This is a genomic window from Pseudomonas triclosanedens, assembly GCF_026686735.1.
GTDB classification, from domain to species: Bacteria; Pseudomonadota; Gammaproteobacteria; order Pseudomonadales; family Pseudomonadaceae; genus Pseudomonas; species Pseudomonas triclosanedens.
Genome location: NZ_CP113432.1, coordinates 5,226,148 through 5,283,140, shown reverse-complemented (window position 1 = coordinate 5,283,140; position 56,993 = coordinate 5,226,148). Strand labels below are relative to the sequence as shown.

Below are 56,993 nucleotides of genomic sequence, written 5' to 3'. Positions count from 1 at the left end.
TGCAACGCATCAACCGCCGCGCTGAGATCCACGCGGTGGAGCATGGCTCCATCGCGCTGGAGCGGTTGCTCGACGTGCGTGGTTTCAACCTCAACGCAGACATCGGCCTGCGCCCGTTGCTGCGCCCCGTACGCCCGGCGGCGGACACCACCGACCGCATCACCACCCTCGTGCTGCGCAGCGAAAAACCGCTGGATATCGAGCGCCTCAGCGAATTCATGGACGATCTGCTGCAATGGCACGGCAACTCGCTGCTGCGTTACAAGGGCGTGCTGAACATTGCCGGCGAGGAGCGGCGCCTGGTGTTCCAGGGGGTTCTGCGGCTGTACGGCTTCGACTGGGATACCGAGTGGCGGGGTGACGAGAAGCGCGAAAGCGTGATCGTCTTCATCGGCGACAACCTGCCGGAAGACCAGATACGCCAAGGCTTTGAAGCCATCACGGGCGGTCCCGCCGCCTGACCGGGGACGCCCGGTGCCAGCCGGGCGTTTTTCTGTGCATCAACTGCTGATCAGGTGCTTGAGCGGGTGGTAGTCCGCTTTCAGATTGCCCGCGGCCTTGAGGATGGCCTGCTCGATGCCGTTGAGGTGCATGCAGGTCAGCTCGATGGCCGCCGCCTGGTTGCCCGCCTCGATGTACTCGATCAGCCGCAGGTGTTCGTTCTCGCGGCAGGTGCCGTGCTGGTCGTCGTCCAGGGTGGTGGCGTAGAGCGAGGCGCGTTCGATCAGCTTGCGGAAGAAGTCCAGCAGCACCGGGTTGTTCAGCGCCGCCGCGAGCTTGATGTGGAATTCGCCCAGTAGCTGGACGAACTGCGCGTGGTCATGGTCGTGGGCCGCGTTTTCCAGCGCTACGTGGTCGCGCAGGTCCTGGATGATCGCGCTGTCGGCGCGGCGGCAGAGTTCGCTGACGATGCCGATCTCGATCAGCCGCCGGGTTTCGAACAGCGAGCGGATCTCCTCATCACTGGGCAGCGATACCCATGCACCTTTGTTGAGCGCGGTGGACACCAGCCCGTCCGCCTCCAACTGCTTGAGCGCCGCGCGCACCGAAGTGCGGCTGACCTTGAACAATTCCGCCAGCGCGGCTTCGCCAAGCTTCATGCCCGGGCGCAGGCTGCGCTTGCTGATTGCCTCGTAAACCCCTTGGTAGACACGTTCCACCGTGGACTCGGGGTGTTTCTCCGTCATGAGCGACTCCGCCTCTTGCTTGACCCTTCAAAGGATGCCGCAAAACAGTCCGTGCAAAACCAGTTGCAGAAGAAAAATAAACCAGTTATCTCTAGGTTGCATTCAAATATTGCATACAAAAACAAGAGGAATGCACCAAAATGAATCACTCGTCGTCAGTCGAGGTGCGTCGGGTCAGCAAGCGCTATACCGACGATCCCAACGTCGCTCCTGCTCTCAACGAAGTCTCGGTGGACATTGCCCATAACGAGTTCTTCACCTTGCTGGGGCCGTCCGGCTGCGGCAAGACCACGCTGCTGCGCAGCATCGCCGGCTTCGAGAACGTCACCTGCGGCGACATCCTCGTCGGCGGCGAGCGGGTCAACGACCTGCCGCCGTACCGCCGCCGCATCAACACCGTGTTCCAGAGCTACGCCCTGTTCCCGCACATGTCGGTGAGCGAGAACATCGCCTTCGGCCTGGAGATGCAGGGCCTGGCGCGCAGCGAGATTCCCGGCCGGGTGAAGGAGATGCTGGCGCTGGTGCAGATGGAGCACCTGGCGCGACGCAAGCCGGCCGAGCTCTCCGGCGGCCAGCAGCAACGCGTGGCCCTGGCTCGCGCGCTGGCGCCCAAGCCCTCGGTGCTGCTGCTTGACGAGCCGTTGTCCGCGCTGGACTTGAAGCTGCGCAAGGAGATGCAGGTCGAGCTCAAGCGCGTGCAGGAAGAGGCGGGCATCACCTTCATCTTCGTCACCCACGACCAGGAGGAGGCGCTCACCCTGTCCGACCGGATTGCCGTGATGTCCCACGGCAACATCATGCAGATCGGCACGCCCAACGAGATCTACGAACGCCCGACGCATCGCTTCGTCGCGCAGTTCATCGGCGACATCAATTTCCTTCCCGGGCAGATGCGCCAGGGCGGCTTCCATCCCAACGCCATGGCGGCGGAAATCCCCTGCGAGCTGCCGGCGGGCCTGGGCAGTGCCAATGTGCAGCTGGCTTTCCGCCCGGAGCGCTCGAAGCTGGTGGACCCGTCCCAGCCGCATCACCTGCGCGCGGTGATCGAGACGGTGATGTACGTCGGCACCGCCACGCTCTACCGCTGCCGCCTGCCGGACGCCTCGCAGATCACTCTGCGGGAGAGCAACGAGGGCGGGCGCGCCCGTGACGTCGGCGAGGCCGTGGCGGTACACCTGCCGCCCCAGGCCTGCCTGTTGATGGAGGTCTGAGCATGAGCGAGTCGCCCACTTCCCGCCGCCTGTTGCTGCTCGGTCCCGTAGCGCTGACGCTGCTCGGGCTGATCGCCATTCCGCTGGCGATCATGGGCTACATCAGCCTGCTGCCGCGCAACCTCTACGGCGGCGTCGACTGGGGTGCCGACTGGCAACTGCAAAGCTATGTGCAGTTGTTCTTCCAGGAAGACTTCGACGGCAACCTCGAACTCAACTGGGTTTATGCCCAGGCGCTGCTGCGTTCGCTGTTCCAGGCCGGCGGCACGACGCTGTTGTGCTTCCTCTTCGGCTTCCCCGTCGCCCTGTGGATGACCAGCCTGAGCGAGCGTTCGCGCAACCTGATGGTGCTGCTGATCACCATTCCGTTCTGGACCAACCTGCTGATCCGCAACTACGCCTGGCTGATCATCCTGCGCGAGCATGGCTGGATCGCCCAGGGCGTGAACGCGCTGTTCCCCCAGGCCGGCGGCATCACCCTGCTGTACAACGACTTCGCCGTCTGCGTTGGCCTGGTCTACAGCTTCCTGCCGTTCATGATCCTGCCGATCTATTCGACCCTGGAGAAGCTCGACTGGCGCCTGGTCGAGGCTGCCTACGACCTCGGCGCCAACCGCTGGAAGGCGCTGCAGCGGGTGATCCTGCCGCTGTCCATGCCCGGTGTGATCGCAGGCTCGCTGCTGGTTTTCGTGCCCAGCCTGGGCGCCTTCATCACTCCGGCGATCCTCGGTGGCGGCAAGACGCTGATGATCGGCAACCTGATCCAGCAGCAGTTCGGCACCGCGCGCAACTGGCCACTGGGCGGCTCGCTGTCGTTCCTGCTGCTGGCCATCATGCTGCTCGCTCTGATCGGTTTCGCCCTCTATAGCCGGCGGGCCGCCAAGTCCGTCCACCTGGGAGCTTCCGCATGATCGCCCAGCACCTGAAAAAACTCCCCGGCACCCGCGAGACCAGCCTGCTGGTTCTGGCCTACCTGTACCTGCCGATCTTTGTGCTGATTGGCTATAGCTTCAACGCCAACCGCTCGGCCACGGTATGGACCGAGTTCTCCTTCGCCTGGTACGGCAGGATTGTCGCCAACCCGTCGATCCAGGCGGCAGCGTTCAACTCCCTGGTGGTTGCCGGTTGCGCCACGGTGCTGTCCACCGCCATCGCGCTCGCGGCGGCGCTGGCGACCTCGCGGCCTTTCTATGGGCGCCGGTTGGTGGAGGGGGGCATCAACCTGCCGCTGATCCTGCCGGAGATCGTCATCGCGGTAGCCACGCTGCTGCTGTTCATGTCACTGGGCATCAAGCTGGGCCTGATGACGGTGATCGTCGCCCACGTCGGCTTCTGCATCCCGTTCGCCTACCTGCCAATCCGCGCGCGCCTGAACGACCTGGACAAGAGCCTGCTGGAAGCCGCTGGCGACCTCTACGCCAGCCCCTACCAGGTGTTCCGCCGGATAACCCTTCCGCTGTTGTGGCCGGCGGTGCTTTCCGGTGCGGTGCTGGCATTCGTGGTCAGCCTCGACGATTTCATCATGACCTTCTTCGTCGCCGGCCCCGGTTCGACAACCTTGCCGGTCTACATCTTCTCGGCCATCAAGGCCGGGGTGACACCGGAGATCAACGCTATCTCGACCCTCATGCTGGTGATCTCCATCGTCCTTGTGGTGCTGTCGTACTGGCTGGGCCAGCGCGGCAAACCGGACGCTTGATAACGGCTGCTGATCTTTCGCTTTTGGACCCTTTGTTTCGGACTCTTTGTTTTCGGAGAAAGCCATGAAGTTGAATGCCCTGCGTCACGGCCTGGCCGGTCTGTCCCTCGCTCTGCTGGCTGCTGGCGCTGCCCAGGCCGAGGAACCCAAGCAGTTGTTCTTCTACAACTGGACCGACTACTACCCGGTTGAACTGCTGGCCAAGTTCGAGAAGGAGACCGGCATCAAGGTCACGATGGACGGCTACGACAGCAACGAAACCCTGCTGGCGAAGCTGCAGGCCGGCGGCGCCGCGTACGACGTGATCGTGCCGTCGCACTCGATCATGCAGACGCTGATCAACCAGGACCTGCTGCTGGAGATCGATACGCCCAGACTGGCCAACTTCCAGTACGTGAAGCCGGCGTTCCGCGACCCGGGCTTCGACCCTGGCCGCAAGTACTCGGCGCCCTACCTGTGGGGCACCACCGGCTTCTCCTACGACAGCGCGCGGGTGCCGGGCGGCAAGCTGGATGACTCCTGGAAGGAGTTCTTCGAGCCGCGCCCGGAACTCCAGGGGCAGGTCGCCGCGCTGGATACCCCAAGCAGTCTGATCAACGCCGCCGCGCATTACCTGAACCTCGACGAGTGCACCGAGAACCCGCAGGACGCCAAGAAAATCCTCGACCTGCTGCAGAAGCAGAAGCCCTTCCTGAAGATGTACAGCTCGGACAACACCGTGGACCGCATGGCCTCCGGCGAAGTGGTGCTGATGCAGAACTGGAACGGCTCCACCGCCCGCGCCACGTTGCAGAAGAGCACCATCAAGTACGTCTACCCACGCGAGGGCGTGGCCTCCTTCCAGGACAACTTCGCCGTGCCGAAAAGCGCGCCGCACCCGGAAAACGCCAAGGTCTTCATCAACTGGATGATGAAGCCGGAGAACGCCGCTGCGGTGACCAACGCCATTGCCTATTCCAACGGTATCCAGACCGACCAGTTGCTCGATGCCAAGTGGAAGGTGATGGACGCCATCAACATGCCCGGGGAATACGCCCAGCGCCTGCGCCTGGAAAAGGAATGCAGCAACAAGTCCCGCGAGTTGCAGGATCGCATCTGGTCCAAGCTCAAAGGCTGATATGGCGCTCTTCGCAGGATGGGTGGAGCGAAGCGATACCCATCCATCCTGCGGTTCGATCAGCGCCCCGTCCGGGGCACCGCTTTCAACCCGTTTTGAGGTCCCCATGACCGACAGCTACTGGCTGCGCAACATCCGTCCGCTGGGCAATGCAGCGGAAGACTTCCTCATCCGCGACGGCCTGATCGCCGAGCGCCGCCCCGCGAGCAACGCCGCGCTGCAGGCCGGCGACCTCGACAGTAACGGCCAACTCCTGCTGCCACCGCTGGTGGAAAGCCATTGCCACCTGGACAAGACCCTCTGGGGCCAGCCCTGGCGCCCCAACAGCGCCGGGCCCACGCTCAAGGACTACATCGCCAACGAGCGCCGCGTGCTGCGCGAGATCGAAGCGCCCATCGCTGTCCGCGCCGGTGCATTGCTGGAGCAGTGCATCGCCCGTGGCTCGCTGACCTTCCGCTGCCATGTGGACATCGACCCCGAACTGGGCCTGCGCCATGTCGAGGCGATGCTGGCGCTGCGCGAACGCTACGCCGACCTGATCGACATGGAGTTCGTGGTATTCCCGCAGACCGGCCTGGTCAGCCGACCCGGCACCGCCGAGCTGATGCGCGAGGCGTTGCAACTGGGCGTGGAGAACGTCGGCGGCCTCGACCCCTGCGGCATTGACGACGACCCCGTCGCCCAGCTCGATATCGTCTTCGGCCTTGCCGTGGAGTTCGGTCGCGGCGTGGATATCCACCTGCACGACAAGGGCGAGCTTGGCCTCTGGCAGATCGCCCGTATCGCCGATTACACAGAGCGCCACGGCCTGCAAGGTAAGGTAATGATCAGTCACGCCTACTGCCTGGGTATGGCGCCGTGGGAGCAGGTCGAACCGCTGGCCACGCGCCTCGCCAGCCTGCGGATTTCCCTGATGAGTTCCGCGCCGGCCGACACGCCGGTGCCGCCATTCCTCACTCTGCGCGATGCCGGTGTGAACCTGTGTCTGGGCAGCGATGGCATCCGCGATGCGTGGTCGCCAATGGGCAATGGCGACATGCTCGAGCGCGCCATGTTCCTGGCCTTCCGCTTCGACCTGTGCAAGGACGACGACCTCGCCGCGGCCTTCGCCGCCGCCAGTGCCAATGGCGCCCGCGCACTGGGCCGGGATGCAGCGCGCATCGACATCGGCGCACCGGCGGACTTCCTTCTGCTGCCGGTGCAGACGCTCGGCGAAGCGGTGGTCGCGCGGCCGGCGCAGCGCCAGGTGTTCAAGGCCGGCAAGCTGATCGCCGAGCACGGTCGTCTCGTGGAGTCGCGCTTGTGAGTGCGTCCCGCATCGGTCTCAAAGCCAGCTTCGTGGTCGGCTTCGATGGCCGTCGACACGTGCTCTGGCGCCACGGCGAAGTGGTGTTCGAGAACGGCAGCATCGTCTTCGTCGGCCGTGGTTTTCCCGGTGAAGTCAGCCAGTGGATCGACTATGGCCATGCGCTGATCGGCCCTGGCTTCATTGACCTCGACGCCCTCGGCGACCTCGATTCCACAGTACTCACCCTGGACAACGGCGCGGAGTGGAACATGGGCCGCGTGTGGTCCGAAGACTACCTGCGCGCCGGGCCCACCGAGTGTTACAGCCCGGACGAGGAGTTGTTCAAGTACCGCTATGCGTTCACCCAGTTGATCCGCAACGGCATCACCACGGCCATGCCGATCACCTCCATGTACTACCGGCGCTGGGCCGAGCACTACGACGAATTTGCCGGGGTCGCCGCGCTCTCCGCGGAGTTGGGCCTGCGCACCTACCTCGGCCCCTGCTACATGAGCGGCATGACCTACGCCCGCGCCGACGGCAGCCCCGCACAGCACTGGGACGAGGCCGCCGGCCTGGCCGGACTGAAGGAGGCTGAGCGCTTCTTCCGCGACTTCGACGGAGCCCACGGTGGCCTGGTGCGTGGAGCACTGCTGCCAGACCGCATCGAAACCTGTACGCCTGCGCTGTTGGAACGCACCGCCGCCGTGCAGCGTGAACTGAACGCACCACTGCGCCTGCACTGCTGCCAGTCGCGCTACGAAGTGGACCTGGTGCGTCGTTTGCGCGGTCTCTCGTCGCTGCAATGGCTGCACGGCTTCGGCCTGCTCAACCCGCGCAGCGTGCTGCCCCACGGCATCCTGGTCAGCGGCGACGGCGACCTGCAACGCCTAGCCGACAGCGCAGCGAGCCTCGTGCACTGTCCGGTGGTATTCGCCCGCGAGGGCGATGCGCTGGATTCCTTCGGGCGCTACCGCGCGCTGGGCATCAACCTGGCGATGGGCACCGACACCTTCCCGGCGGACATGCTCGACAACCTGCGCCAGGGCCTGAACATCGCCCGGGTGATGGAGGGCGATGCCGAGCACACGCGCATGCTTGATCTCTACAACGCGGCCACTCTGGGCGGCGCCCGGGCGCTCGGGCGCGACGACCTAGGCCGCCTTGCCCCCGGCGCGCGCGCCGACATCACGGTGTTCCGCCTGGGCCACTTCCACCAGGGGCCGTTCTTCGACCCACTGAAGAACCTGTTCACCGCCGGTCGTGGCGACGACTGCATCGCCAGCTTCATCGATGGCCGCAGCGTGATGCAGGACGGCCAGGTGCCGGGCACCGATTACGCTGACCTGCAGCGCCGCGCTGACGCACTGTTCCAGAAACAGATGCAGCACCACGCAGAGCGCGCCTTCCGCAATCCGCCGTGGCGCACGCTGTTCCATTCAGCGATTCCCTTCGCCGATGCCTACAGCGCCGAGGCGCCGCTGCTCGACGCCCACGCTCCGAGCCACCCCTGACCGACCAGCCCTGAAGGACTACCCCATGATCAGCTTCGATTTCCAGCGGCTGTCCGCCCGCGAGAAATACAAGATCCTCATCGGTAGCGTGGTGCCCCGGCCGATTGCCTTGGTCACCACCATCGATTCAGAGGGCCGCGCCAACGCTGCACCCTTCAGCTTCTTCAATGCTCTGTCCGCTGACCCGCCGATCCTCGCCCTGGGCGTGGAGAACTACAGCGACCTGAGCCCCAAGGACACCACACTGAACATTCGGCACAACCAGGAGTTCACCGTGAACATCGTCTCCGACGCGCTGGTGGAGGCGATGAACGTCTGCGCCGTGCCGTTCGAGCCGGGCTTCGACGAACTGGTCGCCGCCGGCCTCACCGCCATACCCGGCACTCGCGTCGGCTGCCCGCGCATTGGCGAGGCGCCGGTCGCGCTGGAGTGTCGGCGGATGATGGCGTTGTCCATTGGTCAGTCGCGGGAAATCATCCTGGGCGAAGTATTGATGGCCCATGTGCGCGACGACCTGATCGACCCCGCGACTCTGTACATCGACCAACTTGGCCTCGATGCCATTGGCCGCATGGGCGGCCACGGCTATGCGCGCACGCGGGAGTACTTCGATCTGCCGACGCGCTCGCTACAGCAGTGGATGCAAGCGCCGGGAGCAGGGGAGCGGCGCTGGGTGGGCAGCGAGGAGCTCGTTCCGTAGATAACGCCCCGCACACAATGAAAAACGCCCGGCAATCGCCGGGCGTTTTCGTGTCGCTCACGCCATCACTTCTGATGCAGTTTCCAGGCGTCGCGGTCCGTTGTTTTTTGCAAACCTCAGAACTTGTGGTCGCTTACAGCTTGATCCAGGTGGCCTTCAGCTCGGTGTACTTGTCGAACGCGTGCAGCGACTTGTCGCGGCCGTTGCCCGACTGCTTGAAGCCGCCGAAGGGCGCGGTCATGTCGCCGCCGTCGTACATGTTCACCCATACGCTGCCGGCACGCAGGGCGCGGGCGGTGAGGTGGGCTTTGGAGATGTCGCGGGTCCACACCGCCGCGGCCAGCCCGTACTGGGTGTCGTTGGCGATGCGGATGGCTTCCTCGGCGTCTTCGAACTCGATGACCGAGAGCACCGGGCCGAAGATTTCCTCGCGGGCGATCTTCATCGCGTTGCTCACGCCGTCGAACAGGGTCGGCTCGACGTAGGTGCCACCGGTTTCCTCCAGCACGCGCTTGCCGCCGGTGAGAATCTTCGCGCCCTCGTCCTGGCCGGCCTGGATGTAGCCCAGCACCTGCTCCAGTTGGCGGCCGTCCACCAGCGCGCCGACGTTGGTTTCCGGGTCCAGCGGGTGGCCGGCCTTCCAGCCCTTGAGCGCCTCGACCACCAGCGGCAGGAATTTCGCCTTGATCGACTTTTGCACCAGCAGGCGCGAGCCGGCGGTGCATACCTCGCCCTGGTTGAAGGCGATCGCCGCGGCGGCGGATTCGGCAGCGGCCTGCAGGTCTGGCGCATCGTCGAAGACGATGTTCGGGCTCTTGCCACCAGCCTCTAGCCAGACGCGTTTCATGTTCGATTCGCCCGAGTACACCAGCAGTTGCTTGGCGATCTTGGTCGAGCCGGTGAACACCACGGTGTCCACATCCATGTGTAGCGCCAGCGCCTTGCCGACGGTGTGGCCGTAGCCCGGCAGCACGTTCAGCACACCGGCCGGCAGGCCTGCATCCAGGGCAAGCTGGGCGATGCGGATAGCGGTGAGTGGCGAGCGCTCGGAGGGCTTGAGGATCACCGAGTTGCCGGTTGCCAGGGCCGGGCCCAGCTTCCAGCTCGCCATCATCAGCGGGAAGTTCCACGGCACGATGGCGGCGACCACGCCGACCGGCTCGCGGGTGACCAGGCCGAGCTGGTCATGAGAGGTGGCGGCCACTTCGTCGTAGACCTTGTCGATGGCCTCACCGCTCCAGCGAATGCTGTCGGCGGAGCCGGGCAGGTCGACGTTCAGCGAGTCGCCGATGGGTTTGCCCATGTCGAGGGTTTCCAGCAGCGCCAGCTCCTCGGCGTGTTCCTCCAGCAGCTCGGCGAAGCGGATCAGCACAGCCTTGCGGGCGGCCGGCGCCTGACGCGACCAGACGCCAGATTCGAACGCAGCGCGGGCGCTCTGTACGGCGCGCTCCGCGTCGGCGGCATCGCAACTGGCGACCTTGGCCAGCAGGCGGCCGTCCACCGGGCTGATGCACTCGAAGGTGTCGCCAGAAACGGCGGCGAGATATTCGCCCTGGATGAAGGCGCGGCCTTCGATTTTCAGACCCTTGGCGCGGGCTTCCCACTCGGCACGGGTTGGCTGGCTCATGCGTATCGGCTCCTCGTTATTGCTGTTGTTGGCGAGACGGCAATAGGCCGCCTTGGCTAATACATATAAAAACATATCTTATGATTGACCCGATGCCAATAGAGTCTTATGAAAGTGGTTTGGGCGGTCTAAATGCGCAAAAAAACCTTGTTGAAAGTCTGAAAAGCGATTTAAAAATATGGGTGCATATTTTTAGGCCGAGGCTCCGCTACAGCACGCGTTGCGTGTGGGTGCGCTTCGCCGCAACGTCCGTGTGAACAGGAGTTCATGCCCTGGTTCGCCCGCCCGCGCAGCACCGGGAGGCCGTCGGTAGTCGGACCTTCTGTCGACCTCTACGGCACCGACCTGTACATCCTCGTGTTCTTCGTGCCAATCCAGGTGGACGGTCGTTTCATCGGCGTTGCCGGCGCGGACATCGCGCTGCACGAGTTCGAAGCCGTGCTGCTGCGCAGAGCCTGATGCAGATGGGCAACTGGGCGCTGGTGGTCAACGGCGAGGGGCGCGTGTTGGCGGCCGACACCGCCAACTGGATCGCCGGCGACCTGGCCCGTCGCAGTCTGGGGCGAGAAGGGCAGGAGCGCGTCGCGGAGCTGGCGGAATCCTTCTCCCACTGGAGCGTCATCGAGCGTCCGCTGAACCGGCGTCTTGCCGGTGCGGCCTGAGACCACCGTTCCAGACCTGCCCAAAAGACGCTCGACAGGCTAGGCTAGTGCGGTTCCTTCGCTGACGGATGCCGCCATGAGCCAGACGCTCGATACCCTTTCCGACTTCGAACCGCTGAGCGCGGTCGATGTACGCGTCCTCGGATGCCTGATCGAAAAGCAGGTCACCACTCCGGAAACCTATCCGCTCACCCTCAACGCGCTGGTCACCGCCTGTAACCAGAAGACCAGCCGCGATCCGGTGATGAACCTCACTCCGGGCCAGGTCGGCCAGAGCCTGCGCCACCTCGAAGGCCGCGAGATGACCCGCCTGGTCATGGGCAGCCGTGCCGATCGCTGGGAGCAGCGCCTGGACAAGGCACTGGAACTGGTCAAACCGCAGGTCATCCTGCTCGGCCTGTTGTTCCTGCGCGGCCCGCAAACCCTCAACGAGCTGCTCACCCGCAGCCAGCGTATGCACGACTTCGACGACACCGAAGAAGTCCGCCACCAGCTTGAGCGTCTATCCGCGCGCGGCATGGCCGTGCTGCTGGAGCGCCTGCCCGGCCAGCGTGAAGACCGCTATATGCACCTGCTGGGCAACGAGGAAGACCGCGAAGCCGCTATTGCCGCCAGCGGCAGCCGCGCATCCGGCGAGCGCAGCGAGAGCGGCGGGCATGACGAGAGTCGCCTGGTTGAGCTGGAAGCCCGCATCGCCGCCCTCGAAGAACGCCTCGCGCGCCTGGAACTGGGCGTTTCGCTCGACTGAATCAGGTAATTCGTACGGCCGACCTACTTAGGTCGGCCTGCGCCTGTGCTAATCCGACGTTAACATTCCGCATCGCATAGTCCACTGCATCACCCGCTTTCCCGGAGTTCACCATGAGTCGAAAACCCTCCCAGGCCCAGCTGACCGCCGTGCTCAGCCAGCTCTCGGAAACCGACTTCAAATCCGTGAACGACCTGAGTGGGCACCCCGAGACCAACCTGCTGATCATCCGCGAGTTGTTCCGCCAGGGGCTGATCAAGGGCGTCCTGATCGACGACCCTTTCGGTGCCAGGGATGAAGATGGCCCGCTGCTGTGCAACGCCGAGCGGCTGCGATTGCGCAAACCCTGTTCCGAGCTGGTGGCGGAGCATGGCAGCGAGCCGCTGATTCCGAGGCTGGGGTTCCTGACGCTGTAGGTGAATGCGGGAAAGAAAAAAGGCGCTGAGCGTAACTGCTCAGCGCCTTTTTCGTTAGGGCGGCGGACGGACGATGTTTCAGGATCTCTGCGTGTTCTTCAGGAGGTTATCCCACGGAACACTTGATTCATTGGTCAGCGGAAACGGTAGTTCCCGTGTCTAACCACCATCCCCATTCAACCACCGATGGTTGCAAGTACCACTTTGGGGTCGTTTGTATCCCAGATGACCATCTTCTGAACAGTCATATACATAGTGCGCTGAGGCTCGGTCTTCTTGAGCTTGCCTTGTCTTAGTTCGTTTACTACACCATAGATGGTAATGCTGTACTGCTTGCGCTCGGCTACATATTTCTCAAGCTTTCGAGCAACTTGCTCATCTTCGATAGGGAGGAACTGGAACTCTTTCCCGTTGGTTACGCCCATATTGTAATTGGACACGTCGCTAAAGCTGATGGTAGGTCGAAGAAGCGGTATATCGCCGTAAAGGTACTTTTGTCTCTCGGTCATCTGAGACTTGTCAGGTACTTGGAAAAGACTATGATTATTGGCAAAGCCTTTTCTGTCGAAGTCATACTTGGACAGATCGGTTCTTGAACCAAGATCAATCTTCACGAAGCGGTTTTTCTTCAGGGAGTCCTCACGAGCAATAATGAGGGGCTCGATCTTGGCAGCAATATCTCTCTTGTCGAAGCTGTCGCGGGCGTTTCCATACTTGTGCAGGAGATCAGTCAGCTTCTTGTCGTCGTAGCTGAAGAGCGTCCAGCCAGAGTTCGTTTCGAGGATCGCCGAAGGGCTTGCCGGCGACTCCGTGAGGCTGTTGTAGAGCAGCGCCATGTCCAGGCCGTTGTCAATCTCCAGATAGCTGCCGAAGTCCTCGTTCTTCCCGGCATCCGCCAAGGTAACGGTTACCGAATCGTCTGCGTGCCTTGCCGCTTCCTCTGCTGCATCCTGGGCCCTTTCTTCAGGCGTGGGGTTGAAGACGCGGCGCCTCTTCTCGGCGGCAATTTCCGCCTCCGTCATGGGCTTGCTGGGCGCCTGGGAGGCGCTCGACTGGGCTGGTTGGGCTGCGGCGGGCTTATCCTCGCCATTGCAGCCAGAGAGCAGTGCTGCGGTGATCATTCCGGCCAGAACGTACTTCTTGTGCATCAATCTGTTCCTTGGCTGTTTTATTAGGTGCCCGGCCTCTTTCCTGAGGCTGCGTCAGGCGCGGAAGTGGCCATTGGCCACGTCCGCGCGGCATCCTATAGCAACACTATTTCACTGTCACGCTGCAGCAGATGACGGCGGTGATACTGTGCATGGGGCGAAACAGGGACTGTGCAAAGCTGCCGCCCGCCAGGTTTCCGGGACGCCCATAGAGCCTTCGGCGCAAGGTCAGATCCTGGGGTTTGGCGAGTACGACCACGCCCGGGAGACAAGGACTGGAAAGGGCAGTGCCAGGCTTATTCCAAGGCTTTCCTGTGGCAGGGGAGTCTGTTTGGCGGCCGCACTATCATCACAGTCGTAGTAATAACTGTGAATACAAGAACATCATGCATGGTGATGGGTTTGAGGGCTCGGCATTCGAACTTCATTCCTTTCAGCAGGTTGCTGGATATCAGAAATACAAGATATGACTATGCATTGAATACATTGCCGGTAATAAGACCGGGAGTGGCTTCACCCAGGAACGAATTTATGATGGTGTGACCTTTCGGTGTAAGGCCCTGCCTTGGAAGAGCCTAATGCTATAGACAGTGGGAGCGAAAGCCAGTCCCGTGAAACCATCCACAGGAAATGGATTTTGCTTATTTTTTGTTCGCTCTCACTGCCTTTCTCCCCAGAGCATTCAATGATTTTTCCGCAGTTCGATAGTTCCTGTTGACCTGAATGATGTCAATTTGGCATATTGCAAAGAGTGCACGACGGGAGTTTGCATATCGCTGTATGTGAGAGCCAAACCACTCAAGTGTCTGGTTTTCTCTATCCGTTGCTCTTTACTTCCTCGGCTCCTTCGTTGGCACCAAGACTAATGAGCCATGTGAAGACTTCTGGGGCAGCGAATCTGTTCATTTAATGACCGGGTTGAAGAAAGGGCAGGATCTTGGTCCGCATATCGATGCTCAAGTACGTCTGTTCATTCGTACTGAGCGGAAACAGTGCATCTATTACGACATGGTTGTGAGCGGCGCCGATGCCGGCAAAGTATTCGCCCGTGGTGTCATGCCGGCACTCGGCATCTGATTCGTTCCATTCGGCTTCGGCTGATCATCCTTCCCTGCCGGCGGCAATTGCCCGCCGGAATGGGCTATCACACAAGAAAAATGGAGTTCGCATGAAACGCATCGTGATCGTCGGCGCATTGCTCGCTATGGGCGGATGCTCCGCCATTGGCTCTTCCCTGGGATTGCCGGACGTGCCGATGGAAGGTACCTGGAAGGGCAACCTGGACTGTCCTACATCGTCGGTAGAGCGTCAGGATATGACCATCGTTCTGCATGACGACAGCACGCGCCAAGGTTTCATGTACGGAACAGTTGAGAACAATGTGGTGAGCGGGGGGCGTAAGGGCCTTTTGCGCTACAACGTCGCCGGTTCCCAGTTGTTCCGAGATATAAAACTGGAACCGAAGGGGCAAGTGCTCGTTTGGGGCGGCAACTTCTACGCGAACAACTTCGTGGCCAAGATCACCGACGAAAACAGCATGGTGATCCAGTTCTGCGGCCAGAACAAAACCTTCACCCGCGTGACCAACAGACAGCCTGCGGCCGCTGGTGGCACAGCTTCTCGCTGACGATTTGCCGCATAACGTCCCGAGCAGAGCGGGGCGTTGTGCCGAAGGCCCCGGGTATACCAGTCTTGCGATAAGGCACTACTCAAGAAAGAAAAAGCCCCTGAATTTCACTAGGAAAATCAGGGGCTTATCTTTTGCGTTTGGTGGAGCCGGGGGGATTTGAACCCCCGTCCGCCAGTTCTCCGCTGTCGGTTCTACATGCTTAGCCATCTCTATTGAGTTAACTCCGCGCGGCCCGAGTGGCAGGGCGCTTGGAGCGAGCTGTATGAGTTTTAGCCGTTACGTCTACAGCGAACTTGGCGGCGATCCTGTTCTATATGACAGACCTAATCTTCGGGTTTACAGGCATCCCCTAGGGTCTGCTAGCGGCACTTAGGCTGCTAGGGCGTAGTTGTCGTCGTTGGCAACTATAAAGTTGTGGCAGCTGATTTACGAGAACTGTCACCTACTCGGCATGCCCCTCGAGTTTTGTTACCGGCGTCGAATCCTAATCGGCCCCAAAACCTTTCAAGGTCGCGACCATTCTACGGGAAAGCCGCCCCGAGGTCCAACCGGGGCGGCTCAAGTTGTTGTCAACGCAGGAATTTCAGGACGGCTTCGGCTACCGCTTCGGAGGAGGCGGGGTTCTGGCCGGTTATCAGGCCGCGGTCGATCTCGACGTGGCTCTGCCAGTCCGGCCCTTTGCTGTAGCGGGCGCCGTTGGCCTTGAGCATGTCCTGGACGAGGAAGGGCACCACGTCGGTGAGGCCAACGGCTTCCTCTTCGCTGTTGGAGAATCCGGTGACATGCCGGCCCTGCACCAGTGGCCTGCCATCCGGGCCGTGCGGGTGGCGGAACACCGCCGGGGCGTGGCAGACGGCGGAGACGGGTTTGCCGCTGGCGTGGAAGGCTTCGATCAGGGCGACTGAGGTGCGGTCTTCGGCGAGGTCCCAGAGCGGGCCGTGGCCGCCGGGGTAGAAGATGGCATCGAAGTCGTCGGCCTTCACGTCGGTGAGTTTCACGGTGCTGGCCAGCGCCGCCTGGGCTTCGCTGTCCTGGCGGAAGCGGCGGGTGGCCGGGGTCTGGGCATCTTCTGCGTCGCTCTTGGGGTCCAGCGGCGGCTGGCCTCCCTTTGGCGAGGCCAGGGTCAGGGTGGCGCCGGCATCCTTGAAGACGTAGTAGGGCGCGGCGAACTCCTCGAGCCAGAAACCGGTTTTCTTGCCGGTGCTGCCAAGCTGGTCGTGGGAGGTCAGGACTACCAGGATTTTCATGCTCACTCCTTCGGCGTATCACTAGTCGTGCGGCTGCCGCCGAAACGGCAGCCCGGACTGTCAGTGTAGGCAATGAGCCGCTAGCGTCAGCGCGAGAGGGTGATACCCAGATAGGCGGCGTACAGCACGCCGTTGAGCAGCAGCACCCAGATTGGCAGGCCGCCGCCGCGCTGTGCATTGAGGCGCAGCCAGAGGGCCGCGCCCAGGGTGATCAGTACGCCGGTGAGTACCTCGATGCGCGGCTGCCAGGGGGTGAGCAGGATACCGATGGCGGGCAGCAGGGTACCCTGGAAAACCATCGCGCCGGTGATGTTGCCGAAGGCGAGAGTGTCCTTGCCGCGGCGCACCCAGAGGATGCTGTTGATCTTTTCCGGCAGCTCGGTGGCGATCGGGATGATCAGCAGCGACAGCAGCAATGCGGAAATTCCCAGCAGGTCCGAAAGGCCCTCCACGCCGTGGATGAACCCTTTGGCGCCCGCCACCAGCAGCGCGAGGCCCAGCGCCAGTTGCAGCAGGATGGTCGCCAGGTTGGTCGGCAGGCCGATGCGCGACAGGTACATGTGGTGGTCGGCTTCGGTGCCGTGGCCATCTTCCACCAGGCTCTGCGATGCGCGCAGCGTGAGGGTGATGTAGGCCACGTAGGTGAGCACCAGCAGCACGCTCAGGCCGATGCGCACGGGGACCAGCCCGGTCGGGACGAACATGGCGATGGCGGCGACGCTGAAGGCGATCAGGAAGAAATTCAGGTCGCGCTGCAGGCCGGTGCGCTCGGGGCGTACACGGCCTTTCAGCCCGCGTGCACGCATGGCGAAGCAGGCCATCAGGCAGGTGGACAGGGTCGACAGCATCAGTGGCGCGCCGAGGATGGCGCCTACGCCGACTTCTTCGTTGATGTTCACGTTGCTGGTGCCGGCGAACAGCGCCAGCAGGGGGATCAGAGTTTCCGGCAACGCGGTGCCGACGGCGGCGAACAGCGAACCGGTGACGCCTTCGGATATACCGAGGCGTTCGCCGAAATGTTCCAGCGCGTTGGTGAAGAGTTCGGCGGCGATCAGGATCACCAGCAGCATGCCGAGCAGTTCGAGGATGAAGGTCAGCATGCGCGGGGCTCCAGGCGGATGGAGCGACGGAAGATGTGGTGTACCACGGTAAGATTCCCGGCCGGTTCGATACCCATGACCACGCGACTCCCCGGCCATTCGGAGGCTGCGTGGTCAAAGGTCTTGCCAGGCTGTACAGCTGGCGACGCCACGGCCTGCAATCTGCCTGCGATCCGCGGTTCATGTTCGCGGGATCGTCGGCGGATCCGGGCCAAGTGTGTTGACGTCGCCCCCGTTCGCGAGAACGGGCGGCTACTCCCCAATGACGCCGCGCATTCTATCCGATCGGTCGGCGTGCTCAAGAAATGGTTTCACCATGTGTCGATAAACGGGCGCTTTTTCCCCTGCCGTGGCGTTGGGCGCGGTACCGAAGCCAGGCCGCGCAGCAGCCAGCGGCGGGTTTCCGCAGGGTCGATCACATCGTCGATCTCCAGGTAGCTCGCCATGTTCAGCCCCTTGCCATTGCGGTAGGCGGCGGCGACCAGCTTGTCGAACAGCTTCTGCCGCTCCTGCGGGTCTTCCACGGCGGCCAGCTCCTTGGCGTAGCCGAGGCGGATCGCGCCTTCCAGGCCCATCGCACCGAATTCGCCGCTGGGCCAGGCGACGGTGAACAGCGCCGCGTGGAAGCTGCCGGCGGCCATTGCCTGAGCGCCCAGGCCGTAGCCCTTGCGCAGCACCACGGTGAAGAACGGCACGCTGAGGCTGGCGGCGGTGACGAACATGCGCGAGACGTGGCGTACGGTGCCGGACTTTTCCGCCTCCGGGCCGACCATGAAGCCGGGGGTGTCGCACAGGGAAATGATCGGCAGGTCGAAGGCGTCGCACAATTGCATGAAGCGTGCAGCCTTGTCGCCAGCCTCGGCGTCGATAGCGCCGCCCAGGTGCATGGGATTGTTGGCGATCAGCCCGAATGGCTTGCCCTCGATGCGCACCAGCGCGGTGATGATGCCAGCGGCGAACTGGCGGCGTAGTTCGAGTACCGAATCGCTGTCGGCCAGTTGCTCGATGACCTGGCGGATGTCGTAGACGCGCAGGCGGTTCTCCGGCACCGCATGGCGCAGCAGGCGCTGGTCGGCGCAGCTCCAATCGGCATTGTCGCCCTGGAAATAGGCGAGGTACTGGCGTGCGATGCGGGTGGCTTGGGTCTCGTCCTCCACCAGTACATCGATCACGCCATTGGCGCTCTGCACGTCGCTGGGGCCGACTTCCTCGGGAGCGAACCTGCCCAGGCCGCCACCTTCGATCATTGCCGGGCCGGCCATGCCGAGGCTGGTGTCGCGCGTGGCAATGATCACATCGCAGCAACCCAGCAGGGCCGCGTTGCCGGCGAAGCAGCGCCCGGAGACCACGCCTACCAGCGGCACCAGGCCGGACAGCCGCGCCAGGCCGACGAAGCTCATGTTGTCCAGCCCGGCCACGCCGACAAAATCGGTATCGCCGGGGCGCCCGCCGCCGCCTTCGGCGTAGAGCACCAGCGGGATGCGCCATTGCTCGGCCAGGTGCAGCATGCGATCGGTCTTCTTGTGGTTCATCACGCCCTGAGTGCCTGCGAATACGGTGTAGTCGTAGGCCAGCACCAGGCAGCGCGCCTTTTCCTCACCGAACTGTGCGGCGTTGATGCTGCCCAGGCCACTGACCAGCCCGTCGGCCGGGCTGCTGGCGATCAGTTCCTCGACGCTGCGGCGGCGGCGCTGGGCCGCGATGGCCAGGGCGCCGTACTCGATGAAGCTGCCCTCGTCGAGCAGGTCTGCGAGGTTTTCGCGGACGGTACGCTTGCCGATTCTGTGGCGCTTGGCAACCGCCTCCGGGCGGCGTTCGTCGAGGCCGATGGCGTGGCGTTCGATGACTTCCGCGAGGTCGGCGCGAATTGCATCCAGATCGATGGCGGCGTGCGTTTCGCCATCGGTGGTGGCGATGTCCGCCGGCTCGATGAACAGCAGCGGGCTGCCTTCGCCCAGGCTGTCCCCCGGTGTGGCGGCGAGGCTGTGGACGATGCCGCTGGCGCTGGCCTTGACCTCGAACTCCATCTTCATCGCCTCGACCACGGCGATGGTCTGGCCCGGCGCCACGGCATCGCCTGCGCTCACGCCGATGCTGACCAGCACTCCGGCGCTCGGCGTGGCGAGCGGGATGCAGCCGGCCGGTGCATCGCTGGCGAGCGGCTCGGGCGCACCCGTACCGGCATGGCTGAAAAAGCGATGCGGGTGCGCCTGCTCCTGGGCGCCCAGCAGGCGCGGCAGGTGGTTTTCGATGTAGCGGGTGGTTACCTGGTTCTCGGCCACCTCCGGTTGGCGCAACAGGTTGAGCAGCAGCGGGATATTGCTGGCCACTCCTTCGAGGCGGAATTCGCAGAGGGCACGGTAGGCACGCTGGATCAGTTGTGGATAACCGCCGGTGCCGTGGACGATCAGCTTGGCCAGCAGCGAGTCGTAGCCGGCGCTGTTGCGGTATCCGGCGTAACCGTAGCCGTCCACGCGCAGGCCGGGGCCGCTGGGTAGCTCGTAGGCGCTGATGCGGCCGCAGGCCAGGTGCGGCGTGCCATCGCTGGCGAGGCTTTCCAGGTTGATCCGAAGCTGTACGGCATGGCCACGAGGCGCGGGAATCTCGGCCTGGGACAGGCCCAGTTCGGCCAGACTGGCTCCGGCGGCGATGCGCAGTTGCGCCTGGACCAGATCGATACCGGTCACCGCCTCGGTGACGGTGTGCTCTACCTGCAGGCGCGGATTGGCTTCCATGAACACGAAGTCGCCGCTGTCTTCGTCGAGAAGGAATTCGAAGGTGCCCAGGCCGCGGTAGTTCACCGCTTCGGCCAGGCGCAGCGCGGCGGCGAGGATGGCGCCGCGCAGGCGTGGGTGCAGGTTGGGGCTGGGAGCGATCTCCAGCAGCTTCTGGTTGCGCCGTTGCAGCGTGCAGTCGCGCTCCCACAGGTGGCTGATCGCGCGGCCATCGCCAATCACCTGCACTTCGATGTGGCGGGCGCGGGGGATCAGCCGTTCCACGTAGAGGCGATCATCAGCGAACGCGGCGCGGGCTTCAGCCTGGCAGCGAGCGTAGGCTTCGGCGATTTCCTCGACGCCGTGCACTGCGCGCATGCCGCGTCCGCCGCCGCCGGCCAGGGCCTTGATCATCATGCCGGAGCCACTGGGCAGTTCGCGGAAGAAGCGTTCGGCGTCGTCGAGCGAAGTCGCGCGGTTGCTGCCGGCCGCCAGCGCGACCCCGTGGGCATTGGCCAGATCGCGTGCGCGTGCCTTGTCGCCAAAGATATCGAGGACATCCGCCGAGGGGCCGACGAAGACCAGGCCGGCGGCCTCGCAGCGACGTGCGAATTCAGCGCTCTCGGAAAGGAACCCGTAGCCGGGGTGTACGGCATCGCAACCCTGAGCGAGGGCCAGTTCGACCAGTTGTTGCTGGTCGAGATAGGCGCTGGCGCCGCGTCCGCGCAGCGGCTGGGAGTGGTCGGCCTGGCGGGTGTGCAGCGATTCGGCGTCATCCTCGGCGAAGACCGCGAGGCTGCGGATGCCCAGTTCGGCGGCGGCGCGAGCGATGCGGATGGCGATTTCGCCGCGGTTGGCGATGAGCAGGTGCGACACGGACATGGCGATTCCGATTGTGATTTTTGTGGTCGGGAATCGCTACATCTTAGGCGGGTGTCCGGGCGGGGGAACGAACTGCTCCGTTGCGAATGGCACAGGCTTCGCGGGCCTTATGAGCGGCGACCGGTCGGACGGCCGGCCGCCGCGAGCGGGATCACCCGTTGGCTCCGCCGTCACCGGCGTTCTTCTTCAGTAGCTGCAGGGCCTTTTCGGTCTGCGCGATGCAGGCCTTGGTGTTGCCCGACTCCTGAGCCTGGATGGCCTTTTCCTGAAGGCGCATTGCCTGCTCCTGGATCTGGGTGTTGTTGGTGCTGGTTTTCACCGCATCGTCGATTTTCTGAAGATTGTCGCTGCACAGGTCGGCGGCGAAGGCCGGCGACGCCAGCAGGGCGGCAGTGATGAGCAGGGCGGTACGTTTCATGGCAGTACTCCTGTCAACTTGACCGTTATCGCGGACCGAACGAGCGGGCCGTACAGGGTGGACTGCCGGTTCTTTCGTGAGGTTCAGTCTGTTTCGCCAGCGGTCGCCGGGAGTTCGACATAAACGCCCAGACCGCCGCCGTCGAGGCCCGGCTGCAGGCTGATGCGTCCGTGGTGGATTTCCACGATGCGCTTGACGATGGGCAGCCCCAGGCCGCTCCCGGAGCTGCTGGCGACGCTGGGGCTGCGATAGAAACGGGTGAATATCGCAGTGTGCTCGGCGGGCGCCACGCCGGGACCGTTGTCGCGCACGTGCAGCACCACATGGTCGTCCTCGCGGGCGAGGCTGACGGCCACACGGCCGTCTTCGGGGGTGTAGCGCAGGGCGTTGCTCACCAGGTTGGTGAGCATCACGCCGAGCCACAACGGTACGCCCATGACTTCGCTGCCCGGATGGTTGTCGAGGGTAAGTTCGATGCGCTTGTCGATGGCCTGGGGCGCCAGCTCCGCGATGGCTTCTTCGGCGAGCAGCCCCAGGTCGACCCGGCTGAAGGTTTCGTGCAGCTCCTCGCCGTCCAGGCGTGCCAGCAGCAGAATCTGCTCCATCAGCGAGCTGATGCGCTCTACGCTGCGGCTTACCTGTTGCAGGCCGTGGGCATGGGCGGCCGGGTCGGACGAGCGCAGCGCCACCTGGGCATGGGTACGCAGGCTGGCCAGCGGCGTGCGGATTTCGTGAGCGGCGTCGCTGGTCAGGCGGCGCTCGGCCTCCATTGCCGATTGCAGGCGCTCCAGCAGCAGGTTGAGTTCGTTGACCAGGCTGTGCACTTCCACCGGCGCGCGGCTCAGCGACAGTGGGTGCAGGCTGTGGGCGCCGCGCTGGTGAACCTGATCGATCAGGCTGCGCAACGGCGCGAGGCCCTGGCGTACGCCGAGCCATACCAGCACGAGGAATAGCGGCAGGGCAACCAGCAGAGGGAACAGTGCGCTGAACAGCAATAGGCGCAAGGTCTTGGAGCGGTAGTGCAGGTCTTCGAAGACCCAGATGCGCACGCCGTCCGCTCCCGACGAGGCGATCTGCAGGACGCGCCATTTCATGCCGTCCTGTTCGAGGTTGGAGAAGCCCAGGGGTTGCGCCTCGATGCCCGACGGCGGATGCCTGGTGGCAAGCAGGCGCTGTCCCTGGTACCAGATTGAGTAGCCGAGTGTGGCTTCGCGGCGGATCAGCGGCAGGCCCTCGATGGCCTTGCGGCTACGCGCGAGGATGTCGCCGGGTGGTGTGGGTTGCGCGTCTACCGAATCGGCAATATCCACCAGGCTGAGCGCGGCCTGGCCGAAGTCGATCATGTCCTGGTCGTAGAGGTGGTTCACCTGCTGGCGCGTCAGGTGATAGGTGAACACGCCGGCGATCAGCCAGCACAGCGAGATGCCGCCGATCAGCAACAGCAGCAGGCGGCGGTTGAGAGAGCCGGCGCGGCGCGGGGTTCCCGTCACGGCGTGGGGGATTCTGCGGGGCGGTCGATACCGTAGCCGATGCCGCGCACGGTGCGGATCAGGCCGTTGCCGAGCTTGCGCCGCAGATGATGGACATGGACCTCGATGGCATTGCTCTCCAGGTCGCCGTCCCAGCCGTAGAGCGCTTCCACCAGGCGGGTACGTGACAACACCTTGCCGCGCTGTTCCAGCAGCAGGCGCAGTAGCGCGTATTCGCGGGGAGCGAGATCGACTGAGGCGCCGGCGAGGGTCACCTGATGCGTGGCCGGGTCCAGTTGCAGCTCGCCGTGCTGCAGCAGTGGGGCTGCGCGTCCGGTGCGGCGGCGGGTGAGCGCGCGGACGCGGGCGAGCAGTTCGTCGAGATCGAAGGGCTTGGTGAGGTAGTCGTCCGCGCCTGCGTCGAGGCCGGCCACGCGGTCGGCGACCTTGTCGCGGGCGGTGAGGATCAGCACGGGGGTGAGGTCGCCGCGGCGGCGCAGGTTGCGCAGCACTTCCAGGCCGTCCTTGCGCGGCAGGCCGAGGTCGAGCACCAGCAGGTCGAATTCGTCGGTCTCCAGTGCCAGGTCGGCGGCCAGGCCATCGTTCACCCAGTCCACGGTGTCGCCCTCCAGGCTGAGTCCGGCTCGAATGCCGTCGCCCAGCAACTGGTCGTCTTCCGCCAGCAGGATTCTCATCGATGCCCCCTCAGCCGGTCCTGTGCAGCAGGATAGCCGGCGCTTCGCATTTCTGGCAGAGGGTGGCGGCGGTGGATTAAGGGCGGGTTAACGCATGCGCTCCGCCCATCCTGAGGCCCTAGGGCTTGGCGCGGGTCACCCGATCCACCAGGTAGACCACGCCGCGATAGTCGATGCCGCCGTGTGCGGACAGGCCGATCTCGCAGGTGCGGCTGGTAGATACGCCTTCCTCGCAGTACTGCACTGCATCCTTGAGTGTGCGCAGCGAATGGGCGTTGAGTTCCGGTGTGGTGAAGCCCTTGTCGCCGGCGAAACCGCAGCAGTGGATGCCTTCGGGGACCACCACCTCGCGGGTGCAGCGTTTGACCAGATCGATCAGCGCCTGGCTTTCGCCCAGGTGCTGAGTACTGCAGGTGACGTGTACGGCCACCGGTTTGTCCTGCGGCTGGAATTCCAGGCGCTCGACCAGATGGGTGCGGATGAACTTCACCGGGTCGTAAATCTTCAGCCGGGTGTCCGCCAGTTCCTGTACCAGGCGCAGGGTGCACGGGCTGGTGTCGCAGTAGATCGGGTCGAGCCCGCCACGGCTTGCGCGCAGCAGTTCGGCGAGCAGCTCGTCGCGCTTGGAGTCGGCCTGTGCCTTGTAGCCCTTGGAGGCGAAGGGCTGACCGCAGCAGAGGTTGTCGGCGTTGTCCGGGAAGACCACCTGATAGCCGGCTTTCTCCAGCAGTTGACGGGTCTTGTCGATCAGCGGTACCTGCTCCTCGTCGGCGGCCGCGGGGCCCATCGCCCGGGATACGCAGGCTGTCAGGTAGACCACGCGCGGGCGGCTGTCGTCGAGCGTGCGCGGCGGTGCCGACAGGCGCACCGGTTGCGGCATGGCGGGTGTCCATTGAGGGACGCGGCCCTTGCTCGCATGGCTGATGGAAGCGCTGACTCTCGCCAGGCGCGGCGCGCCGAGCAGCGTACGCGCGCCATTGGCGGCGTGCAGCATGAGGCGCGCGCCCTTCATCGCGGTGGCGAAGTTTCGTGCCAGCCAGGTGGCGGTAGCGGCGTGATGCGCGTCTTCGCCGCGCAATTTCCTGATCAGTTCGCCGGTGTTGATGTTCACTGGGCAGCGCTGGGCACACAGGCCGGTGGCGGCGCAGGTGTCGATGCCCTGGTACTGGTAGCCGCGTTCGAGCTCGGTGGTGTCGATGCCGGTACGGCGCCTGGCCTGGATGTCGCGCCACATGACGATGCGCTGGCGCGGGCTGAGGGTCAGCCCCCTGGACGGGCAGACCGGCTCGCAGAAACCGCATTCGATGCACTTGTCGACGATCTCGTCGGCGGCGGGCAGCGGCTTGAGGTTCTTCAGGTGCAGTTGCGGGTCGTCGGTGAGCACCACGCCGGGGTTGAGGATTCCGCTGGGGTCGAGCAGGCGCTTGAGTTGCCACATCAGTTGGTAGGCGTCGCGGCCCCACTCCAGCTCGACGAAGGGGGCCATGTTGCGCCCGGTGCCGTGCTCGGCCTTGAGCGAGCCGCCGTATTCCACGGCGACCAGGTGGGCGACGTCGTCCATGAAGGCCGAGTAGCGGGCGATCTGCTCCGGTGACTCGAAGCCCTGGGTGAAGACGAAGTGCAGGTTGCCTTCCAGCGCGTGGCCGAACAGGATGGCCTCGTCGTAACCGTGCCTGTCGAACAGTTCGATCAGGCGGTTCACGCCCTCCGCCAACTGCTCTACGGGGAAGGTGACGTCCTCGATGATCACCGTGGTGCCGGTCTCGCGCACCGCACCGACCGCCGGGAAGGTGTCCTTGCGGATGCGCCAGAGCTGGTTGTAGACCAGCGGGTCTTCGCTGAAGTCGACCTGTTTCTCCACCGGATAGTCGGCGATGGAGGCGCTGATCTGCGCGAGTTGCTCATGCAGCAGCGACTGGGTGGCCGCGCGGGACTCGATGAGCAATGCGCAGGCGCCAGCGGACAGGCTCTTCACCCACTCGGGCATGCCCTGCATGTTTTCCACCGAGCGCAAGCTGCGGCGATCCAGCAGCTCGACGGCGGATACCGGCTGCTGCTTGAGCACGGTCACTGCGTTGCAACAGGTCTCCACGTCGGGGAAGACGATCAGCGCGCTGGCCTTGTGCGGGTGGTCCGGCACGGTGTCGTAGGTTACCGCGCTGATGAAGCCGAGGGTACCTTCGGAGCCGACCATCAGGTGGGTGAGGATGTCCAGCGGTTCGTCGTAGTCGATCAGTGCGTTCAGCGACAGGCCGGTGGTGTTCTTGAGGCGGTACTTGTGGCGGATCTTCGCGGCCAGCTCGGTGTTGGCGCGAGTCTGCCGGCCCAGTTCGGCGAGCTGGTCGAGCAGGGCACCGTGACTTGCGCGGAAGGCTGCGACGCTTGCCGGCAGCTCGCTGTCGAGCAGGGTGCCGTCGGCCAGCAGCAGGCGCATGCCGGCCAGGGTGTGGTAGCTGTTCTGCGCCGTACCGCAGCACATGCCGCTGGCGTTGTTGGCGACGATGCCGCCGATCTTGCAGGCGTTGATCGAGGCCGGGTCGGGACCGATCTTGCGTCCGAAGGGCGCAAGCCAGGCGTTGGCCTGGGAGCCGATGACACCGGGCTGAAGACGGATCTGCGTGCCCCCGTCGCGAATGTCCCGGCCATTCCAGTTGTCCCCCAGCACCAGTAGTACCGAGTCGCTCACGGCCTGGCCGGAAAGGCTGGTGCCGGCGGCCCGGAAGGTCACTGCGACCTGTTGGGCGTGCGCCGCCTTGAGCAGGGTGGCGACTTCGTCCTCGCTTTCCACCCGGATCACCAGCTTGGGGATCAGCCGGTAGAAACTGGCGTCGGTGCCGAAGGCCAGGGTCGAGAGCGGGTCGTCGAAACGGCGCTCGCGCGGGATGAGGTGTTCTACCGTGTCGAGGAACGCGGCGGGCAGGCTCATGCAATCTCCTCGCGGGGCCGTGGCATCTGGCGCGCCGCGTACCCCGGTCAATCAGGCTGTGTTTCGTGGGGGCGTCGTTCAGGCGCCCAGTTCGCGCACCAGCGAATCCCTGGTGATCTCGCCGATGGTCTTGGCGCCGGTGAGTACCATTGCCACGCGCATTTCCTTGTCGAACAGGTCCAGCAGGTTCTTCACGCCGTCCTCGCCGTGGGTGGCCAGGGCGTAGAGGAAGGCGCGGCCGATGAGCACGGTATCCGCGCCGAGGGCGATCATGCGGACTACGTCCAGGCCGTTGCGGATGCCGGAGTCGGCGAGGATCTTCAGATCGCCCTTCACCGCGTCGGCAATCGCCGGCAGAGCGCGCGCACTGGAGAGTACGCCGTCGAGCTGGCGGCCACCGTGATTGGAGACGACGATGCCGTCGGCGCCGAATTTCACGGCATCCTTCGCGTCCTCGGGGTCGAGGATACCCTTGATGACCATCGGGCCATCCCAGAACTCGCGGATCCACTCCAGGTCCTTCCAGGAAATCGATGGGTCGAAGTTGGCGCCCAGCCAGCCGATGTAGTCGGCCAGGCCGGTGGGGTTGCCACGGTACTTGGAGATGTTGCCGAGGTCGTGCGGCTTGCCGAGCAGGCCGACATCCAGCGCCCATTGCGGATGCGTCATGGCTTGCCAGACGCGGCGCAACGGTGCGTTCGGGCCGCTCATGCCGGAGTGGGCGTCACGATAGCGCGCACCGGGCACCGGCATGTCGACGGTGAATACCAGTGTCGTGACGCCCGCGGCCTTGGCGCGCTCCAGGGCGTTGCGCATGAAGCCGCGGTCCTTCAGCACATAGAGCTGGAACCACATGGGGCGGTCGATCGCCGGGGCGACTTCCTCGATCGGGCAGACAGACACTGTGGACATAGTGAACGGGATGCCCTTGGCCGCCGCTGCGCGGGCCGCCTGTACCTCTCCGCGCCGGGCGTACATGCCGGTGAGGCCGACCGGAGCCAGGGCGACGGGTATGCTCAGCGTTTCGTCGAACAGCTTCGTCTGGAGGCTCAGCTCGGACATGTTCTTCAGTACACGCTGGCGCAGGGCGATGCCCGCCAGGTCGTCGACGTTGTTGCGCAGCGTGCGCTCGGCGTAGGCGCCGCCGTCGGCGTAGTGGAAGAGGAACGGTGGCAGCTTGCGTTGGGCTGCGGCGCGGTAGTCGGTAGAGGCAGAGATGATCATGGGGCTCTTCCGTTATTGAAAAGAGTTGGATCGAACGAGCGTCAGCGAGACCGGGTGAAACTGGCCGAGGGAGAAGCCTGCAAGTGAGTTGTACTCTCTCCGCTCTCCCTTCGGGCGGCACCGCAATGCACCAGGCGCAAGCGGCTTCCCGAGGCCATTTTCACGCAGCATCGCCGACGCGCAGCCGATCAAGTCACGGTCAGTGCACGAGCATGCCGGTGAAAATGTACGCCTGCGCCAGAGTGATCAGACCCACCATGGCTGCGAACATCAGACTGTGCTTGAGGGTGAAGCGGAACAGGTCGGACTCCTTGCCGACCATGCCGGTAGCAGCGCACGCCACGGCGATGGATTGCGGCGAGATCATCTTGCCGGTCACGCCACCGCTGGTGTTGGCGGCCACCAGCAGGGTGTCGTTGACCCCGATCTGGTGTGCGGTGGTGGACTGCAGCGAGCTGAACAGGGCGTTGGATGAGGTATCCGAACCGGTCAGGAACACGCCCAGCCAGCCGAGGAACGGCGAGAAGAACGGGAACGCCGCGCCGGTGCCGGCCAGGACAAGCGCCAGGGTGGTGGACATGCCCGAGTAGTTGGTGACGAAGGCGAAGGCCAGGACCATGCCGATGGAAAGGATCGGCCATTTGAGTTCGATCAGGGTTTCTTTGAAAGTGGTAAGACCAGTTTTCGCGCCAATGCGCAGAATGAACATCGACAGTACGGCGGAAAGGAAGATCGCGGTGCCGGTGGCCGATACCGGATCCAGCTTGAACACGGCGGCGATAGGCGTCGGGTTGGCGACGATCGGGGCGGTCTTCACTATCAGTTGGTCGAGGTGCGGAATCGGGAAGTTGAACACCAGGTTATACAGTGCGCCGCCCGGCGCAAACATGGCCTTGAACGGTTTCAGGGTCCAGATGGTGACCAGTACGGTCAGCACCAGGAAGGGCGACCAGGCCTTGAGGATTTCTCCGAAACTGTAGGGGGTGGGTTCGGCGCTGCGCGGGCCGTTACCGCCCAGGACGGCAGCGCCGCCAGCGGTGGCGACCACTTCACGCTCGCCGGCCGGCTGCCAGACTTTCAGGAACAGGGTCAGGGAAATCAGGCTGACCAGGGCGGAGGTGATGTCGGGCAGTTCCGGGCCGATGAAGTTGGAGGTGAAGTACTGGGTAATGGCGAAGCTGCCTCCGGCAACCAGCGCGGCCGGCCAGGTTTCCTTCACGCCTTTGAGGCCATCCATCATGAACACCAGCCAGAACGGCACGAGAATCGACAGGAACGGCAGTTGGCGGCCGGTCATTGCGCCGATCTTGAATGCGTCGATTCCGGTGACCTGGCCCGCCACTATGATCGGGATGCCGAGGGCGCCGAAGGCTACCGGTGCGGTATTGGCGATCAGGCACAGGCCGGCGGCATACAGCGGGTTGAAGCCCAGGCCGACCAGCAGTGCCGCGGTGATGGCCACCGGAGCGCCGAAGCCGGCGGCACCTTCAAGGAAGGCGCCGAAGGAGAAGCCGATCAGCAGGACTTGCAGGCGCTGGTCGCCGGTGATCGACAGTACCGAGCTGCGGATCACCTCGAACTGGCCGCTCTTGACTGTGAGTTTGTAGAGGAACACCGCTGCCACGATGATCCAGGCGATCGGCCATAGTCCGTAGGCGAAGCCATAGCCGGCGGCGGCGATGGCCATGTCGGCCGGCATGCCGAATGCGGCGATGGCGATGACGACAGAGAGGGCGAGAGTGATGCTGCCTGCGACGTGGCCCTTTAGGCGGAACACGGCAAGGGCGAGGAAGAAGAAGACGATCGGTACTACTGCGACCAGCGCCGACAGGCCAAGGCTGCCGAGCGGGGTGTAGATCTGCTGCCAGGTTTGCATCTGATTGGCTCCCTAATTGTTTTTGGGTGGAGGGCCTTGTTGCCGGTCGGGCGATTCCGTTGCGCTTGTGGCGCGCTGGCAGGCGGTCGACTGATCACGGCGTTGTAGTCGTGCAATCGGCTCGTTGATGGATTGGTAAGACCAATTTACAATGCCGAGCGCTCAGGGTAAAAGCCCTGCTGTCGGCGTGTCAATTTGCAGCACTGCAACTTTTGTCGATGGCGTCTCCTGTCGGGGGCCTGCGCTTGTTGTCGGTGGTGGGGATGGTTAGGCTGCCGCGCGTGACGTGCAGATAGCGTCGCAGAGGGTTTGGACGAAGGAGTCCGTGAAGATGAGTTTTGGTCAGGTCAAGCAGCGCCGTCTGTCGGACGACATCGTCGAACGCCTGGAGGCGATGATTCTGGAAGGCACCCTCAAGGCCGGCGAGCGGCTGCCCGCCGAGCGTGTGCTGTCCGAGCAGTTCGGGGTGTCACGGCCATCGCTGCGTGAGGCGATCCAGAAGCTGGCGGCCAAAGGGTTGCTGATCAGTCGCCAGGGGGGCGGCAACTATGTCAGCGAGGGGCTGGGCTCGATGTTCAGCGATCCACTGCTGCACTTGCTGGAGAGCAGTCCTGAAGCGCAGCGCGATTTGCTGGAGTTCCGCCATACGCTGGAGGGGGCGTGCGCCTACTACGCAGCGCTGCGGGCAACCGAGGTGGATCACCAGCGCCTGAAGCAGGCATTCGACACGCTGCAGGATTGCTACCAGCGCCAGGGCAAGGTCAGCCGGGCGGAAGAGGGTGCGGCGGACGCGGCCTTTCATTTGGCCATCGCCGAGGCCAGCCACAATGCCGTGCTGCTGCACACCATTCGCGGGCTGTTCGACCTGCTCAAGCGCAACGTGGTGACCAACATCGGCGGCATGTATGCGCAACGAGACGAGACTCGCGAGCAACTGATGCGTCAGCACCGCGACCTCTACGAGGCTATCGCGGCCGGGGAGGCGGAAGCGGCGCGGGAAATTTCCCAGCGGCACATCGACTACGTGCAGGAAGTGCTGGCCGAAGTGCAAGCGAAGGAGTTGCGCCTGCAGCGGGCACAGCGGCGTCAGGGGGCTATCGACGTATAGCCGGCGCGCGCCTTCGCATTGGCGGGCGCGCGAGGCTCAGTCATCCTTGCCGTGACGAATGGCGCGCTGGATTTCGCGGTTGGAGTCGCGCTCCTTCGCAGTATCGCGCTTGTCGTACTCCTTCTTGCCCTTGGCCAGTGCGATTTCGCACTTGATCAGGTGCTTCTTCCAGTACATCGACAACGCGACGCAGGCATAGCCCTTCTGCTGGACTGCGCCAAACAGCTTGCCCAGCTCGCGCTTGTGCAGCAGCAGCTTGCGGGTGCGCACTGGGTCGGCGATGACGTGCGTGCTGGCGGTGGTCAGCGGAGTGATGTGGCTGCCCAGCAGCCAGGCCTCTCCGTCCTTGAGCAGCACGTAACTGTCCACCAGCTGCGCCTTGCCGGCACGCAGGCTTTTGACTTCCCAGCCGGCCAGGGCGATTCCCGCCTCGAAGCGTTGCTCGATGAAGTAGTCGTGCAGAGCCTTCTTGTTCTGCGCGATGGTCCCCGAAGGGTGTTTCTTCTGTTTAGCCATAGGCCGCGCATTATAGGGAGTCGCTCGCCGCGCGGCTATCTGCGCATCGCTTGACGGGTGCGCAAGCTTGAGAGGGCGTGGCTAATCTCGGAGAATGCGCGCTGTTTTTTGATCAGAGGGTGCCCGGTAGGCGCCCCACAACACGAAGCGAGACGTCTATGAGCACGCATATCCAGCGTTCCGCGCTGCTGCCCTACCCGGCGAGGGCGCTGTACGATCTGGTCAACGATGTCGCGGGCTACCCGAAATTCCTGCCTTGGTGTTCGGCTGCAACCGTCCTTGAGGAGAGCGAAATGTCGATGCTCGCCGAGCTGACCGTAGCCAAGGGCAGCATTACCCAGCGTTTCACCACCAGGAACGTGTTGGTGCCGGGCGAGAGCATCGAGATGAATCTCGAAGAGGGGCCGTTTACCCAGCTGCACGGGGTGTGGACCTTCAAGGCGCTGGGCGACAAAGCCTGCAAGATATCCTTGGACCTGACCTTCGATTACGCCGGGGCGCTGGTCAAGGCGACTCTGGGGCCGCTGTTCACCCAGGCGGCGAACACGATGGTCGATGCTTTCTGCCAGCGCGCCAAGCAGCTGCATGGTTGAGCCGCGCAGTATTGTTGTCGAAGTGGCGTATGCGCTGCCGGAGCGCCAGTGCCTGCTGCGCCTGAGCGTGCCTTACGGTACGAGGATGCGCGAGGCGGTGCAGTTGTCCGGAATCGCCGTGCACTTTCCCGGCCTGGATGTGCAGAGTTGCCCGTTGGGGATATTCGGCAAGGCTGTGGCCAGGCCGGATGAGCGTGTGCTGGAAGAGGGGGAGCGGGTGGAGATCTACCGGCCACTGATCGCCGATCCGAAGGAGGTGCGCAAGCAGCGCGCCGCTCGAGCGAAGGCCGCGAGAGGCTGAACGCGGAAAACGAAAAAGCCCGGCGTTGGCCGGGCTTTTTTCGTTGTTGAATCCGCTTACTGCGGGTTCTTGTCGAGCGGTTCGGGGGTGGGAACGGGCACGGTCTCCACCTGATCCACTTCGCGCTGGATCTGTTCTTCCACGGAGCCGGGCTTGGCCGGTTCGTCCTTGGGCTGTTCGGGCTGTTGCTGGGCCGGCTGCGACGGCGTGGTGGCCGGAGTGCCTTCCTTGCCGAGAATCGATTCGTCGCGGCTGACGCCGGGCATGAAGTCGCCGTTCAGGCCGATGAGTTGGTCGTTTGCGCCGAAGTACAGGCTCATGCGTTCCTGCTGGCGCTGACCGCCGCCGGGCTGGATGCTGTACAGGTAATCCCAGCGATTGGGGTGGAACGTGTCGACGATCAGCGGGTTGCCCATGATAAACCGCACTTGGCGTCGGGTCATTCCGGGCTTCAACTGGTCTATCATGTCCTGCGTTACGACGTTGCCCTGCTGGATGTCGATTTTGTAAACCCCCGGGAAAGAACAACCGGCGAGTGCGGCAAGTCCCAGCGCGAAAGCGAGACTGGTCAGCATGAGCTTAGCGTTTTGCATCGGGGGGTGACTTCCACTATCTTGGCTGAGCGACGAAATCCCGATCATACCTGCATTGAGGGAAGCTGCGAAGCATCCCGCGCCGAGAAAGCACACATGGTTGAAAATAGCGAACTGCGCAAAGCCGGACTGAAGGTCACGCTGCCGCGCGTCAAGATCCTCCAGATGCTCGATTCCGCCGAGCAGCGCCACATGAGCGCGGAGGATGTCTATAAAGCGCTGATGGAGGCTGGCGAGGACGTAGGCCTGGCAACCGTATATCGCGTGCTGACCCAGTTCGAGGCCGCGGGCCTGGTGGTTCGTCACAACTTCGACGGTGGCCACGCGGTGTTCGAGCTGGCCGACAGCGGCCACCACGATCACATGGTCTGCGTCGATACCGGCGAGGTCATTGAGTTCATGGACTCCGAGATCGAGAAGCGCCAGAAGGAAATCGTCAAGGAGCGTGGCTTCGAGCTGGTCGATCACAATCTGGTGCTGTACGTGCGCAAGAAAAAATAAGCGTACGCAGCAATGAAAACGGCGACCCTGGGGTCGCCGTTTTCGTTACCGGCTATGCCGTGGCAGGCATCAGTCCTGCACGGCCGAGTCGACCATCTTGCGCGCGTGGGCCAGGGACTCCTTGGTCAGGTCGACCCCGCCCAGCATTCGCGCGATCTCTTCGACGCGCTCGGCTTTCTTCAGGTTGGCCACCGCCGTGCGGGTCTCGCTGCTGCCGCGGTCCTTGTGTACAAAGAGATGCTGGTGCCCCTGTGCGGCGACCTGTGGCAGGTGCGTGACGGTAAGGACCTGGCCGCGCTCGCCCAGGCGGCGCAGCAATTGGCCGACCACCTCGGCGGTGGGGCCGCCGATGCCGACGTCCACTTCGTCGAATACCAGGGTGGGCGTGCGCGAGGTCTGTGCGGTGATTACCTGGATCGCCAGGCTTATGCGGGACAGCTCGCCGCCCGAGGCGACCTTCGCCAGACCTTTCAGCGGTTGGCCCGGGTTGGCGCTGACCAGGAACTCCAGCAGCTCCAGGCCGTTCATGTTCGGCTCTTCTTGCGGCACGCTGCGCAGTTCGATGGAGAAGCGCCCGCCCGGCATGCCCAGGCGCTGCATTTCGACTTCCACGGCCTTTGCAAGTTGCGGGGCGGCTGACTGGCGCATCTGGCTGAGTTCCGCGGCCTTTTCCTGGTAGTGGCGGGAGTAGGCGGCGAGTTCATCGCCCAGCCTCTCAATGGCTTCGTCGTCTGCATTGAGCGCTTCGAGCTCGTCCAGCAGGCGCTGTTGCAGGTCCTGCAGTTCGTGGGGCTGCACCCGGTGCTTGCGGGCCAGGCTGTAGATCGCGTCCATGCGTTCTTCGAGCTGCTGCAGGCGCATGGGGTCGGCGTCGAAGTGATCGACGAAGCGATTCAGCTCGCCAATGGCTTCTTCCACCTGGATCTGTGCGCTTGAAAGCAGGTTCACGGCTTCGTTCAGAGCGGCTGGCTGGCTCTGGAAGGCGGTAAGCCGGTTGAGGCTGGAGGTGAGGGCGGACAGGACGTTGCCGGCATCGCTCTCGCTGCACAACTCGACCACTTGGCGGCAGGCGGCGATCAGGTTGCCGGCATTGCTCTGGGTCTTGTGTTCGGCTTCGAGCTGCTCCAGTTCATTCTCGCCCAAACCGAGGTTTTCCAGTTCTTCCAGTTGGTAGCTGAGCAATTGGTGGCGGGCGCGCTGTTCGTCGCCGCTGCGCGACAGGCGATCCAGTTCCTGGCGGGTCTGCTTCCAGCGCTGCGCTGCCAGTTGCACCTGGCGTGCCAGGTCCTGGCTGCCTGCGTATTCGTCGAGCAGGCGGCGGTGCGTGTCGGCCTTCAGCAACGACTGGTGCTCGTGCTGGCTATGGATGTCGATGAGCAGCTCGCCCAGGTGCTTGAGGTCGCCCAATGGGCAGGGCGTGCCGTTGATGTAGGCGCGGGAGCGGCCTTCGGCGGTGATGACTCGCCGCAGGATGCAGGGGCCGTCCTGTTCCAGGTCGCGTTCGGCGAGCCAGTCGCGGGCTTCGGCAATGGCGCTGACATCGAAGCTCGCGAGAATGTCTGCCTTGTCGGCGCCGGGGCGCACCACGCCGCTGTCGGCGCGGTCGCCCAGGGCCAGGCCGAGGGCGTCGAGCATGATCGACTTGCCGGCGCCGGTTTCGCCGGTGATCACGGTCATGCCGGCGGCGAGCTCGAGATCGAGGTGCTCGACGATGGCGTAGTTGTGCACGGACAGGTGAACCAGCATGGGTGGCGGCTCCAGAGAGTTGTCTGGTTATTTATACAGTATTTTTTACCGCTGGCAATTCTCTCTCCTGCCCTTGAAGAAGCCGAATCGCGCCCCATATAGACGGCAGAGCCGCGGACCTTGGGGTTCGCTTTGTTTTCAAAGGCTTATTTTCTTTTTAGGAGAGAGGCATGTCTGACGAACAACAGACTCAGGATTCCCAGTTCAACGAGCAGCCGGATACCGGCGCTGCCGAGGACCTGAACGCCCGCGTGCTGGAGCTGGAAGAACAGGTTGCCGCGGCGAAGGATCAGAGCCTGCGTGCTGTCGCTGAATTGCAGAACGTCCGCCGCCGTGCCGAGCAGGATGTGGAGAAGGCACACAAGTTCGCTCTGGAGAAGTTCTCCGGCGACCTGCTGCCGATTGTCGATACCCTCGAGCGCGCGCTGGAGATGTCGAGCCCGGACGACGAGGCGATCAAGCCGATGCGTGAAGGGATCGAGCTGACCCTCAAGATGTTCCACGATACCCTCAAGCGCTACAACCTGGAGCCGGTCGACCCGCACGGCGAGCCGTTCAACCCCGAGCATCACCAGGCGATGGCGATGGAGGAGTGCGTGCACCTGGAGCCTGGCAGCGTAGTCAAGGTGTTCCAGAAGGGGTATCTGCTCAATGGCCGCCTGTTGCGTCCGGCGATGGTCGTGGTCAGCAAGGCACCCGAACAAACTCCGCCCTCGATCGACGAGAAGGCTTGAAATCCACCACCCGGTCCCCATCTGGGTAATCAACCGAGCAGAAGACCCGCAGCAGGGTTAGCGCGGAATCTAATTTCTGGAGAGTGAATATGGGCAAAATCATTGGTATTGACCTGGGGACCACCAACTCCTGTGTGTCCATCCTGGAGAATGGTAACGTCAAGGTCATCGAGAACGCCGAAGGCGCTCGTACCACCCCGTCGATCATCGGCTATGCCAATGACGGCGAAATCCTGGTTGGCCAGCCGGCGAAGCGCCAGGCCGTCACCAACCCGAAGAACACCCTGTACGCGGTCAAGCGCCTGATCGGCCGTCGCTTCGAAGAAGACGTCGTACAGAAAGACATCAAGATGGTGCCCTACAGCATCGTCAAGGCTGACAACGGCGACGCATGGGTCGAGGCCAAGGGCCAGAAAATGGCTCCGCCGCAGGTTTCCGCCGAAGTCCTGAAGAAGATGAAGAAGACCGCCGAGGATTATCTGGGCGAGCCGGTCACCGAAGCGGTCATTACCGTTCCGGCCTACTTCAACGACAGCCAGCGCCAGGCTACCAAGGATGCCGGTCGCATCGCCGGCCTCGACGTCAAGCGGATCATCAACGAGCCGACCGCTGCTGCGCTGGCCTATGGCCTGGACAAGGCCAAGGGTGACCACACCATCATCGTCTACGACCTGGGTGGCGGTACCTTCGACGTTTCCGTGATCGAGATTGCGGAAGTCGATGGCGAGCACCAGTTCGAAGTGCTGGCCACCAACGGTGACACCTTCCTGGGGGGCGAAGACTTCGACCTGCGCCTGATCGACTACCTCGTCGAGGAGTTCAAGAAAGAGTCCGGCATGGACCTCAAGGGCGACCCGCTGGCCATGCAGCGCCTGAAGGAAGCTGCCGAGAAGGCCAAGATCGAGCTGTCCTCGACCCAGCAGACCGATGTCAACCTGCCGTATGTCACCGCTGACGCCAGCGGCCCGAAACACCTTAACGTGAAGGTGTCCCGCGCCAAGCTGGAGTCCCTGGTGGAGGACCTGGTTGCCCGCACCATCGAGCCGTGCCGCGTTGCGCTGAAAGATGCAGGCCTGGACGTCTCGAAGATCGACGAAGTGATCTTGGTGGGCGGCCAGACCCGCATGCCGCTGGTGCAGAAGACTGTTGCCGAGTTCTTCGGCAAGGAAGCACGCAAGGACGTAAACCCGGACGAAGCCGTAGCGATGGGTGCTGCCATTCAGGGCGCCGTCCTGGCCGGTGATGTGAAGGACGTGCTGCTGCTGGACGTTACTCCGCTGACCCTGGGTATCGAAACCCTCGGCGGCGTGATGACTGCGCTGATCGACAAGAACACCACCATTCCGACCAAGAAGTCGCAGGTGTTCTCCACTGCCGATGACAACCAGGGCGCGGTGACCATTCACGTTCTGCAGGGTGAGCGCAAGCAGGCCGGTCAGAACAAGTCGCTGGGCAAGTTCGACCTGGCCGATATCCCGCCGGCTCCGCGCGGTGTGCCGCAGATCGAAGTGACCTTCGACATCGACGCCAACGGCATCCTGCACGTCAGCGCTAAGGACAAGGCTACCGGCAAGCAGCAGTCCATCGTTATCAAGGCTTCCTCCGGTCTTTCCGAGGATGAGATTCAGCAGATGGTGCGCGACGCCGAGGCCAACGCCGAGGAGGATCGCAAGTTCGAGGAATTGGCCGCTGCCCGCAACCAGGGCGATGCGCTGGTCCATGCGACTCGCAAGATGATCACCGAGGCCGGCGACAAGGCTACCGCTGAAGAGAAGGCAGCCATCGAGAAGGCGTTGGGTGAGCTGGAAGTTGCCGTGAAGGGTGACGACAAGGCTGAGATCGAGGCCAAGATGAATGCGCTGTCCCAGGCATCCACCCCGTTGGCTCAGAAGATGTACGCCGAACAGCCGCAGCCTGGTGCTGCCGCTCAGGGCGAGGCCGCTGACGACAAGGCAGGCGACGATGTCGTTGACGCCGAGTTCGAAGAGGTCAAGGAGAACAAGTAAGCCGCGTGCTTGCTTCCGCTCCGGCGCACCGACCAGCGTGTCGGTGCGCATGAAACGTCACGCGGGGGCTTGCTCCCGCGTTGGCGTGTCTGGGGGAGAGGTTTTCAAGGTGCAGATAATTTATGGCCAAACGTGATTTTTACGAGGTACTGGGTGTCGAGCGTGGTGCCAGTGAGGCGGACCTGAAGAAGGCCTATCGCCGGCTGGCCATGAAGTACCACCCGGACCGCAATCCCGGCGACAAGGAGGCCGAGGACAAATTCAAGGAGGCTAACGAGGCGTACGAGGTCCTCTCCGACGCCAGCAAGCGCGCGGCCTACGATCAGTACGGCCATGCCGGCGTCGACCCGCAGATGGGTGGCGGTGGCGCGGGCTTCGGCGGGGCGAGCTTCTCTGACATCTTCGGCGACGTCTTCAGCGATTTCTTCGGTGGTGGCGGTCGTGGCGGCTCCCGTGGCGGCCCGCAGCGTGGCGCTGACCTGCGCTATACGCTCGACCTGGATCTGGAAGACGCGGTGCGCGGTACCACCGTTACCATTCGCGTGCCTACGCTGGTCGGCTGCAAGACCTGCAACGGCAGTGGCGCCAAGCCCGGCACCTCTCCGGTGACCTGTACCACCTGTGGCGGTATCGGCCAGGTGCGCATGCAGCAGGGTTTCTTCTCGGTTCAGCAGACCTGCCCGCGCTGCCACGGCAGCGGCAAGATGATTTCCGATCCGTGTGGCTCCTGTCATGGTCAGGGGCGCGTGGAAGAGCACAAGACCCTGTCGGTGAAAGTGCCGGCCGGTGTCGATACCGGTGATCGCATTCGCCTGACCGGCGAAGGCGAGGCTGGTGCCCACGGCGGTCCTGCGGGCGATCTGTATGTCGTGGTGAATGTGCGCGAACACGACATCTTCCAGCGCGATGGCAAGCACCTGTACTGCGAAGTGCCGATCAGCTTCGCCGATGCCGCGCTTGGCGGTGAACTGGAGGTGCCGACGCTCGATGGCCGTGTGAAGCTGAAGATCCCCGAGGGAACCCAGACCGGCAAGCTGTTCCGCCTGCGCGGCAAGGGGGTTGCGCCGGTTCGTGGCGGTGGCGCCGGCGATCTGATGTGTCGCGTGGTGGTTGAGACGCCGGTGAACCTGGATAAGCGTCAGCGCGAGTTGCTCGAGGAGTTTCGCAATACGCTGCAGGGCAACGCCTCCCATTCGCCCAAGGCCAGTGGCTGGTTCGAGGGCATGAAGCGCTTCTTCGACGATCTATGACCAAAGGCCCTGGGTGGCTAGAGCGGCCTGGGGCTTTCTAGCTTGGAGCTGTTTTATATGCGACGTATAGCCGTAATGGGCGCCGCCGGGCGCATGGGCAAGACCCTGATCGAGGCAGTGCAGCAGACCGGCGGCAGCGCCGGCCTGACTGCGGCGATCGATCGTCCGGACAGCACCCTGGTCGGTGCCGATGCGGGTGAGTTGGCCGGCCTGGGGCGAATCGGCGTACCGCTGTCGGGCGACCTGGCCAAGGTGGTGGATGAGTTCGACGTGCTGATCGATTTTACCCATCCCACCGTCACCCTGAAGAATCTGGAAATCTGCCGCAAGGCGGGCAAGGGCATGATCATCGGCACCACCGGTTTCACGGCTGAGGAGAAGGGGCTGCTGAACGAGGCCGCCAAGGATATTCCGATTGTCTTCGCCGCCAACTACAGCGTCGGCGTTAACCTCTGTCTGAAGCTGCTCGACACTGCCGCACGCGTGCTGGGCGACGATGTGGACATCGAAATCCTCGAGGCGCACCACCGTCACAAGGTGGATGCTCCCTCCGGCACCGCGCTGCGCATGGGCGAAGTCGTTGCCAATGCGCTGGGGCGCGATCTCGAGAAAGTCGCCGTATACGGTCGCGAAGGCCAGACCGGCGCGCGTCCGCGCGAAACCATAGGCTTTGCTACTGTGCGCGCCGGTGATGTGGTGGGCGATCACACTGTGCTGTTCGCCGCCGATGGAGAGCGCGTCGAGATCACCCACAAGGCGTCGAGCCGCATGACCTTCGCCCGTGGTGCGGTGCGTGCAGCTCAATGGCTGGAAGGGCAGGCCAATGGCCTGTACGACATGCAGGACGTGCTCGGGCTGCGTTGAGCGCGCGATGCGCTTTGCGGTTATGCCGTACGTCGTGCAAAAGGTGGACCATGATGTCGCTTTTCTGTAAACTACAGCTTTAGTGTGTCCACTAAAAGCAGCGCAGCATGATCACATAAAAAGCGGGATGACTTCTTCTGATGTCATCCCGCTTTTTTACAATCTGCGCACGCCCAGCCAGGCTTGAACTACGGGAGGTCTTCTTGACTAAGCCAGCCATACTTGCACTTGCCGACGGCAGCGTTTTTCGCGGTGAAGCCATCGGCGCCGACGGCCAGACCGTCGGAGAGGTGGTGTTCAACACCGCCATGACCGGCTACCAGGAAATCCTCACCGATCCTTCCTACGCCCAACAGATCGTCACCCTGACCTATCCGCACATTGGCAACACCGGCACCACGCCGGAAGACGCCGAGTCGAACAAGGTCTGGGCCGCTGGCCTGATCATCCGCGACCTGCCCCTGCTGTCCAGCAGTTGGCGCGACAAGCAGTCCCTGCCGGATTACCTGAAAGCCAACGGTACCGTCGCCATCGCCGGTATCGACACCCGCCGCCTGACCCGCATCCTGCGCGAGAAGGGGTCGCAGAACGGCTGCATCCTGGCTGGCGACGACGCCACCGAGGAAAAAGCCCTTGAACTGGCGCGCGCTTTCCCTGGCCTGAAGGGCATGGACCTGGCGAAAGTCGTTTCCTCCACCGAGCGCTATGAGTGGCGTTCCAGCGTGTGGAGCCTGGAGACCGACAGTCATCCGGAAATCGCCGCTGCGGACCTGCCATACCACGTAGTCGCCTATGACTTCGGCGTGAAGCTGAATATCCTGCGCATGTTGGTTGCCCGCGGTTGCCGCCTGACCGTCGTACCGGCGCAGACCCCGGCCAGCGAAGTGCTCGCGCTGAATCCTGACGGCATCTTCCTCTCCAATGGCCCAGGCGACCCCGAGCCGTGCGACTACGCCATCCAGGCTATCCGGGAGTTCCTGGATACCGAGATTCCGGTATTCGGCATCTGCCTTGGCCATCAGTTGCTGGCCCTGGCGTCCGGCGCCAAGACCCTGAAGATGGGGCACGGCCACCACGGTGCCAACCATCCGGTACAGGACCTGGATTCGGGTGTGGTGATGATCACCAGCCAGAACCACGGTTTTGCCGTGGACGAGGCGAGCATGCCCTCCAACCTGCGTGCAACCCACAAGTCGCTGTTCGACGGCACCCTGCAGGGCATCGAGCGCACCGACAAGGTAGCCTTCAGCTTCCAGGGACACCCGGAAGCCAGCCCCGGTCCGCACGACGTGGCCCCGCTGTTCGACCGCTTCATCGCGGCGATGGCCGAGCGCCGCTGAGTCCGGCCTAGTCCGAACTAGACGGAAGAGGTAGAAGAAGATGATGCCGACCCTGGGAATCACCGACCTCTGGACCTACGTCCTGGGTACGTTGTTCATCGTCCTGCTGCCGGGGCCGAACTCGCTGTTCGTCCTTGCCACTGCCGCCCAGCGCGGCGTGGCCTCGGGCTATCGGGCGGCGAGCGCGGTGTTCCTCGGCGATGCGATCCTGATGTTCCTGTCGGCGCTGGGCATCGCCTCGGTCCTGAAGGCCGAGCCGATGCTGTTCCTGGGGCTGAAGTACGTCGGCGCCGCCTACCTGTTCTACCTGGGTATCGGCATGCTCCGTGGCGGCTGGCAGAAACTGCGCCAGCCACTGACGGAAGCCGCGGCTCCGGCCAAGGAAGTGGACGTCAACCAGCCGTTCCGCAAGGCGCTGCTGCTGAGCCTGTCCAATCCCAAGGCGATCCTCTTCTTCATTTCCTTCTTCATCCAGTTCGTCGACCCGGGATACGCCTACCCCGGCCTGTCGTTCCTGGTGCTGGGTACGATCCTTGAGATCATCAGCGCCCTGTATCTGAGTTTCCTGATTTTCTCCGGTGTGCGTCTGGCGGCCTGGTTCCGTCGGCGGCAACGGCTGGCTGCCGGCGCTTCGAGCGGCGTCGGCGCCCTGTTCGTCGGCTTTGGCGTGAAGCTGGCCAGCGCAACCCTTTCCTGAATACTGCAACGAGAGTCCCATGCCCAAGCGTACAGACATCAAGAGCATCCTGATCCTCGGCGCCGGCCCGATCGTCATCGGCCAGGCCTGTGAGTTCGACTATTCCGGCGCGCAGGCCTGCAAGGCCCTGAAGGAAGAAGGCTTCCGCGTCATCCTGGTGAACTCCAACCCGGCCACCATCATGACCGACCCGGCGATGGCCGATGCCACCTACATCGAGCCAATCAAGTGGCAGACCGTCGCCAAGATTATCGAAAAGGAGCGTCCTGACGCGCTGTTGCCGACCATGGGTGGCCAGACCGCGCTGAACTGTGCCCTGGATCTGGAGCGTCACGGTGTGCTCGAGCAGTTCGGCGTGGAAATGATCGGCGCGAACGCTGATACCATCGACAAGGCCGAAGACCGCTCGCGTTTCGACAAGGCTATGCGCGACATCGGCCTGGCCTGCCCGCGCTCGGGCATCGCCCACAGCATGGAAGAAGCCTACGGCGTGCTGGAGAAGGTCGGCTTCCCCTGCATCATCCGTCCGTCCTTCACCATGGGCGGCACCGGCGGTGGCATCGCTTACAACCGCGAAGAATTCGAAGAAATCTGTGCCCGTGGTCTGGACCTGTCGCCGACCAATGAGCTGCTGATCGACGAATCGCTGATCGGCTGGAAGGAATACGAGATGGAGGTGGTCCGCGACAAGAAGGACAACTGCATCATCGTCTGCTCCATCGAGAACTTCGACCCGATGGGCGTGCACACCGGTGACTCGATCACCGTCGCTCCGGCACAGACCCTGACCGACAAGGAATACCAGATCATGCGCAACGCCTCCCTGGCGGTGCTGCGCGAAATCGGTGTGGAAACCGGTGGTTCGAACGTGCAGTTCGGCATCTGCCCGAACACTGGCCGCATGGTCGTGATCGAGATGAACCCGCGCGTATCGCGTTCCTCGGCGCTGGCTTCCAAGGCAACCGGCTTCCCGATCGCCAAAATTGCCGCCAAGCTGGCTGTCGGTTACACCCTGGACGAACTGCAGAACGACATCACCGGCGGTCGCACTCCAGCGTCCTTCGAGCCGGCGATCGACTATGTCGTCACCAAGATCCCGCGTTTCGCCTTCGAGAAATTCCCGAAAGCAGACGCCCGCCTGACCACCCAGATGAAGTCCGTGGGCGAAGTCATGGCCATCGGCCGTACCTTCCAGGAGTCCGTGCAGAAAGCCCTGCGCGGCCTGGAAGTAGGCGCCACCGGCTTCGATCCGAAGCTGGACCTGAACAACGCCGAAGCCGAGAGCATCCTCAAGCGCGAGCTGACCGTGCCCAATGCCGACCGCATCTGGTACGTCGCCGACGCATTCCGCGCCGGTAAGAGCATCGCTGAAGTCTTCGATCTGACCCGTATCGACGAGTGGTTCCTGGTGCAGATCGAGGATCTGGTCAAGGACGAGGAGCGCGTGAAGACCCTGGGTCTGTCCGCCATCGACCGCGACCTGATGTACAAGCTCAAGCGCAAAGGCTTCTCCGACGCGCGCCTGGCCACTCTGCTGGGTGTGACCGAGAAGAATCTGCGCAGCCACCGCCAGAAGCTCAAGGTGCTGCCGGTATACAAGCGCGTGGATACCTGCGCCGCCGAATTCGCCACCGACACCGCCTATATGTACTCGACCTATGAGGAAGAGTGCGAAGCCAATCCGTCGACTCGCGACAAAATCATGATTCTGGGCGGCGGTCCGAACCGCATCGGCCAGGGCATCGAGTTCGACTACTGCTGCGTACACGCCGCGCTGGCCATGCGTGAAGACGGTTACGAGACCATCATGGTCAACTGCAACCCGGAGACCGTCTCCACCGACTACGACACGTCCGATCGCCTGTACTTCGAGCCGGTGACCCTGGAAGACGTGCTGGAAATCGTTCGCGTCGAGCAGCCCAAGGGCGTGATCGTGCAGTACGGCGGCCAGACCCCGCTGAAACTCTGCCGTGCCCTGGAAGAAGCCGGTGTGCCGATCATCGGCACCAGCCCGGACGCTATCGATCGCGCCGAAGACCGCGAGCGCTTCCAGCAGATGGTCCAGCGCCTGAATCTGCGCCAGCCGGCCAACGCCACCGCGCGCAGCGAAGACCAGGCGCTGGAGCTGTCGAAGAGCATCGGCTATCCGATGGTGGTGCGCCCGTCCTACGTACTGGGCGGCCGGGCGATGGAAATCGTCTACCAGGAAGAAGAGCTCAAGCGCTATATGCGCGAAGCCGTGAAGGTCTCCAACGACAGCCCGGTGCTGCTGGATCGCTTCCTGAACTGCGCCATCGAAGTCGACATCGATGCGGTTTGCGACGGCGAGACCGTGGTGATCGGCGCGATCATGCAGCACATCGAACAGGCCGGCGTGCACTCCGGTGACTCCGCCTGCTCGCTGCCGCCCTACTCGCTGCCGCAGCGCATCCAGGATGAGATTCGCGAACAGGTCAAGAAGATGGCCCTGGAGCTCGGTGTGGTCGGGCTGATGAACGTGCAGATGGCTGTGCAGGGCGAGGACATCTATGTGATCGAGGTGAACCCGCGTGCGTCCCGTACCGTGCCGTTCGTCTCCAAGTGCATCGGCGAGTCCCTCGCCAAGGTTGCTGCCCGCGTCATGGCCGGCAAGTCCCTGGCCGAAGTCGGCTTCACCCAGGAGGTGATCCCGCCGTACTATAGCGTCAAGGAAGCGGTGTTCCCGTTCGCCAAGTTCCCGGGCGTCGACCCGATCCTCGGCCCAGAGATGAAATCCACTGGCGAGGTGATGGGTGTCGGCGACAGCTTCGGTGAGGCATTCGCCAAGGCCCAGTTGGGTGCAAGCGAAATCCTGCCGAACGCCGGTTGCGCCTTCATCAGCGTCCGCGAGGACGACAAGCCCCAAGCCGTTCAGGTCGCCCGCGATCTGGTTGCGCTGGGCTTCGAGGTAGTCGCCACCGCTGGTACTGCCAAGGTTATCGAGGCTGCCGGTTTGCCGGTGCGTCGCGTGAACAAGGTGACCGAAGGCCGTCCCCACGTGGTCGACATGATCAAGAACGACGAAGTCACCCTGATCATCAACACCACCGAAGGGCGCCAGTCCATCGCTGACTCGTACTCCATCCGTCGCAACGCCCTGCAGCACAAGATCTACTGCACCACCACCATCGCGGCGGGGCAGGCGATCTGTGAGGCGCTCAAGTTCGGTCCCGAGAAGACCGTTCGCCGTCTGCAGGATCTCCATGCAGGAATCAACGCATGAGCAAATTCCCAATGACCGTCCAGGGCGCTCGCGCCCTGGAAGAAGAACTGAAATACCTGAAGACCGTTCTGCGCCCGCAGATTACCCAGGCCATCGCCGAGGCGCGTGAGCTGGGCGACCTGAAGGAAAACGCCGAATACCACGCCGCGCGTGAGCAGCAAGGTATGTCCGAGGCTCGCATCCGCGACATCGAAGCCAAGCTGTCGAACGCGCAGATCATCGATGTCACCACCATTCCGCACAGCGGCAAGGTGATCTTCGGTACTACCGTGGATATCGCCAACGTCGAGACGGACGAGACCGTGACCTACCAGATCGTCGGCGACGACGAGGCGGACATCAAGGCGGGCAAGATCTCCGTCAACTCCCCGATCGCCCGTGCGCTCATCGGCAAGACCGAAGGCGATGCCGTGCTGGTGAAGACTCCGGGTGGCGATGTCGAGTACGAGATCGTTGAAGTCCGCCACGCCTGATAGACCCTCGCTTCGCGCAGGTACCGCCAGTTGGCTGCTGGCCCAGACTTTCTGGGTCGGTGGCCTCTGGCTGCTTCAGTTTGTGGTGTTGCCGTCGCTGGACAAGGCCGGGCTTGCGCCATTGCTGGTTGAAAGCGTCAGGGCGGTATTGCAGCCGTTGCTGGTGGGCTTTGCTGGGTTTTGCGCGCTACTGCAGGCACTTGTGCTCTGGGAAGTGCGTGGGTTGGCAGGGTTCTGGCGCGATCAGCGGGGGCAACTGCTGTTCACCGTGATAGTGATGGTGGCTGTGTACTTCGCGGTCAATCACGCCGCACCCGATGCCCAGCGCTGGCTGCTGTTCAACTACCTGGTGCTGGCGTTGTGCGGGTTGCTGCTGGTGCTGCAGCCGGCGCCGGGGCGGGAAGCCCGGTTTTGAGACGGCGGAGCCTTGCTGGCTCCGCGCTGCCGGTCTTGACTGTCAGAGGCCGCTGTAGCGGCTGATGTTCGAGAGGTTTTTGTTCGGCTTGGGATTGCGACGATAGATCAGCGCCATCTTGCCGATGACTTGAACCAGTTCGCAGCTGCCGTTCTGGCAGAGTTCGTCGATCAATGCGCGACGGTCATCGCGTTCGACGATGCGGAATTGCACCTTGATCAGTTCATGATCGTTGAGCGCACGCTCAAGCTCGGCCATCACACCTTCCGATAGACCGTTTTCAGCGACGGTCAATACGGGTTTCAGGTGATGCCCGATAGATTTGAACTGCTTTTTCTGCTCCTGAGAGAGCGCCATAATCTGACCCCTGGGGAAAAAAGGCGGATATTCTACCCGAGTTTCGGTTGTACCGGGATGCCGCTCAGACGAGGTAATACGTGGCCCGTTCCAAGACTAGCCATCGCTGGCTGAAAGAACATTTCGACGATCCGTACGTGAAGATGGCACAGCGCGATGGATATCGCTCGCGTGCGAGCTACAAGCTGCTGGAAATCCAGGAGAAGGATCGCATCCTGCGCCCGGGAATGACCGTGGTTGACCTCGGTGCCGCTCCAGGTGGATGGTCGCAGGTCACTAGTCGCGTCATTGGCGACAAAGGCACGTTGATCGCGTCGGACATCCTGCCGATGGACAGCATCCCGGACGTCACCTTCATTCAAGGCGACTTCACCGAGGACGAGGTGTTCGCCAAATTGCTCGAGGCCATCGGAGAAAATCCGGTAGACCTTGTGATTTCCGATATGGCCCCCAATATGAGTGGACTGCCCGCCGTGGACATGCCTCGTGCGATGTTCCTCTGTGAGCTGGCTCTGGACCTGTGCACCCGTGTGCTGCGTCCGGGCGGCGATTTCCTGATCAAGATATTCCAGGGCGAGGGTTTCGACGCTTACCACAAGCAGGTGCGCGAGAGCTTCGAGAAGGTGCAGATGCGCAAGCCGTTGTCGTCCCGCGATCGTTCGCGGGAGCAGTATCTGCTCGCACGAGGCTTCCGCGGCGCCTAAACTGGAATGATTGGGCCGTTTCATGGTCTACGGCCCGCAGCTTTTGCTTGTGCCGGCGTCGGCCGGGGTTCATAAAGGGTTACAGACGACGCCTGCCTGGGGCGGGGGTTGTGTAGTAATTTTGGCCGGAAGGAGTCTGGCCGTCGTGTGAAGCGGTTTCCAGGGCGGAGCCGGCTTCAGAGGGTAGTCAATTGAACGACATGGCAAAGAACCTGATCCTGTGGTTGATCATCGCGGCGGTGTTGGTCACCGTGATGAACAACTTCTCCAGCCCGAGTGAGCCGCAGACGCTCAACTACTCGGACTTCATCCAGCAGGTGAAGGAAGGCAAGGTCGAGCGGGTGACCGTCGACGGCTACGTGATCACCGGCAAGCGTCAGGATGGCGATACCTTCAAGACCATTCGCCCTGCGATCCAGGACAATGGCCTGATAGGCGATCTGGTAAACAACAACGTCGTTGTCGAAGGCAAGCAGCCCGAGCAGCAGAGCATCTGGACTCAACTGCTGGTGGCGAGCTTCCCGATCCTCGTGATCATTGCCGTCTTCATGTTCTTCATGCGTCAGATGCAGGGTGGCGGTGGCGGCCGTGGCGGCCCGATGAGCTTCGGCAAGAGCAAGGCACGCCTGCTGTCCGAAGATCAGGTGAAGACCACCTTCGCTGATGTCGCAGGTTGCGACGAGGCCAAGGAAGAAGTCAGCGAACTCGTCGAGTTCCTCCGCGATCCTGGCAAATTCCAGCGTCTGGGTGGCCGCATTCCGCGCGGTGTGCTGATGGTTGGCCCGCCCGGTACCGGTAAGACCCTGCTCGCCAAGGCTATCGCCGGCGAGGCCAAGGTTCCGTTCTTCACCATTTCCGGCTCCGACTTCGTGGAAATGTTCGTTGGCGTGGGTGCTTCCCGTGTCCGCGATATGTTCGATCAAGCCAAGAAACACGCGCCTTGCATCATTTTCATCGACGAGATCGACGCCGTCGGCCGCCACCGTGGTGCCGGCCTGGGTGGCGGTCACGACGAGCGTGAGCAGACTCTCAACCAGTTGCTGGTAGAGATGGATGGCTTCGAGATGAATGACGGCATCATCGTCATCGCCGCGACCAACCGTCCGGATGTGCTCGACCCTGCGCTGTTGCGTCCGGGCCGCTTTGACCGCCAGGTGGTGGTCGGGCTGCCGGATATTCGCGGTCGCGAACAGATTCTGAAAGTACATATGCGTAAGGTGCCGTTGGGCGACAACGTCGATCCTGCCGTGATCGCGCGCGGTACTCCGGGCTTCTCCGGTGCCGACCTGGCCAACCTGGTCAACGAAGCCTCGCTGTTCGCCGCTCGCTCCAACAAGCGCATCGTTGACATGCGCGAGTTCGAGCTGGCCAAGGACAAGATCATGATGGGCGCCGAGCGCAAGACCATGGTCATGTCCGAAAAGGAGAAGAAGAACACCGCGTTCCACGAAGCAGGCCACGCCATCGTTGGCCGCCTGGTTCCGGAACACGACCCGGTCTACAAGGTTTCCATCATTCCGCGCGGTCGCGCCTTGGGTGTGACCATGTTCCTGCCGGAGGAGGATCGCTACAGCCTGTCCAAGCGTGCGTTGGAAAGCCAGATTTGCTCGCTGTTCGGCGGCCGGATCGCCGAAGAGATGACGCTAGGCTTCGAGGGCGTTACCACCGGGGCTTCCAACGACATCATGCGTGCCACTCAACTGGCTCGGAACATGGTGACCAAATGGGGGTTGTCGGAGAAGCTAGGTCCGCTGATGTATGCCGAGGAAGAAGGTGAGGTATTCCTCGGTCGTAGCGCCGGCAGCCAGCACTCCAATGTTTCTGGCGAGACTGCCAAGATGATCGACCAGGAAGTGCGCCGCATCATCGACGACTGCTATGGCACCGCCAAGCGTCTGCTGGAAGAGAACCGCGACAAGCTCGACATGATGGCCGATGCCCTGATGAAGTATGAAACCATCGATGCCGATCAGATCGATGACATCATGGCTGGCCGCATCCCGCGCGAGCCTCGTGACTGGCAGGGTGGCAACTCTGGATCATCCGGTTCGGCGCCATCGGCGCGCGATGACGGTGGCCGTCAGGAAAACCCGATTGGCGGTCCTGCCGGCGAACACTGAGAGCACTGAATGAGTTCGTTGTTACACCAGACCCGGTTGCCGTGCGGCAACCGGGTTCTTGATTTAAGTCGCCCGCACGTCATGGGCATTCTCAATGTCACTCCCGATTCGTTTTCCGACGGTGGACGCTTCAGTCGCCAGGATGCAGCGCTCCGTCATGCCGTAAAGATGGCCGAGGCGGGTGCTACGCTGATCGATGTCGGTGGCGAGTCTACTCGTCCGGGAGCGCGTGCCGTGTCGCCTACCGAGGAGCTCGAACGGGTTGCTCCGGTGGTCGAAGCCATCGCCCGCGAGCTGAATGTGGTGATTTCCGTTGACACCTCGACACCGGCAGTCATGCGCGAGACGGCTCGTCTGGGCGCCGGTTTGATCAACGATGTTCGTTCGCTCCAGCGCGACGGTGCGCTGGATGCTGCGCTGGATACGGGGTTGCCGGTCTGCCTGATGCATATGCGCGGAGAGCCGGGAAACATGCAGGACGATCCTCGCTATCCGGACATCCTCCAGGAAGTCCGAGGATTCCTGGAGGAGCGAATCGCAGTCTGCCAGTCGGTGGGTATCGCGCGCGAGAAAATCGTCATCGACCCTGGCTTCGGGTTCGCCAAGACGCAAGTGCATAATCTGAGCCTTTTCCGTCGGATGGAGCAGTTGCTGGACTTGGGGCTCCCCATGCTGGTGGGGGTGTCTCGCAAGAGCATGGTCGGACGTGCTCTGGGGCGAGAAGTCGACGGGCGTCTATTCGGTAGCCTGGCGCTCGCTGCGTTGGCGGTGTCCAAGGGTGCCAGTATTATCCGGGTCCACGATGTTGCCGAGACTGTGGATGTCGTTCGAATGATCCACGCAGTGGAAAGCGCAGTAGAAGAGGGGAGCTCCGCATGAGCAGGAAATACTTCGGTACCGACGGTATTCGTGGCCGGGTCGGCACGCCACCGATCACTCCCGATTTCGTGCTCAAGCTTGGTTGGGCGGTGGGTATGGCGTTCCGTCAGCAGGGCAAGTGCCGTGTTCTGGTTGGCAAGGACACGCGGATTTCCGGCTACATGTTCGAGTCTGCCCTTGAGGCTGGTCTTTCCTCTGCGGGCGCCGACGTAATGCTGCTCGGTCCCATGCCCACTCCTGGGATCGCCTATCTGACGCGGACGTTCCATGCCGAGGCGGGCATCGTCATCAGTGCATCGCACAATCCGCATGACGACAACGGCATCAAGTTCTTTTCCGGCCAGGGCACCAAGCTGCCTGACGAGGTCGAGCTGATCATCGAGGAACTGATCGATACGCCGATGACGGTGGTCGAGTCCTCCCGGTTGGGCAAGGTCTCGCGCATCAACGATGCCGCGGGGCGTTACATCGAGTTCTGCAAGAGCAGCGTTCCATCGAACACCGATTTTGCGGGCCTGCGCGTCGTGCTGGATTGCGCCCACGGTGCTACCTACAAGGTTGCGCCGAGTGTCTTCCGTGAGCTTGGCGCCGAGGTGTCGGTGTTGGGCGTGCAGCCGAATGGGCTGAATATCAACGACAACTGCGGCTCGACGCACATCGAACCGTTGCAGGCGGCTGTGCTCGCCGAGCATGCGGACATCGGCATTGCGTTCGATGGCGATGGTGATCGGGTCATGATGGTCGACCATACCGGTGCAGTGGTCGATGGCGATGAAATTCTTTTCCTGATTGCGCGGGACATGCTCGACCGGGGCAAGCTGCATGGCGGCGTCGTTGGAACGCTGATGAGCAACCTCGGGCTCGAGCTGGCGCTGCAGGATCTGCACATCCCGTTTGCTCGTGCGAAGGTTGGCGACCGCTATGTGATGGCTGAACTCCAGGCACGTAACTGGCAGCTTGGCGGTGAAAATTCCGGGCATGTGGTCTGCGGTCAGCATACGACTACCGGTGATGCGATCATCGCCGCGCTGCAAGTGCTGATGGCGCTCAAGCAGCGCGGGCAGACACTTGCGGAGGCGCGTATGGGCATTCGCAAGTGCCCGCAGGTGCTGATCAATGTCCGTTTCGCAGGAGGTGGCGTTGATCCGCTCGAGCATCCGGCGGTGAAAGAGGCTTGCGCCAAGGTGACGGAAGAAATGGCGGGGCGTGGTCGCGTTCTGCTGCGCAAATCCGGTACTGAGCCGCTGGTGCGGGTGATGGTCGAAGGCGACGAGGAAGGTCGGGTTCGCGCGCACGCCGAGCATCTGGCAAAAGTAGTAACAGAGGTATGTGCTTGATTTCTCTTGTCAGTTCTAAAACTGTCGAGTAACATCTGCGCCCACTTTGCTCAGCGAGGTACAGCATGCGTCGACCCTTGGTGGCCGGTAATTGGAAAATGCACGGTACCCGCTCCAGCGTAACGGAGCTGATCAAAGGCCTGCGGCAACTGGCTCTTCCCACGGGTGTCGATGTGGCGGTCTTTCCGCCCTGTCTGTACATCAACCAGGTCAAGCATGGTCTGGATGGAAAGGCGATTTCCGTTGGTGCGCAGAATTGCGCGGTTGAGCCGATGCAAGGAGCTCTGACGGGCGAGGTTGCTGCTAGCCAGTTGGCGGACGCGGATTGTTCCCTGGTTCTGGTAGGGCATTCCGAGCGCCGATTGATCCTGGGTGAGAGCGAAGGCGTCATCAGTCGCAAATTTGCGGCGGCTCAGTCGTGTGGCCTGATTCCGGTGCTTTGTGTGGGGGAAACCCTCGAGCAGCGAAATGCGGGTAAGACTTTAAAGATTGTCGGGCGCCAGTTGGGTTCGGTGATCGAGGATTTGGGCGTTGGGGCTTTTTCCCGCGCTGTAGTGGCTTACGAGCCGGTGTGGGCGATTGGGTCGGGGCTTACCGCTTCTCCCGAGCAAGCCCAGGAAGTACACGCGGCGATTCGCGCGCAGCTTTCTGCGGAAAACGCAGAAGTGGCTCGCGGCCTTCGTCTCCTGTACGGCGGCAGCGTCAAGGCGGCAAATGCTGCCGAGCTGTTCGGAATGCCGGATATCGATGGGGGGCTCATTGGTGGCGCCTCCCTGAATGCGGATGAGTTCGGTGCGATCTGTCGCGCCGCAGGAAGCTGAAGATGCTGGAAACAGTTGTAATCGTGATTCACCTGCTGATGGCGCTGGGTCTGGTTGTGCTGGTCCTGCTTCAGCATGGCAAGGGTGCCGACGCTGGTGCGTCGTTTGGTTCGGGTGCTTCTGCTACCGTTTTCGGTAGTCAAGGTTCCGCTACCTTCCTGAGCCGTTTTACTGCTATACTCGCTGCGGTTTTTTTCATTACCAGCTTGGGTTTAGCGTATTTTGCTAAAGAAAAAGCTGATATGCTTCGTCACGTTGGGCTTCCTGATCCGGTCGTGATGGAGCAGAAGCAGGAGAAAGCGCCGGCGGCGAGTGATGTGCCGGCACCGCAAGGGCAGCAACAGGCCCCCGGGTCTGGAAACAGTGATGTTCCAGCAGCTCCTGAGCAGAAGTAAGTAGGCAAGTTTTTGCCGAGGTGGTGGAATTGGTAGACACGCTACCTTGAGGTGGTAGTGGCCATAGGCTGTAGGGGTTCGAGTCCCCTCCTCGGTACCATATACGAAAGGCCCGCTCTGCGGGCCTTGTCGTTCCGGAGTTTCGGTTGACCTTCCAAGGGTGTGACCGTATAATTTCGCACCAGCTTTGACGCGGGATGGAGCAGTCTGGTAGCTCGTCGGGCTCATAACCCGAAGGTCGTAGGTTCAAATCCTGCTCCCGCAACCAGTTTGGCAGAGCCCCTTTTAAAGGGGCTTTTTGCTAGCTGGACAGTCCGCGCCGCCAGAGTAGGGCGGCCTTTAAGGATGGGCGTTTCGCCCATTTTTTATTTCTACGGCATACGCGAGGCGATCAGGTGTCGAGCAAGCTAGAACAGTTGCAGGCCTTGTTGGCCCCTGTAGTAGAAGCGCTCGGCTATGAGTGCTGGGGCCTGGAATTCATTTCCCAAGGTCGTCATTCCCTGCTCCGGGTCTATATCGATCGTCCGGAAGGCATCCTGATCGATGACTGCGAAGTGGTCAGTCATCAGGTCAGTGGCATCCTGGATGTAGAGGATCCTATCAGTGGCGAGTACACCCTCGAGGTGTCGTCGCCGGGTATGGATCGGCCGCTTTTCACTCTCGAACAGTTTGCCCGCTACGTGGGCGAGCAGGTGAAGATCAAGCTGCGCACGCCCTTCGAAAGGCGGCGTAATTTCCAGGGCATTCTCCGTGGCGTGGAGGAGCAGGATGTGGTCGTACTGGTAGATGACCATGAGTACCTGCTGCCGGTCGATTCCATCGACAAGGCCAACATCATTCCCCGATTTGAGTGAGCCGCAAGAGCGCGGGTTCCAATGGATTGAAAGGCGAGGCGTACGATGAGCAAAGAAGTACTGCTGGTTGTTGAGTCGGTATCCAACGAGAAGGGTGTACCGCCTGGCGTGATTTTTGAAGCGCTGGAACTGGCCCTGGCGACCGCGACCAAAAAGCGTTTCGAAGACGAGGTCGATCTGCGCGTGCAGATCAATCGTGCCAACGGCAACTATGAGACTTTCCGCCGCTGGACCATCGTTGAGGACGAGGACTATTCCAACCCGGCTGCCGAACTGACCGTCGAGGACGTTCAGGAAGAGCACCCCGGCATGAAAGCCGGCGAAGTCATCGAGGAAAAGATCGAGTCCATCGAGTTCGGCCGCATCGCCGCACAGACCGCCAAGCAGGTCATCGTGCAGAAAGTCCGCGAAGCCGAGCGCGCTCAGGTGGTCGACGCCTACCGCGAGAAGGTCAACGAGATCATCTCCGGCACCGTCAAGAAGGTCACCCGTGACAACGTGATCGTGGACCTGGGCAACAACGCCGAAGCGCTGCTGGCCCGCGACCAGATCATCCCGCGCGAGACTTTCCGCGTCGGTACTCGTGTACGTGCTCTGCTCAAGGAAATCCGCAGCGAGAACCGTGGTCCTCAACTGGTTCTGTCGCGTACGGCGCCAGAAATGCTGATCGAGCTGTTCCGTATCGAAGTGCCGGAAATCGCCGAGCAACTGATCGATGTAATGGCGGCAGCCCGTGATCCGGGTTCCCGCGCCAAGATCGCGGTTCGTTCGAAGGACAAGCGCATTGATCCGCAGGGTGCCTGCATCGGCATGCGTGGTTCCCGTGTCCAGGCCGTCTCCGGTGAACTGGGCGGTGAGCGTGTGGACATCGTCCTGTGGGATGACAACCCGGCACAGTTCGTGATCAACGCGATGGCTCCGGCCGAAGTGGCGGCGATCATCGTCGACGAAGATACCCATACGATGGATATCGCCGTCGCCGAGGACAATCTGGCGCAGGCTATCGGCCGCAGCGGCCAGAATGTGCGCCTGGCCAGCCAGTTGACCGGCTGGACACTGAATGTAATGACCGAGGCCGATATTCAGGCCAAGCAGCAGGCTGAGACTGGCGACATCCTGCAGCGTTTCGTCGACGAGCTGGATGTCGATGAAGAACTCGCCCAGGTTCTGGTGGAAGAAGGCTTCACCACCCTGGAAGAAATCGCCTACGTACCGATGGAAGAGATGCTCAGCATCGACGGCTTCGACGAAGACATCGTCAACGAGCTGCGTTCGCGCGCCAAGGACCGCCTGCTGACCAAAGCCATCGCCACTGAAGAGAAACTCGCCGACGCACAACCTGCCGAAGACCTGCTCAGCCTCGATGGAATGACCAAAGAGCTGGCGGTGGACCTGGCACTGCGTGGCGTAACCACCCGTGAAGATCTTGCCGAGCAATCGATTGACGATCTGCTCGACATCGACGGCATGGACGAAGAGCGTGCCGGCAAGTTGATCATGGCCGCCCGGGCCCATTGGTTCGAGTAAGATTCGCGGCCTGAGGAGAGAAGTGCATGACGCAAGTCACGGTGAAAGAACTGGCCAAGACGGTCGATACGCCGGTAGAGCGCCTGCTGCAGCAGATGCGCGAAGCCGGTCTGCCGCATAATAGTGCCGAGCAGGTAGTGACCGACAGCGAGAAGCAAGCGCTGCTCGCCCACCTGAAGGGCAGCCACGGTGAGCGCGCGGAAGAGCCGCGCAAGATCACCCTGCAACGCAAGACCACCTCGACCATCAAGGTTGCTGGCAGCAAGACCGTCAGCGTCGAGGTTCGCAAGAAGAAAACCTACGTCAAGCGCAGTCCGGACGAGCTCGAGGCCGAACGCCAGCGCGAGCTGGAAGAGCAGCGCGCCGCAGAAGAGGCAGCGCGCTTGAAGGCTGAGGAAGAGGCTCGTCAGCGTGCCGCCGAGGAAGAGGCTCGCCGTCAGGCGGACGCCGCTCGTCAGGCTGCCGAAGTTGCGCCTGCTGCCGCAGCCCCGGCTGCTACTGTAGAAGCTCCGCGTGCGGCTGCTGCCGTCCCCGCAGCTGCCGCTCCTGCTGCGGATGACCGCAAGAAGGAAGAGCCGCGCCGCGCGCCCAAGCGTGAGGACGAGGACGAGCGCCGTGATCGCAAGCATGCCCAGCATCGCCCGTCGATCAAGGAAAAGGAAAAGACCACCGCGCCGCGCGTTGTGCGCAGTGGTGTGGATGACGACGACAGCTTCGGCCGTCGTGGCGGCGGTCGTGGCAAGGGCAAGCTGAAGAAGCGTAACCAGCACGGGTTCCAGAGCCCGACAGGACCGATTGTGCGTGAAGTGAGTATCGGCGAAACCATCACCGTGGCCGAGTTGGCTGCACAGATGTCGGTGAAGGGCGCTGAAGTCGTCAAGTTCATGTTCAAGATGGGCACCCCGGTGACCATCAACCAGGTACTCGATCAGGAGACCGCCCAGTTGATCGCCGAGGAACTCGGCCACAAGGTCAAGCTGGTCAGCGAGAACGCCCTGGAAGAGCAGTTGGCTGAATCCCTGAAGTTCGAAGGCGAGGCCGTTTCCCGTGCACCGGTCGTGACCGTGATGGGCCACGTCGACCACGGCAAGACTTCGCTGCTCGACTACATCCGTCGTGCCAAAGTGGCGGCTGGCGAAGCCGGCGGCATTACTCAGCACATCGGCGCCTATCACGTGGAAACCGACCGCGGTATGGTCACCTTCCTCGATACCCCTGGTCACGCTGCGTTCACCGCAATGCGTGCCCGTGGCGCCCAGGCGACCGATATCGTCATCCTGGTGGTGGCTGCCGACGACGGCGTGATGCCGCAGACCCAGGAAGCCGTGCAGCACGCGAAAGCGGCTGGCGTGCCGATCGTGGTTGCGGTGAACAAGATCGACAAGCCCGAAGCCAACCCGGACAACATCAAGAACGGCCTGGCCGCTCTGGACGTGATTCCGGAAGAGTGGGGCGGCGATGCTCCGTTCGTACCGGTTTCGGCAAAGATGGGTACCGGCGTCGACGAACTGCTCGAAGCCGTACTGCTGCAGGCTGAAGTGCTGGAGCTCAAAGCCACTCCGTCGGCTCCCGGCCGTGGCGTTGTGGTCGAGTCCCGCCTGGACAAGGGCCGCGGCCCGGTAGCTACCGTGCTGGTTCAGGATGGCACCCTGCGTCAGGGCGACATGGTCCTGGTCGGCGTCAACTACGGCCGCGTCCGTGCAATGCTCGACGAGAACGGCAAGCCGATCAAGGAAGCCGGTCCGTCCATTCCGGTCGAGATCCTCGGTCTAGATGGCACCCCGGATGCCGGTGATGAGATGACCGTGGTTGCCGACGAGAAGAAGGCCCGCGAAGTCGCTCTGTTCCGCCAGGGCAAGTTCCGCGAAGTGAAACTGGCTCGTGCCCATGCCGGCAAGCTGGAAAACATCTTCGAGAACATGGGCCAGGAAGAGAAGAAGACCCTCAACATCGTTCTCAAGGCCGACGTTCGTGGTTCTCTCGAAGCGCTGCAAGGCTCGCTCAGTGGCCTGGGCAACGACGAAGTACAGGTTCGCGTGGTCGGCGGCGGCGTTGGTGGTATCACCGAATCCGATGCCAACCTGGCGCTGGCCTCCAATGCAGTGCTGTTCGGTTTCAACGTC

The 56,993-nt window shown here is 62.9% G+C and carries 52 protein-coding genes, 2 tRNA genes, 1 other RNA gene and 1 riboswitch (2 of these 56 only partly in view); of the genes, 38 read left to right on the top strand and 17 right to left on the bottom strand.

The window, feature by feature from the left end:
• Positions 1-461 carry the final stretch of a GTPase gene (gene yjiA, locus OU419_RS24475; RefSeq protein WP_254472508.1) on the top strand. Its footprint begins 538 nt before the window's first position, so the window shows 461 of its 999 coding nt (coding positions 539-999); its start codon lies off the left edge, out of view; its stop codon occupies positions 459-461.
• A 39-nt stretch (positions 462-500) separates the two neighbouring features.
• Here yjiA and OU419_RS24470 read toward each other — a convergent pair whose 3' ends face one another.
• Complete coding sequence (locus OU419_RS24470) at positions 501-1,187, bottom strand: GntR family transcriptional regulator (RefSeq protein WP_254472509.1); 687 nt, start codon at positions 1,185-1,187, stop codon at positions 501-503.
• Between the two features lie 140 nt (positions 1,188-1,327).
• Between OU419_RS24470 and OU419_RS24465 the strand changes: the two genes are divergently transcribed.
• The 7 genes from OU419_RS24465 (at position 1,328) to OU419_RS24435 (ending at position 8,716) form a co-directional block, all read left to right on the top strand.
• A complete protein-coding gene (locus tag OU419_RS24465; protein WP_254472510.1) occupies positions 1,328-2,398 on the top strand; it encodes an ABC transporter ATP-binding protein in 1,071 nt (356 codons plus the stop codon).
• A gap of 2 nt (positions 2,399-2,400) precedes the next feature.
• Positions 2,401-3,309, top strand: coding sequence for an ABC transporter permease (locus OU419_RS24460; protein ID WP_408004908.1), 909 nt, complete (start codon positions 2,401-2,403; stop codon positions 3,307-3,309).
• Positions 3,306-4,097, top strand: coding sequence for an ABC transporter permease (locus tag OU419_RS24455; RefSeq protein ID WP_254472511.1), 792 nt, complete (start codon positions 3,306-3,308; stop codon positions 4,095-4,097). The genes OU419_RS24460 and OU419_RS24455 overlap by 4 nt, the downstream gene beginning before the upstream one ends.
• Positions 4,098-4,161: 64 nt before the next feature.
• Positions 4,162-5,214 carry an extracellular solute-binding protein gene (locus OU419_RS24450; protein WP_254472512.1) on the top strand — a complete coding sequence of 351 codons (1,053 nt, stop codon included), beginning with the start codon at positions 4,162-4,164 and terminating at the stop codon, positions 5,212-5,214.
• A 106-nt stretch (positions 5,215-5,320) separates the two neighbouring features.
• The gene (locus tag OU419_RS24445; RefSeq protein ID WP_254472513.1) at positions 5,321-6,520 is read left to right on the top strand and encodes an amidohydrolase family protein; all 1,200 of its coding nucleotides are present in this window, start codon (positions 5,321-5,323) and stop codon (positions 6,518-6,520) included.
• A complete protein-coding gene (locus OU419_RS24440; RefSeq protein ID WP_254472514.1) occupies positions 6,517-8,016 on the top strand; it encodes an amidohydrolase family protein in 1,500 nt (499 codons plus the stop codon). Before OU419_RS24445 ends, OU419_RS24440 begins: the two co-directional genes overlap by 4 nt.
• Before the next feature lie 25 nt (positions 8,017-8,041).
• A complete protein-coding gene (locus OU419_RS24435) occupies positions 8,042-8,716 on the top strand; it encodes a flavin reductase family protein (protein WP_254472515.1) in 675 nt (224 codons plus the stop codon).
• A 133-nt stretch (positions 8,717-8,849) separates the two neighbouring features.
• Here OU419_RS24435 and OU419_RS24430 read toward each other — a convergent pair whose 3' ends face one another.
• Positions 8,850-10,343 (bottom strand): aldehyde dehydrogenase, encoded by a 1,494-nt coding sequence (locus OU419_RS24430; protein WP_254472516.1) that lies wholly within the window; start codon positions 10,341-10,343, stop codon positions 8,850-8,852.
• Between the two features lie 267 nt (positions 10,344-10,610).
• Here OU419_RS24430 and OU419_RS24425 point away from each other — a divergent pair, with 267 nt between their 5' ends.
• From OU419_RS24425 to OU419_RS24410, 4 genes are all read left to right on the top strand, one after another.
• Positions 10,611-10,802, top strand: a complete 192-nt coding sequence (locus OU419_RS24425) for a cache domain-containing protein (RefSeq protein ID WP_254472517.1) — start codon at positions 10,611-10,613, stop codon at positions 10,800-10,802.
• Positions 10,802-11,005 (top strand): hypothetical protein, encoded by a 204-nt coding sequence (locus OU419_RS24420; protein ID WP_254472518.1) that lies wholly within the window; start codon positions 10,802-10,804, stop codon positions 11,003-11,005. Before OU419_RS24425 ends, OU419_RS24420 begins: the two co-directional genes overlap by 1 nt.
• Before the next feature lie 76 nt (positions 11,006-11,081).
• Entirely contained in the window at positions 11,082-11,753 is a 672-nt protein-coding gene (locus OU419_RS24415) for a YceH family protein (RefSeq protein ID WP_254472519.1), read from the top strand.
• Between the two features lie 113 nt (positions 11,754-11,866).
• Positions 11,867-12,169, top strand: a complete 303-nt coding sequence (locus tag OU419_RS24410; protein WP_254472520.1) for a hypothetical protein — start codon at positions 11,867-11,869, stop codon at positions 12,167-12,169.
• 176 nt (positions 12,170-12,345) lie between these two features.
• Here the strand turns inward: OU419_RS24410 and OU419_RS24405 are convergent, their stop codons facing one another.
• Complete coding sequence (locus OU419_RS24405; protein ID WP_254472521.1) at positions 12,346-13,317, bottom strand: hypothetical protein; 972 nt, start codon at positions 13,315-13,317, stop codon at positions 12,346-12,348.
• A 909-nt stretch (positions 13,318-14,226) separates the two neighbouring features.
• Here OU419_RS24405 and OU419_RS24400 point away from each other — a divergent pair.
• On the top strand, positions 14,227-14,394 hold the full coding sequence (locus OU419_RS24400; protein WP_254472522.1) for a hypothetical protein: 168 nt from the start codon (positions 14,227-14,229) through the stop codon (positions 14,392-14,394).
• Between the two features lie 91 nt (positions 14,395-14,485).
• Complete coding sequence (locus OU419_RS24395) at positions 14,486-14,944, top strand: hypothetical protein (protein ID WP_254472523.1); 459 nt, start codon at positions 14,486-14,488, stop codon at positions 14,942-14,944.
• 141 nt (positions 14,945-15,085) lie between these two features.
• Here OU419_RS24395 and ssrA read toward each other — a convergent pair.
• The 10 genes from ssrA to OU419_RS24345 all read right to left on the bottom strand — a co-directional run bounded on the left by ssrA (position 15,086) and on the right by OU419_RS24345 (position 29,498).
• Positions 15,086-15,443, bottom strand: a transfer-messenger RNA (tmRNA) gene (gene ssrA / locus OU419_RS24390).
• A 73-nt stretch (positions 15,444-15,516) separates the two neighbouring features.
• Positions 15,517-16,194 (bottom strand): type 1 glutamine amidotransferase domain-containing protein, encoded by a 678-nt coding sequence (locus tag OU419_RS24385; RefSeq protein ID WP_254472524.1) that lies wholly within the window; start codon positions 16,192-16,194, stop codon positions 15,517-15,519.
• An 86-nt stretch (positions 16,195-16,280) separates the two neighbouring features.
• Positions 16,281-17,294, bottom strand: a complete 1,014-nt coding sequence (locus tag OU419_RS24380) for a sodium:calcium antiporter (protein WP_254472525.1) — start codon at positions 17,292-17,294, stop codon at positions 16,281-16,283.
• Positions 17,295-17,344: 50 nt separating this feature from the next.
• Positions 17,345-17,567, bottom strand: a riboswitch (yybP-ykoY riboswitch).
• Positions 17,568-17,605: 38 nt separating this feature from the next.
• On the bottom strand, positions 17,606-20,896 hold the full coding sequence (locus OU419_RS24375; RefSeq protein WP_408004971.1) for an acetyl-CoA carboxylase family protein: 3,291 nt from the start codon (positions 20,894-20,896) through the stop codon (positions 17,606-17,608).
• A 145-nt stretch (positions 20,897-21,041) separates the two neighbouring features.
• Complete coding sequence (locus tag OU419_RS24370) at positions 21,042-21,308, bottom strand: hypothetical protein (RefSeq protein WP_254472527.1); 267 nt, start codon at positions 21,306-21,308, stop codon at positions 21,042-21,044.
• Positions 21,309-21,391: 83 nt separating this feature from the next.
• Positions 21,392-22,798, bottom strand: a complete 1,407-nt coding sequence (locus OU419_RS24365) for a sensor histidine kinase (RefSeq protein WP_254472528.1) — start codon at positions 22,796-22,798, stop codon at positions 21,392-21,394.
• On the bottom strand, positions 22,795-23,472 hold the full coding sequence (locus OU419_RS24360; protein ID WP_254472529.1) for a response regulator: 678 nt from the start codon (positions 23,470-23,472) through the stop codon (positions 22,795-22,797). The genes OU419_RS24365 and OU419_RS24360 overlap by 4 nt, the downstream gene beginning before the upstream one ends.
• A 118-nt stretch (positions 23,473-23,590) precedes the next feature.
• Positions 23,591-26,398: an FAD-binding and (Fe-S)-binding domain-containing protein gene (locus OU419_RS24355; RefSeq protein WP_254472530.1), complete on the bottom strand. Its 2,808-nt coding sequence runs from the start codon at positions 26,396-26,398 to the stop codon at positions 23,591-23,593.
• 78 nt (positions 26,399-26,476) lie between these two features.
• On the bottom strand, positions 26,477-27,622 hold the full coding sequence (lldD, locus tag OU419_RS24350; RefSeq protein ID WP_254472531.1) for an FMN-dependent L-lactate dehydrogenase LldD: 1,146 nt from the start codon (positions 27,620-27,622) through the stop codon (positions 26,477-26,479).
• 199 nt (positions 27,623-27,821) lie between these two features.
• Positions 27,822-29,498 (bottom strand): lactate permease LctP family transporter, encoded by a 1,677-nt coding sequence (locus OU419_RS24345; protein WP_254472532.1) that lies wholly within the window; start codon positions 29,496-29,498, stop codon positions 27,822-27,824.
• Between the two features lie 331 nt (positions 29,499-29,829).
• On the opposite strand from OU419_RS24345, the gene OU419_RS24340 reads away from it, so the two are divergent.
• Positions 29,830-30,606 (top strand): FCD domain-containing protein, encoded by a 777-nt coding sequence (locus OU419_RS24340; protein WP_254472533.1) that lies wholly within the window; start codon positions 29,830-29,832, stop codon positions 30,604-30,606.
• A 36-nt stretch (positions 30,607-30,642) separates the two neighbouring features.
• Here the strand turns inward: OU419_RS24340 and smpB are convergent, their stop codons facing one another.
• The gene (gene smpB, locus OU419_RS24335) at positions 30,643-31,122 is read right to left on the bottom strand and encodes an SsrA-binding protein SmpB (protein WP_254472534.1); all 480 of its coding nucleotides are present in this window, start codon (positions 31,120-31,122) and stop codon (positions 30,643-30,645) included.
• Positions 31,123-31,280: 158 nt separating this feature from the next.
• Here smpB and OU419_RS24330 point away from each other — a divergent pair, with 158 nt between their 5' ends.
• Entirely contained in the window at positions 31,281-31,715 is a 435-nt protein-coding gene (locus OU419_RS24330) for a type II toxin-antitoxin system RatA family toxin (protein ID WP_254472535.1), read from the top strand.
• Positions 31,708-32,016, top strand: coding sequence for an RnfH family protein (locus tag OU419_RS24325; protein WP_254472536.1), 309 nt, complete (start codon positions 31,708-31,710; stop codon positions 32,014-32,016). The genes OU419_RS24330 and OU419_RS24325 overlap by 8 nt, the downstream gene beginning before the upstream one ends.
• Positions 32,017-32,072: 56 nt before the next feature.
• Here OU419_RS24325 and OU419_RS24320 read toward each other — a convergent pair whose 3' ends face one another.
• Positions 32,073-32,609, bottom strand: coding sequence for an outer membrane protein assembly factor BamE (locus tag OU419_RS24320; RefSeq protein ID WP_254472537.1), 537 nt, complete (start codon positions 32,607-32,609; stop codon positions 32,073-32,075).
• Positions 32,610-32,705: 96 nt separating this feature from the next.
• Here OU419_RS24320 and fur point away from each other — a divergent pair, with 96 nt between their 5' ends.
• Positions 32,706-33,110: a ferric iron uptake transcriptional regulator gene (fur, locus tag OU419_RS24315; protein ID WP_009613072.1), complete on the top strand. Its 405-nt coding sequence runs from the start codon at positions 32,706-32,708 to the stop codon at positions 33,108-33,110.
• Positions 33,111-33,179: 69 nt separating this feature from the next.
• On the opposite strand, the gene recN is transcribed toward fur, so the two are convergent.
• Positions 33,180-34,856 carry a DNA repair protein RecN gene (gene recN, locus OU419_RS24310; RefSeq protein ID WP_254472538.1) on the bottom strand — a complete coding sequence of 559 codons (1,677 nt, stop codon included), beginning with the start codon at positions 34,854-34,856 and terminating at the stop codon, positions 33,180-33,182.
• 170 nt (positions 34,857-35,026) lie between these two features.
• On the opposite strand from recN, the gene grpE reads away from it, so the two are divergent.
• From grpE to OU419_RS24265, 9 genes are all read left to right on the top strand, one after another.
• Positions 35,027-35,590 (top strand): nucleotide exchange factor GrpE, encoded by a 564-nt coding sequence (grpE, locus tag OU419_RS24305; protein WP_254472539.1) that lies wholly within the window; start codon positions 35,027-35,029, stop codon positions 35,588-35,590.
• Between the two features lie 89 nt (positions 35,591-35,679).
• Positions 35,680-37,596 (top strand): molecular chaperone DnaK, encoded by a 1,917-nt coding sequence (gene dnaK / locus OU419_RS24300; protein WP_254472540.1) that lies wholly within the window; start codon positions 35,680-35,682, stop codon positions 37,594-37,596.
• A 122-nt stretch (positions 37,597-37,718) separates the two neighbouring features.
• Complete coding sequence (dnaJ, locus tag OU419_RS24295) at positions 37,719-38,846, top strand: molecular chaperone DnaJ (protein WP_254472541.1); 1,128 nt, start codon at positions 37,719-37,721, stop codon at positions 38,844-38,846.
• A gap of 57 nt (positions 38,847-38,903) precedes the next feature.
• Positions 38,904-39,710 carry a 4-hydroxy-tetrahydrodipicolinate reductase gene (gene dapB / locus OU419_RS24290; protein ID WP_254472542.1) on the top strand — a complete coding sequence of 269 codons (807 nt, stop codon included), beginning with the start codon at positions 38,904-38,906 and terminating at the stop codon, positions 39,708-39,710.
• 203 nt (positions 39,711-39,913) lie between these two features.
• Positions 39,914-41,050, top strand: coding sequence for a glutamine-hydrolyzing carbamoyl-phosphate synthase small subunit (gene carA, locus OU419_RS24285; RefSeq protein ID WP_254472543.1), 1,137 nt, complete (start codon positions 39,914-39,916; stop codon positions 41,048-41,050).
• 43 nt (positions 41,051-41,093) lie between these two features.
• Complete coding sequence (gene leuE / locus OU419_RS24280; RefSeq protein ID WP_254472630.1) at positions 41,094-41,747, top strand: leucine efflux protein LeuE; 654 nt, start codon at positions 41,094-41,096, stop codon at positions 41,745-41,747.
• A gap of 19 nt (positions 41,748-41,766) precedes the next feature.
• Positions 41,767-44,988: a carbamoyl-phosphate synthase large subunit gene (gene carB, locus OU419_RS24275; RefSeq protein WP_254472544.1), complete on the top strand. Its 3,222-nt coding sequence runs from the start codon at positions 41,767-41,769 to the stop codon at positions 44,986-44,988.
• On the top strand, positions 44,985-45,461 hold the full coding sequence (gene greA / locus OU419_RS24270) for a transcription elongation factor GreA (RefSeq protein WP_254472545.1): 477 nt from the start codon (positions 44,985-44,987) through the stop codon (positions 45,459-45,461). The genes carB and greA overlap by 4 nt, the downstream gene beginning before the upstream one ends.
• Positions 45,442-45,876, top strand: a complete 435-nt coding sequence (locus OU419_RS24265; protein WP_254472546.1) for a DUF4149 domain-containing protein — start codon at positions 45,442-45,444, stop codon at positions 45,874-45,876. Before greA ends, OU419_RS24265 begins: the two co-directional genes overlap by 20 nt.
• Positions 45,877-45,918: 42 nt before the next feature.
• Here the strand turns inward: OU419_RS24265 and OU419_RS24260 are convergent, their stop codons facing one another.
• Positions 45,919-46,233: a YhbY family RNA-binding protein gene (locus OU419_RS24260; RefSeq protein ID WP_254472547.1), complete on the bottom strand. Its 315-nt coding sequence runs from the start codon at positions 46,231-46,233 to the stop codon at positions 45,919-45,921.
• Positions 46,234-46,313: 80 nt separating this feature from the next.
• On the opposite strand from OU419_RS24260, the gene rlmE reads away from it, so the two are divergent.
• From rlmE to infB, 11 genes are all read left to right on the top strand, one after another.
• Complete coding sequence (rlmE, locus tag OU419_RS24255; RefSeq protein ID WP_254472548.1) at positions 46,314-46,937, top strand: 23S rRNA (uridine(2552)-2'-O)-methyltransferase RlmE; 624 nt, start codon at positions 46,314-46,316, stop codon at positions 46,935-46,937.
• A 200-nt stretch (positions 46,938-47,137) separates the two neighbouring features.
• Complete coding sequence (gene ftsH / locus OU419_RS24250) at positions 47,138-49,057, top strand: ATP-dependent zinc metalloprotease FtsH (RefSeq protein ID WP_254472632.1); 1,920 nt, start codon at positions 47,138-47,140, stop codon at positions 49,055-49,057.
• Between the two features lie 9 nt (positions 49,058-49,066).
• Positions 49,067-49,936, top strand: coding sequence for a dihydropteroate synthase (gene folP, locus OU419_RS24245; protein WP_254472549.1), 870 nt, complete (start codon positions 49,067-49,069; stop codon positions 49,934-49,936).
• Entirely contained in the window at positions 49,933-51,273 is a 1,341-nt protein-coding gene (gene glmM, locus OU419_RS24240; RefSeq protein WP_254472550.1) for a phosphoglucosamine mutase, read from the top strand. Before folP ends, glmM begins: the two co-directional genes overlap by 4 nt.
• Before the next feature lie 65 nt (positions 51,274-51,338).
• Complete coding sequence (gene tpiA / locus OU419_RS24235) at positions 51,339-52,094, top strand: triose-phosphate isomerase (protein WP_254472551.1); 756 nt, start codon at positions 51,339-51,341, stop codon at positions 52,092-52,094.
• A gap of 2 nt (positions 52,095-52,096) precedes the next feature.
• Positions 52,097-52,489 carry a preprotein translocase subunit SecG gene (gene secG, locus OU419_RS24230; protein WP_254472552.1) on the top strand — a complete coding sequence of 131 codons (393 nt, stop codon included), beginning with the start codon at positions 52,097-52,099 and terminating at the stop codon, positions 52,487-52,489.
• A gap of 14 nt (positions 52,490-52,503) precedes the next feature.
• Positions 52,504-52,589, top strand: a tRNA-Leu gene (locus OU419_RS24225).
• Positions 52,590-52,680: 91 nt separating this feature from the next.
• Positions 52,681-52,757, top strand: a tRNA-Met gene (locus tag OU419_RS24220).
• Between the two features lie 127 nt (positions 52,758-52,884).
• Complete coding sequence (gene rimP, locus OU419_RS24215; RefSeq protein WP_254472553.1) at positions 52,885-53,343, top strand: ribosome maturation factor RimP; 459 nt, start codon at positions 52,885-52,887, stop codon at positions 53,341-53,343.
• 45 nt (positions 53,344-53,388) lie between these two features.
• Entirely contained in the window at positions 53,389-54,870 is a 1,482-nt protein-coding gene (gene nusA / locus OU419_RS24210) for a transcription termination factor NusA (protein WP_254472554.1), read from the top strand.
• A gap of 26 nt (positions 54,871-54,896) precedes the next feature.
• Positions 54,897-56,993: the 5' portion of a translation initiation factor IF-2 gene (gene infB / locus OU419_RS24205; protein WP_254472555.1), read on the top strand. The gene runs 426 nt beyond the window's last position; 2,097 of the gene's 2,523 nt are visible here — the first part of the coding sequence; it begins with the start codon at positions 54,897-54,899; the stop codon falls past the right edge of the window.

Excerpts from the sequence above, each read along its gene's own strand:
- OU419_RS24345 (WP_254472532.1), bottom strand. The coding sequence starts at position 29,498 with ATGCAAACCTGGCAGCAGATCTACACCCCGCTCGGCAGCCTTGGCCTG.
- OU419_RS24320 (WP_254472537.1), bottom strand. The coding sequence starts at position 32,609 with ATGCAAAACGCTAAGCTCATGCTGACCAGTCTCGCTTTCGCGCTGGGA.
- OU419_RS24410 (WP_254472520.1), top strand. The coding sequence starts at position 11,867 with ATGAGTCGAAAACCCTCCCAGGCCCAGCTGACCGCCGTGCTCAGCCAG.
- leuE (WP_254472630.1), top strand. The coding sequence starts at position 41,094 with ATGCCGACCCTGGGAATCACCGACCTCTGGACCTACGTCCTGGGTACG.
- OU419_RS24395 (WP_254472523.1), top strand. The coding sequence starts at position 14,486 with ATGAAACGCATCGTGATCGTCGGCGCATTGCTCGCTATGGGCGGATGC.
- OU419_RS24465 (WP_254472510.1), top strand. The coding sequence starts at position 1,328 with ATGAATCACTCGTCGTCAGTCGAGGTGCGTCGGGTCAGCAAGCGCTAT.
- dnaJ (WP_254472541.1), top strand. The coding sequence starts at position 37,719 with ATGGCCAAACGTGATTTTTACGAGGTACTGGGTGTCGAGCGTGGTGCC.
- OU419_RS24470 (WP_254472509.1), bottom strand. The coding sequence starts at position 1,187 with ATGACGGAGAAACACCCCGAGTCCACGGTGGAACGTGTCTACCAAGGG.
- OU419_RS24260 (WP_254472547.1), bottom strand. The coding sequence starts at position 46,233 with ATGGCGCTCTCTCAGGAGCAGAAAAAGCAGTTCAAATCTATCGGGCAT.
- nusA (WP_254472554.1), top strand. The coding sequence starts at position 53,389 with ATGAGCAAAGAAGTACTGCTGGTTGTTGAGTCGGTATCCAACGAGAAG.
- OU419_RS24460 (WP_408004908.1), top strand. The coding sequence starts at position 2,401 with ATGAGCGAGTCGCCCACTTCCCGCCGCCTGTTGCTGCTCGGTCCCGTA.
- fur (WP_009613072.1), top strand. The coding sequence starts at position 32,706 with ATGGTTGAAAATAGCGAACTGCGCAAAGCCGGACTGAAGGTCACGCTG.
- recN (WP_254472538.1), bottom strand. The coding sequence starts at position 34,856 with ATGCTGGTTCACCTGTCCGTGCACAACTACGCCATCGTCGAGCACCTC.
- OU419_RS24400 (WP_254472522.1), top strand. The coding sequence starts at position 14,227 with ATGACCGGGTTGAAGAAAGGGCAGGATCTTGGTCCGCATATCGATGCT.
- OU419_RS24325 (WP_254472536.1), top strand. The coding sequence starts at position 31,708 with ATGGTTGAGCCGCGCAGTATTGTTGTCGAAGTGGCGTATGCGCTGCCG.
- carB (WP_254472544.1), top strand. The coding sequence starts at position 41,767 with ATGCCCAAGCGTACAGACATCAAGAGCATCCTGATCCTCGGCGCCGGC.
- OU419_RS24385 (WP_254472524.1), bottom strand. The coding sequence starts at position 16,194 with ATGAAAATCCTGGTAGTCCTGACCTCCCACGACCAGCTTGGCAGCACC.
- OU419_RS24370 (WP_254472527.1), bottom strand. The coding sequence starts at position 21,308 with ATGAAACGTACCGCCCTGCTCATCACTGCCGCCCTGCTGGCGTCGCCG.
- OU419_RS24450 (WP_254472512.1), top strand. The coding sequence starts at position 4,162 with ATGAAGTTGAATGCCCTGCGTCACGGCCTGGCCGGTCTGTCCCTCGCT.
- OU419_RS24425 (WP_254472517.1), top strand. The coding sequence starts at position 10,611 with ATGCCCTGGTTCGCCCGCCCGCGCAGCACCGGGAGGCCGTCGGTAGTC.
- OU419_RS24405 (WP_254472521.1), bottom strand. The coding sequence starts at position 13,317 with ATGCACAAGAAGTACGTTCTGGCCGGAATGATCACCGCAGCACTGCTC.
- grpE (WP_254472539.1), top strand. The coding sequence starts at position 35,027 with ATGTCTGACGAACAACAGACTCAGGATTCCCAGTTCAACGAGCAGCCG.
- glmM (WP_254472550.1), top strand. The coding sequence starts at position 49,933 with ATGAGCAGGAAATACTTCGGTACCGACGGTATTCGTGGCCGGGTCGGC.
- OU419_RS24415 (WP_254472519.1), top strand. The coding sequence starts at position 11,082 with ATGAGCCAGACGCTCGATACCCTTTCCGACTTCGAACCGCTGAGCGCG.
- dapB (WP_254472542.1), top strand. The coding sequence starts at position 38,904 with ATGCGACGTATAGCCGTAATGGGCGCCGCCGGGCGCATGGGCAAGACC.
- folP (WP_254472549.1), top strand. The coding sequence starts at position 49,067 with ATGAGTTCGTTGTTACACCAGACCCGGTTGCCGTGCGGCAACCGGGTT.
- OU419_RS24435 (WP_254472515.1), top strand. The coding sequence starts at position 8,042 with ATGATCAGCTTCGATTTCCAGCGGCTGTCCGCCCGCGAGAAATACAAG.
- tpiA (WP_254472551.1), top strand. The coding sequence starts at position 51,339 with ATGCGTCGACCCTTGGTGGCCGGTAATTGGAAAATGCACGGTACCCGC.
- OU419_RS24380 (WP_254472525.1), bottom strand. The coding sequence starts at position 17,294 with ATGCTGACCTTCATCCTCGAACTGCTCGGCATGCTGCTGGTGATCCTG.
- dnaK (WP_254472540.1), top strand. The coding sequence starts at position 35,680 with ATGGGCAAAATCATTGGTATTGACCTGGGGACCACCAACTCCTGTGTG.
- greA (WP_254472545.1), top strand. The coding sequence starts at position 44,985 with ATGAGCAAATTCCCAATGACCGTCCAGGGCGCTCGCGCCCTGGAAGAA.
- lldD (WP_254472531.1), bottom strand. The coding sequence starts at position 27,622 with ATGATCATCTCTGCCTCTACCGACTACCGCGCCGCAGCCCAACGCAAG.
- OU419_RS24355 (WP_254472530.1), bottom strand. The coding sequence starts at position 26,398 with ATGAGCCTGCCCGCCGCGTTCCTCGACACGGTAGAACACCTCATCCCG.
- ftsH (WP_254472632.1), top strand. The coding sequence starts at position 47,138 with ATGGCAAAGAACCTGATCCTGTGGTTGATCATCGCGGCGGTGTTGGTC.
- OU419_RS24445 (WP_254472513.1), top strand. The coding sequence starts at position 5,321 with ATGACCGACAGCTACTGGCTGCGCAACATCCGTCCGCTGGGCAATGCA.
- OU419_RS24340 (WP_254472533.1), top strand. The coding sequence starts at position 29,830 with ATGAGTTTTGGTCAGGTCAAGCAGCGCCGTCTGTCGGACGACATCGTC.
- secG (WP_254472552.1), top strand. The coding sequence starts at position 52,097 with ATGCTGGAAACAGTTGTAATCGTGATTCACCTGCTGATGGCGCTGGGT.
- smpB (WP_254472534.1), bottom strand. The coding sequence starts at position 31,122 with ATGGCTAAACAGAAGAAACACCCTTCGGGGACCATCGCGCAGAACAAG.
- OU419_RS24430 (WP_254472516.1), bottom strand. The coding sequence starts at position 10,343 with ATGAGCCAGCCAACCCGTGCCGAGTGGGAAGCCCGCGCCAAGGGTCTG.
- OU419_RS24455 (WP_254472511.1), top strand. The coding sequence starts at position 3,306 with ATGATCGCCCAGCACCTGAAAAAACTCCCCGGCACCCGCGAGACCAGC.
- OU419_RS24330 (WP_254472535.1), top strand. The coding sequence starts at position 31,281 with ATGAGCACGCATATCCAGCGTTCCGCGCTGCTGCCCTACCCGGCGAGG.
- OU419_RS24420 (WP_254472518.1), top strand. The coding sequence starts at position 10,802 with ATGCAGATGGGCAACTGGGCGCTGGTGGTCAACGGCGAGGGGCGCGTG.
- OU419_RS24360 (WP_254472529.1), bottom strand. The coding sequence starts at position 23,472 with ATGAGAATCCTGCTGGCGGAAGACGACCAGTTGCTGGGCGACGGCATT.